General features: G+C 71.2%; 35 protein-coding genes, 1 tRNA gene and 4 pseudogenes. 25 read left to right on the top strand and 15 right to left on the bottom strand.

Annotation, left to right across the window (positions count from 1 at the left end; all coding sequences use genetic code 11):
- Nucleotides 1–149 precede the first annotated feature (149 nt).
- The 8 genes from ACFV6X_RS04200 to ACFV6X_RS04165 all read left to right on the top strand — a co-directional run bounded on the left by ACFV6X_RS04200 (nt 150) and on the right by ACFV6X_RS04165 (nt 8,800).
- Nucleotides 150–1,421, top strand: coding sequence for an inositol-3-phosphate synthase (locus tag ACFV6X_RS04200; RefSeq protein WP_385377319.1), 1,272 nt, complete (start codon nt 150–152; stop codon nt 1,419–1,421).
- Nucleotides 1,418–2,392: an SCO3242 family prenyltransferase gene (locus tag ACFV6X_RS04195; RefSeq protein WP_385377316.1), complete on the top strand. Its 975-nt coding sequence runs from the start codon at nt 1,418–1,420 to the stop codon at nt 2,390–2,392. The genes ACFV6X_RS04200 and ACFV6X_RS04195 overlap by 4 nt, the downstream gene beginning before the upstream one ends.
- Nucleotides 2,389–3,363: a sugar phosphate isomerase/epimerase family protein gene (locus ACFV6X_RS04190; RefSeq protein ID WP_385377313.1), complete on the top strand. Its 975-nt coding sequence runs from the start codon at nt 2,389–2,391 to the stop codon at nt 3,361–3,363. The genes ACFV6X_RS04195 and ACFV6X_RS04190 overlap by 4 nt, the downstream gene beginning before the upstream one ends.
- A gap of 5 nt (nt 3,364–3,368) precedes the next feature.
- Nucleotides 3,369–4,079: an EboA domain-containing protein gene (locus ACFV6X_RS04185; protein ID WP_385377519.1), complete on the top strand. Its 711-nt coding sequence runs from the start codon at nt 3,369–3,371 to the stop codon at nt 4,077–4,079.
- On the top strand, nt 4,079–4,927 hold the full coding sequence (locus tag ACFV6X_RS04180) for a TatD family hydrolase (protein WP_385377311.1): 849 nt from the start codon (nt 4,079–4,081) through the stop codon (nt 4,925–4,927). Before ACFV6X_RS04185 ends, ACFV6X_RS04180 begins: the two co-directional genes overlap by 1 nt.
- A 3-nt stretch (nt 4,928–4,930) precedes the next feature.
- Nucleotides 4,931–6,100, top strand: coding sequence for a metabolite traffic protein EboE (gene eboE / locus ACFV6X_RS04175; protein WP_385377309.1), 1,170 nt, complete (start codon nt 4,931–4,933; stop codon nt 6,098–6,100).
- The gene (locus ACFV6X_RS04170; protein WP_385377306.1) at nt 6,097–7,491 is read left to right on the top strand and encodes an alkaline phosphatase family protein; all 1,395 of its coding nucleotides are present in this window, start codon (nt 6,097–6,099) and stop codon (nt 7,489–7,491) included. Before eboE ends, ACFV6X_RS04170 begins: the two co-directional genes overlap by 4 nt.
- 91 nt (nt 7,492–7,582) lie before the next feature.
- The gene (locus ACFV6X_RS04165) at nt 7,583–8,800 is read left to right on the top strand and encodes a sugar phosphate isomerase/epimerase family protein (protein WP_385377303.1); all 1,218 of its coding nucleotides are present in this window, start codon (nt 7,583–7,585) and stop codon (nt 8,798–8,800) included.
- A gap of 100 nt (nt 8,801–8,900) precedes the next feature.
- Here the strand turns inward: ACFV6X_RS04165 and ACFV6X_RS04160 are convergent, their stop codons facing one another.
- The 4 genes from ACFV6X_RS04160 to ACFV6X_RS04145 all read right to left on the bottom strand — a co-directional run bounded on the left by ACFV6X_RS04160 (nt 8,901) and on the right by ACFV6X_RS04145 (nt 15,485).
- Complete coding sequence (locus ACFV6X_RS04160) at nt 8,901–10,289, bottom strand: OFA family MFS transporter (protein WP_385377300.1); 1,389 nt, start codon at nt 10,287–10,289, stop codon at nt 8,901–8,903.
- A gap of 122 nt (nt 10,290–10,411) precedes the next feature.
- Complete coding sequence (locus ACFV6X_RS04155; protein ID WP_385377297.1) at nt 10,412–12,556, bottom strand: acetate--CoA ligase family protein; 2,145 nt, start codon at nt 12,554–12,556, stop codon at nt 10,412–10,414.
- Between the two features lie 4 nt (nt 12,557–12,560).
- On the bottom strand, nt 12,561–13,793 hold the full coding sequence (gene frc / locus ACFV6X_RS04150) for a formyl-CoA transferase (protein WP_385377294.1): 1,233 nt from the start codon (nt 13,791–13,793) through the stop codon (nt 12,561–12,563).
- Between the two features lie 9 nt (nt 13,794–13,802).
- Nucleotides 13,803–15,485 (bottom strand): thiamine pyrophosphate-binding protein, encoded by a 1,683-nt coding sequence (locus tag ACFV6X_RS04145; RefSeq protein ID WP_385377291.1) that lies wholly within the window; start codon nt 15,483–15,485, stop codon nt 13,803–13,805.
- 178 nt (nt 15,486–15,663) lie between these two features.
- Between ACFV6X_RS04145 and sucC the strand changes: the two genes are divergently transcribed.
- The 4 genes from sucC to ACFV6X_RS04125 all read left to right on the top strand — a co-directional run bounded on the left by sucC (nt 15,664) and on the right by ACFV6X_RS04125 (nt 19,783).
- A complete protein-coding gene (gene sucC / locus ACFV6X_RS04140; RefSeq protein WP_385377288.1) occupies nt 15,664–16,794 on the top strand; it encodes an ADP-forming succinate--CoA ligase subunit beta in 1,131 nt (376 codons plus the stop codon).
- Between the two features lie 11 nt (nt 16,795–16,805).
- A complete protein-coding gene (gene sucD / locus ACFV6X_RS04135; protein WP_385377285.1) occupies nt 16,806–17,690 on the top strand; it encodes a succinate--CoA ligase subunit alpha in 885 nt (294 codons plus the stop codon).
- Nucleotides 17,691–17,949: 259 nt separating this feature from the next.
- Nucleotides 17,950–19,518, top strand: a complete 1,569-nt coding sequence (locus tag ACFV6X_RS04130) for an aldehyde dehydrogenase family protein (protein WP_385377282.1) — start codon at nt 17,950–17,952, stop codon at nt 19,516–19,518.
- A 180-nt stretch (nt 19,519–19,698) separates the two neighbouring features.
- Nucleotides 19,699–19,783, top strand: a tRNA-Leu gene (locus ACFV6X_RS04125).
- Here the strand turns inward: ACFV6X_RS04125 and ACFV6X_RS04120 are convergent.
- The 4 genes and pseudogenes from ACFV6X_RS04120 to ACFV6X_RS04105 all read right to left on the bottom strand — a co-directional run.
- The gene (locus tag ACFV6X_RS04120; RefSeq protein ID WP_385377279.1) at nt 19,748–20,116 is read right to left on the bottom strand and encodes a hypothetical protein; all 369 of its coding nucleotides are present in this window, start codon (nt 20,114–20,116) and stop codon (nt 19,748–19,750) included. The genes ACFV6X_RS04125 and ACFV6X_RS04120 overlap by 36 nt on opposite strands.
- Before the next feature lie 44 nt (nt 20,117–20,160).
- A complete protein-coding gene (locus tag ACFV6X_RS04115; protein ID WP_385377276.1) occupies nt 20,161–21,693 on the bottom strand; it encodes an ISL3 family transposase in 1,533 nt (510 codons plus the stop codon).
- A gap of 98 nt (nt 21,694–21,791) precedes the next feature.
- Nucleotides 21,792–22,246, bottom strand: a pseudogene (locus ACFV6X_RS04110) (hypothetical protein).
- Nucleotides 22,247–22,276: 30 nt separating this feature from the next.
- A pseudogene (locus tag ACFV6X_RS04105) lies at nt 22,277–22,456 on the bottom strand (SAM-dependent methyltransferase); the annotation flags it as partial.
- Between the two features lie 62 nt (nt 22,457–22,518).
- On the opposite strand from ACFV6X_RS04105, the pseudogene ACFV6X_RS04100 reads away from it, so the two are divergent.
- Nucleotides 22,519–23,007 (top strand): annotated as a pseudogene (locus ACFV6X_RS04100) (NUDIX domain-containing protein); the annotation flags it as partial.
- A 108-nt stretch (nt 23,008–23,115) separates the two neighbouring features.
- A pseudogene (locus ACFV6X_RS04095) lies at nt 23,116–23,365 on the top strand (hypothetical protein); the annotation flags it as partial.
- A 130-nt stretch (nt 23,366–23,495) separates the two neighbouring features.
- On the opposite strand, the gene ACFV6X_RS04090 reads toward ACFV6X_RS04095, so the two are convergent.
- The 6 genes from ACFV6X_RS04090 to ACFV6X_RS04065 all read right to left on the bottom strand — a co-directional run bounded on the left by ACFV6X_RS04090 (nt 23,496) and on the right by ACFV6X_RS04065 (nt 35,582).
- Nucleotides 23,496–28,118 carry a PQQ-binding-like beta-propeller repeat protein gene (locus ACFV6X_RS04090; RefSeq protein WP_385377274.1) on the bottom strand — a complete coding sequence of 1,541 codons (4,623 nt, stop codon included), beginning with the start codon at nt 28,116–28,118 and terminating at the stop codon, nt 23,496–23,498.
- 109 nt (nt 28,119–28,227) lie between these two features.
- Nucleotides 28,228–29,358 (bottom strand): HupE/UreJ family protein, encoded by a 1,131-nt coding sequence (locus tag ACFV6X_RS04085; RefSeq protein ID WP_385377271.1) that lies wholly within the window; start codon nt 29,356–29,358, stop codon nt 28,228–28,230.
- Nucleotides 29,359–30,004: 646 nt separating this feature from the next.
- Entirely contained in the window at nt 30,005–31,351 is a 1,347-nt protein-coding gene (locus ACFV6X_RS04080) for a glycoside hydrolase family 18 protein (RefSeq protein WP_385377268.1), read from the bottom strand.
- Nucleotides 31,352–31,425: 74 nt separating this feature from the next.
- The gene (locus tag ACFV6X_RS04075; RefSeq protein WP_385377265.1) at nt 31,426–33,090 is read right to left on the bottom strand and encodes a phosphodiester glycosidase family protein; all 1,665 of its coding nucleotides are present in this window, start codon (nt 33,088–33,090) and stop codon (nt 31,426–31,428) included.
- A 284-nt stretch (nt 33,091–33,374) separates the two neighbouring features.
- On the bottom strand, nt 33,375–34,394 hold the full coding sequence (locus ACFV6X_RS04070; RefSeq protein ID WP_385377262.1) for an endonuclease/exonuclease/phosphatase family protein: 1,020 nt from the start codon (nt 34,392–34,394) through the stop codon (nt 33,375–33,377).
- 120 nt (nt 34,395–34,514) lie between these two features.
- Entirely contained in the window at nt 34,515–35,582 is a 1,068-nt protein-coding gene (locus ACFV6X_RS04065; protein WP_385377259.1) for a glycerophosphodiester phosphodiesterase family protein, read from the bottom strand.
- Nucleotides 35,583–35,832: 250 nt separating this feature from the next.
- On the opposite strand from ACFV6X_RS04065, the gene ACFV6X_RS04060 reads away from it, so the two are divergent.
- On the top strand, nt 35,833–36,519 hold the full coding sequence (locus ACFV6X_RS04060; RefSeq protein WP_385377257.1) for a DNA polymerase beta superfamily protein: 687 nt from the start codon (nt 35,833–35,835) through the stop codon (nt 36,517–36,519).
- A 320-nt stretch (nt 36,520–36,839) separates the two neighbouring features.
- Entirely contained in the window at nt 36,840–38,891 is a 2,052-nt protein-coding gene (gene fusA / locus ACFV6X_RS04055; protein ID WP_385377254.1) for an elongation factor G, read from the top strand.
- 54 nt (nt 38,892–38,945) lie between these two features.
- Here the strand turns inward: fusA and ACFV6X_RS04050 are convergent, their stop codons facing one another.
- Entirely contained in the window at nt 38,946–40,754 is a 1,809-nt protein-coding gene (locus tag ACFV6X_RS04050) for a coagulation factor 5/8 type domain-containing protein (protein WP_385377252.1), read from the bottom strand.
- Nucleotides 40,755–41,105: 351 nt separating this feature from the next.
- On the opposite strand from ACFV6X_RS04050, the gene ACFV6X_RS04045 reads away from it, so the two are divergent.
- From ACFV6X_RS04045 to ACFV6X_RS04005, 9 genes are all read left to right on the top strand, one after another.
- Nucleotides 41,106–42,188, top strand: coding sequence for a DUF1996 domain-containing protein (locus tag ACFV6X_RS04045; protein WP_385377249.1), 1,083 nt, complete (start codon nt 41,106–41,108; stop codon nt 42,186–42,188).
- Nucleotides 42,189–42,329: 141 nt separating this feature from the next.
- Nucleotides 42,330–44,081 carry a discoidin domain-containing protein gene (locus ACFV6X_RS04040; protein WP_385377246.1) on the top strand — a complete coding sequence of 584 codons (1,752 nt, stop codon included), beginning with the start codon at nt 42,330–42,332 and terminating at the stop codon, nt 44,079–44,081.
- Between the two features lie 57 nt (nt 44,082–44,138).
- Nucleotides 44,139–46,826 (top strand): glycoside hydrolase family 3 C-terminal domain-containing protein, encoded by a 2,688-nt coding sequence (locus ACFV6X_RS04035; protein ID WP_385377243.1) that lies wholly within the window; start codon nt 44,139–44,141, stop codon nt 46,824–46,826.
- Between the two features lie 26 nt (nt 46,827–46,852).
- Complete coding sequence (locus tag ACFV6X_RS04030; RefSeq protein WP_385377240.1) at nt 46,853–47,893, top strand: LacI family DNA-binding transcriptional regulator; 1,041 nt, start codon at nt 46,853–46,855, stop codon at nt 47,891–47,893.
- A gap of 369 nt (nt 47,894–48,262) precedes the next feature.
- Nucleotides 48,263–49,579, top strand: coding sequence for an ABC transporter substrate-binding protein (locus ACFV6X_RS04025; protein WP_385377237.1), 1,317 nt, complete (start codon nt 48,263–48,265; stop codon nt 49,577–49,579).
- Nucleotides 49,580–49,593: 14 nt separating this feature from the next.
- Nucleotides 49,594–50,595 carry a carbohydrate ABC transporter permease gene (locus tag ACFV6X_RS04020; RefSeq protein ID WP_385377234.1) on the top strand — a complete coding sequence of 334 codons (1,002 nt, stop codon included), beginning with the start codon at nt 49,594–49,596 and terminating at the stop codon, nt 50,593–50,595.
- Nucleotides 50,596–50,602: 7 nt separating this feature from the next.
- A complete protein-coding gene (locus ACFV6X_RS04015) occupies nt 50,603–51,442 on the top strand; it encodes a carbohydrate ABC transporter permease (RefSeq protein ID WP_385377516.1) in 840 nt (279 codons plus the stop codon).
- A 29-nt stretch (nt 51,443–51,471) separates the two neighbouring features.
- Nucleotides 51,472–52,830 carry a GH1 family beta-glucosidase gene (locus ACFV6X_RS04010; protein WP_385377231.1) on the top strand — a complete coding sequence of 453 codons (1,359 nt, stop codon included), beginning with the start codon at nt 51,472–51,474 and terminating at the stop codon, nt 52,828–52,830.
- A 162-nt stretch (nt 52,831–52,992) separates the two neighbouring features.
- Nucleotides 52,993–54,870, top strand: a complete 1,878-nt coding sequence (locus ACFV6X_RS04005) for a discoidin domain-containing protein (protein ID WP_385377228.1) — start codon at nt 52,993–52,995, stop codon at nt 54,868–54,870.
- Nucleotides 54,871–55,004: the final 134 nt, after the last annotated feature.

The raw sequence follows: 55,004 nt of genomic DNA, 5'->3' as shown, positions 1-55,004 counted from the left end.
GGCGGCCCCGCCCGTGCTCCCCCCCCCAACCCGCGGTTGTTTGTCCCCCCCCCCCGGGGGGGGGGGGGGGGGGGGGGGGGGGGGCCCCCGGACCCCCGCCCGCCGTCTTTGTCCCCGCCCGGGGTTCGCGCACGACAAGGAGGCTGCCCATGTCCGCGTCCCTCTCCCGACCGCGTGTGGGGGTGTGGCTGATCGGAGCGCGAGGCTCCGTCGCCACCACCGTCGTCACGGGTTGCGCCGCCGTCACCGCGGGGCTGCACCCACCCACCGGCATGGTGACCGAGACCCAGGCGTTCACCGACAGCGGCCTGCCCGCGCTGTCCGACCTCGTCTTCGGTGGCCATGACACCGTCGACTGCCCTCTGCCCAAACGCGCCGAGACACTGACCGCCGGCGGAGTCCTCCCGCCGGGCGTCGCGGCCGCCGTCACCGCCGAACTGGCCGCCGCCGACGGTGAGATCAGGCCCGGCGGCCCCACCGCCGGGGACACCAGGAGCGAGGCCGAACTGATCACGGCCTTCGCCGACGACATACGTGACTTCATGCGCCGCAACGAACTGGGGCGGGCCGTGGTGGTGAACGTCGCCTCCACCGAACCCGCGTCCCAGGGACCCGGCGCCCCGCTGCCGGCCAGCACCCTCTACGCGCTGGCGGCCCTGCGGGCGGGCTGCCCCTACGTCAACTTCACCCCGTCCGAGGGCATGCACCACCCCGTCGCCGCCCGCGCGGCCGAGCAGAGCGGCCTGCCGTACGCCGGCCGGGACGGCAAGACCGGACAGACCTTGCTGCGGGCCGTGCTGGGTCCGATGTTCGCGCAACGGGCGCTGGACGTACGGGCCTGGTCCGGTACGAACCTGCTCGGCGGCGGCGACGGCGCGGCCCTCGCCGACCCGGCCGCCGCGGCGGCGAAGAACGCGGGCAAGGAGCGCGTCCTCGCCGACACCCTGGGCACCGTGCCCGAGGGCGAGGTGCACATCGACGACGTCCCGGCCCTCGGCGACTGGAAGACCGCCTGGGACCACATCGCCTTCGACGGCTTCCTCGGCACCCGCATGGTCCTCCAGACCATCTGGCAGGGCTGCGACTCGGCCCTGGCGGCACCCCTGGTCCTGGACCTGGCCCGCCTGACCGCCCGCGCACACGAGGTGGGCGTCTCCGGTCCGCTCGGCGAACTCGGCTTCTACTTCAAGGACCCGGTGGGGGACGGGCCCGCGAGTCTGGGGGAGCAGTACGTGTCGCTGCGCCGGCTGGGGGAGCGGCTGCGGGCCGCGGGGCCGGCGGGGGCGCAGGAGCGGCCTGAGCGCGAGGGCGCCCAGGAAGACGGCATCCAGCAGGCGGGAGCCCAGGGCGAGGGCACCCAGGGCGAGGGCACCCAGGGCGAGGGCACCCAGGGCGAGGGCACTCAGGGGAAGCGGGCATGAGCCGTAGCCGCGCCTGGGCCGAACTCCTGCGGCTCCCCGCCCTGTTCACCGTCCCCGGGGACGCCCTGAGCGGCGCGGCGTCCACGGGGGCCCCGCCCAACTCCCGGACCCTGCTCGCCATCGGTTCCTCCCTCTGTCTCTACGAGGCGGGCATGGCCCTGAACGACTGGGCCGACCGCGAGGAGGACGCCGCCGAACGTCCGCACCGGCCCCTCCCCTCGGGCCGCGTCCAGCCGTCCTCCGCCCTCACGGCCGCCTGCGCCCTCACCGCCGCCGGACTGGCCCTCGCCGCCCGCGCGGGCCGCCCCGCGCTTGCGGTGGCCGCACCCCTCGCGGCCACCGTCTGGGCGTACGACCTCGCCCTCAAGCACACTCCCGCCGGTCCGGTGGCCATGGCCGCCGCCCGCGGCCTCGACCACCTCCTCGGCGCCGCCGCCACCACCGGCCGCACCCGCGAGGCCCTGCCCTCCGCCGCCCTCCTCGGCACCCACACCTTCGCGGTCACGACGGTCTCCCGCCGGGAGACCCAGGGCGGTTCCTCCCTGCCGCCCCTGGCCGCCCTCGCCGCCACGGCCCTCCTCACCCGCCTCGTGGCCCGCGCCCCGCGCGGCACGCAGGACGCCACGCCGACCGGCACCGGCGCCAGGGCGGGCATCGGTGCCAGGTCCGGCGTCCCCGGCGGCGCCGGACGCCGGACGTCCGCGCACGAGCGGCCCGGCCTCACGCTCGACGTCGCCCTGCGCACCGCCCTGGCCGCCGCCTACGCCGCCACCGCCGGCCGCCCCTACACCCACGCCGCCCTCAACCCCTCACCTCCCCTCACCCAACGGGCCGTCGGCGGCGGCATCCGCGCCACCATCCCCCTCCAGGCCGCGCTCGCCGCCCGGGCCGGAGCCGGCCTCACCGCCGTGGCCATCGCCGCGCTCGCCCCGATCGGACGCAGGTACGCGAGGAAAGTGAGCATCACATGACCCCCCGGCCCCACCCGGCGCGGCACCCCGGCGAACCGGCCGCCCCCCACGCCGCCCTTCGCTTCGGCTACGGCACCAACGGCCTCGCCGACCTCCGGCTCGACGACGCCCTCGCGCTGCTCGCCGACCTCGGCTACGACGGCGTCGGTCTCACCCTCGACCACATGCACCTCGACCCCCTCGCCCCGGACCTGTCCGCCCGCACCCGCCGGGTCGCGCAGCGACTCGACGCGCTCGGGCTGGGCGTCACCGTGGAGACGGGCGCCCGCTACGTGCTCGACCCGCGCCGCAAACACGGCCCCTCCCTCCTGGACCCGGAGCCCGACGACCGCGCCCGCCGCGTCGACCTGCTCCTGCGGGCCGTCCGGGTCGCCGCCGACCTGGGTGCCCACGCCGTGCACTGCTTCAGCGGGATCCTTCCGCCCGGCACCGACGCGGACACGGCGTGGAAACGCCTGGCCGACAGCCTCACCCCCGTCCTGGACGCGGCGACCGCCGCCGGCATCCCGCTCGCCGTCGAACCCGAGCCCGGCCACCTCCTCGCCACCCTCGACGACTTCCACGTACTGCGCCGCGCCCTCGGCGACCCCGGCGCCCTCGGTCTCACTCTCGACATCGGCCACTGCCAGTGCCTCGAACCCCTCCCTCCCGCCGACTGCATCCGCGCCGCCGGGCCCTGGCTGCGCCATGTCCAGATCGAGGACATGCGCCGTGGCGTCCACGAGCACCTCCCGTTCGGGGAGGGGGAGATCGATTTCCCGCCCGTCCTGGCGGCCCTCGCCGCCACCGGCTACCAGGGCCTGACCGTCGTCGAGCTGCCCCGGCACTCCCACGCGGGCCCCCACCACGCCGGACTCGCCCTCCCGTTCCTGCGCGCCGCCGCACCACCCGACGGGCCGGTCCCACCCCCGACCCCGCCCGCCGCACCCCACGGCGAACCCTCCGCCACCCCTGAAGGGAGCATCCCGTGAAGCACCTGGACGCCGGCGCGGCCAACCCGGCGGCGAGTTCGGGCGACCCGAGCAGCACCGAGGCCGGGGACAGCACCTCGCTCGCGGCCCTGCGCGCCCACCTCGCCTCCCACCTCCCGGGAGCCGCCCGCGCCTGGCTCGACCAGGCCCTCGCCGAGGCCGCCGCCCACCCCGGCACGCACGGGCCCATCTCCGTGTGGGAGCTGCGCATCGCCGAGGCGGGCCGCCGCTGCGGGGACGAGCACGCCGACGCCGCCCGTGTGCTGGTCCTCCATGCCGCCGGCGCCGACCCCGAGGCGCTCAGCCGCGTCTACCGCCAGGGCACCGGAGCCGAGCGCCGCGCCGTGCTGCACGCCCTGCCCCATCTGGTGGACGGACCCGACGGCCTCCCGCTGATCGAGGACGCCCTGCGCACCAACGACACCCGGCTCGTCGCCGCCGCCGTCGGCCCCTACGCCGCCCGGCACCTCGACGCGCACAACTGGCGCCACGCCGTACTGAAGTGCCTGTTCACCGGCGTCTCCGTCGACAGCGTCGCCGACCTCGAGCGCCGTGCCCGCGGCGACGCCGAACTCGCCCGCATGCTCGGCGACTACGCCACCGAACGCACCGCCGCGGGCCGCCCCGTACCCGAGGACCTGCACCGTGTCCTGGCCCTGACCGATTCCGCGGCCGCCCCGCACGGATCGGACACCCCCCACGCCAAGGAGTCCTGATGCGCATCTTCGACCCCCACATCCACATGACGTCCAGGACCACCGACGACTACGAGGCCATGCACGCCGCCGGTGTGCGCGCCGTCGTCGAGCCCGCCTTCTGGCTCGGCCAGCCCCGCACCTCGCCCGCCACGTTCCTCGACTACTTCGACTCCCTGCTCGGCTGGGAGCCCTTCCGCGCCGCCCAGTACGGCATAGCCCACCACTGCACCATCGCCCTGAACCCCAAGGAGGCGAACGACCCGCGCTGCCTTCCCGTCCTCGACGAACTTCCCCGCTATCTCGTCAAGGACCAGGTGGTGGCCGTCGGCGAGATCGGCTACGACTCGATGACGCCCGCCGAGGACACCGCGCTCGCCGCCCAGCTCCAGCTCGCCGCCGACCACGAGCTGCCCGCGCTGGTCCACACCCCCCACCGCGACAAACTCGCCGGTCTGCGCCGCACCCTCGACCTGGTGCGGGAGTCCGCCCTGGCCACGGACCGTGTCCTGATCGACCACCTCAACGAGACCACTGTCAAGGAGGCCAAGGACGGCGGCTGCTGGCTGGGCTTCTCCGTCTATCCGGACACCAAGATGGACGAGGAACGGATGGTCGCGATCCTGCGCGCCTACGGGACCGAGCAGGTGCTGGTGAACTCCGCCGCCGACTGGGGACGCAGCGACCCCCTGAAGACCCGCAAGGTCGGCGACCTGATGCTCGCCGAGGGCTTCAGCGAGGAGGACGTCGACCAGGTGCTGTGGCGCAACCCCGTCGCGTTCTACGGCCTCAGCGGCCGGCTGAACCTCGACATCGCCGCGACCGACGCCACCCACGAGGGCAACTCCATCCTGCGCGGCGGGGAGTGAGCCATGCGCTTCCGCCACCCCGACGGCTCCACGGTGCACCTCGCCTACTGCACCAACGTCCACCCCGCCGAAACCCTCGACGGTGTTCTCGCGCAACTGCGCGACCACTGCGAACCCGTCCGCCGCCGCCTCGGCCGCGACCGGCTCGGCATCGGCCTGTGGCTCGCCAAGGACGCCGCCCACGCGCTCGTCACCGACCCGTCCGCGCTGCGCACCCTGCGCACCGAACTGGACCGGCGCGGACTCGAGGTCGTCACCCTCAACGGCTTCCCCTACGAGGGCTTCGGCGCCGAAGAGGTCAAGTACCGCGTGTACAAGCCGGACTGGGCGGACCCGGAACGCCTCGAACACACCACCGCCCTCGCCCGTGTGCTGGCCGGCCTCCTCCCCGACGACGTCACCGAGGGCAGCATCTCCACCCTCCCGCTCGCCTGGCGCACCGCCCAGGACAGCCGGCGGGCCGACGCCGCCCACGCCGCCCTGCGCACCCTCGGCGAACGCCTCGACGCACTCCAGGAACTGACCGGCCGCTCCCTGCGCGTCGGCCTGGAACCGGAGCCCGGCTGCGTCGTCGAGACCACCGGCGACGCCATCGCCCCGCTGACCGCGATCGCCCACGACCGCATCGGCATCTGCGTCGACACCTGCCACCTCGCCACCTCCTTCGAGGACCCGCACACCGCCCTCGACGCCCTCACCCGGGCCGGCGTCCCCGTCGTCAAGTCCCAGCTCTCCGCCGCACTGCACGCCGAACACCCCCATCTGCCCGAGGTCCGCGAAGCCCTCGCCGCCTTCGACGAACCCCGCTTCCTGCACCAGACCCGCACCGCCACCGCCATGGGCCTGCGCGGCACCGACGACCTGGGCCCCGCCCTGGAGGGCGCCGCCCTGCCCGACGCCTCACCGTGGCGCGCCCACTTCCACGTCCCGCTGCACGCGGACCCCGCCGCGCCCCTCACCTCCACGCTCGCCGTGCTGAAGAGCGCGCTGGCCCGGCTCGTCGGCGGAGCCGCCCCGCTCACCCACCACCTGGAGGTCGAGACGTACACGTGGCAGGCCCTCCCACCGGAGCTGCGGCCCCGCGCCCGCACCCAGCTGACGGACGGCATCGCGGCCGAACTCACCCTCTCCCGTGACCTGCTGACCGACCTCGGCCTCAAGGAGCTGCCGTGAACGCCCCCGCCCCAGCGCGCCCCACCCCGCTCCTCGTGCTCGACGTCGTGGGCCTCACCCCCCGTCTCCTCGACCACATGCCGCACCTCAAGACCCTCGCCCAGTCCGGCGCCCACGCCCCGCTGGGCACGGTCCTGCCCGCCGTCACCTGCGCCGCCCAGTCCACCTTCCTGACCGGCACCATGCCCTCCGAGCACGGCATCGTCGGCAACGGCTGGTACTTCCGTGAACTCGGCGATGTCCTGCTGTGGCGCCAGCACAACGGCCTGGTCGCCGGCGACAAACTCTGGGACGCCGCCCGCCGCGCCCACCCCGGCTACACGGTCGCCAACATCTGCTGGTGGTACGCCATGGGCGCCGACACCGACATCACCGTCACCCCCCGCCCGGTCTACTACGCCGACGGCCGCAAGGAACCCGACTGCTACACGCGCCCTCCGGAACTGCACGACGAACTCACCGAGGAACTCGGCACCTTCCCGCTCTTCCACTTCTGGGGGCCCGGCGCGGACCTCGTCTCCAGCCGGTGGATCATCGCCGCGACCCGCCACATCCTGCGCACCCGGCGCACCGACCTGGCCCTGTGCTACCTCCCTCACCTCGACTACGACCTCCAGCGCTTCGGTCCCGACGACCCGCGCTCCCTGAAGGCGGCCGCGGACCTGGACACGGCCGTGGCGCCGCTGCTGGCCGACGCGCGCGCGGAGGGCCGTACCGTCGTCGTGCTCTCCGAGTACGGCATCACCCCGGTCAGCCGGCCCGTCGACATCAACCGCGCACTGCGCCGCGCGGGCCTGCTGGAGGTGCACACGCAGGACGGCATGGAGTACCTCGACCCGATGGCGTCGCGGGCCTTCGCCGTCGCCGACCACCAGATCGCCCATGTCTACGTGCGCCGCCCCGAGGACCTCGACGCGACCCGGGCGGCGCTCGACGGACTGCCCGGCATCGAGCAACTCCTCGACGACGAGGGCAAGAAGGCCCACCATCTCGACCATCAACGGGCCGGCGAACTGGTCGCCGTCGCGGAGCCGGACGCCTGGTTCACCTACTACTACTGGCTCGACGACGAGCGCGCGCCCGACTTCGCGCGACTCGTCGAGATCCACCGCAAACCCGGCTACGACCCGGTCGAGCTCTTCATGGATCCCCTCGACCCCTACGTCAAGGTCAAGGCGGCCACCGCGCTGGCCCGCAAGAAGCTCGGCATGCGCTACCGCATGGCGGTCGTGCCGCTGGATCCCTCACCTATTCGTGGCAGCCATGGCCGCCTTCCCGAGAGCGACGACGACGGCCCGCTGCTCATCTGCTCCACCCCCCGTGCACTCGGTGACCGCGTGGCGGCCACCGATGTGAAACAACTCCTGCTCCAGCTCGCCGGACTCGGCTGAGTTCCGACTACTGAGAGTGAAACACACGGCACTGACAACGGCCGGTCCCGGCGGCACCGGAGCCGGCCACGACCGAGAAGGCAGGCCATTCGTGACCCTGTATTCCGACCCCTCCCGCGCCGAAGCCGCCACCGATGCCCCCGACGAGGCACTGCGCCGCACCCTCGGTGTGGGCCGGCGCCGTTTCCTCAGCACCTGCACCGCGGTGGCGGCCGGCGCCGTCGCCGCCCCGGTCTTCGGTGCCACCCCGGCCCTGGCCCAGGACCGCGGCAGAGACCACGGCCACGGCCACGGCCACGATCACGGCCACGGCCACGGCCACGGCGGGGGCGTTCTCGTCCCGCCGCACAAGCGCGGCATCATCCTCTACACCGTCCGCGACGCCACCGGCCGGGACCCCCTCGCCACCGACCTGCCCTCCGGCTTCCGCGAGGTGTTCAAGCAGCTGGCCCGGCACGGCTACCGGCAGGTGGAGTTCGCGGGCTACCGCCAGCACGCCAACGCACCCGGCGGCGCCGACCTGGGAACCGTCGAAGGTGCCAGGCTGCTGCGCTCCTGGCTGGACGACTACGGTCTGCGCGCCCAGGGCAACCACGGCTTCATCCCGTCGTCCTGGCCGCTGACGGCGGCGGATCTGGACACCTTCAAGCAGCAGCTGGAGATAGCCAACATCATCGGCATGGACCACATGGGCACCGGCGGCGACCCCACCGGCAGTTCCTACCGTGCCGACTGGGACGTGGCCGCCGACAAGTGGAACGCCCTCGGCGAGATCGCCCGTCGAGAGGGCGTCAAGCTCTACACCCACAACCACGACAGCGCGTACGGCTTCCTGCTCGACCGGGGTCCCCTGGACGACCAGGGTCGGCCGACCCGCAGCTCCGGCATCAGGAAGTTGGAGTACTTCCTGAAGGTCACCGACCCGAGGCTCGTCTGGCTGGAGATGGACGTCTTCTGGGCGCACGTCGCCCAGTACAAGTTCCACACCTACACCGCGCACGACGGCTCCAGCCGCCGCAGCGTCTTCGACCCGGCGGGACTGGTCGCCTGCCACAACAAGCGCTACCCGCTTTTCCACGCGAAGGACGGCGTCACCAGCACGACCAACGGCATGGGCTACGACATGGTGCCCTTCGGAACCGGCGTCATCGACTACACGACGTTCTTCTCCCGGGTCGGGGAGCGGAACTACCACAACCCGATGGTCGAGGACGACAACTCCCCGAGCGCCACCGACCCCGGGCAGTCGCTGCGCGAGGCCAAGATCAGCTACGACAACCTGGCGGCCCTGCGCAAGCGGCGTCGCTGATCCGCGAACGCGGACCGGGCGGCCCTTCCCCAGTGGTGCGGGAAGGGCCGCCCGGTCCGTTCTCCGGCGCTAGGTACGGCCTCGCGGGCCACGTGTCACGTCAGGCCGTCTCCTCGCCCAGCGGGTGGGGGTTGGGATCGATGCGCTTGGACTTGGGCCGACCCGGTTGGGACAGGAACAGCGCGACGAAGGCGGCGAACAGCGAGATGGAGCCGGCCAGCGTGAACGCCCCGGTGTGGCCCCAGTTGCTCACCACGACAGCGCCCATGCCGGATCCGAGCAGGCCGGACACCAGCTTGGAGCTGTAGACCAGGCCGTAGTTGGACGCGTTGTTGTTCTCGCCGAAGTAGTCCGCCGTCATCGCCGCGAACATCGGGAAGATGGCGCCTCCGCCGAACCCGGAGATGCTGGAGAAGACCAGGAACAGCGGGAGGTTCTCGATGTTGGCGGACCACAGGATGCCGTACTGGGAAAGGCCGAGGACGATGCAGACGAAGATCAGGCATCGCTTGCGCCCGTAACGGTCCGACAGCCAGCCGATCACACCGCGCCCGGTGCCGTTGACGATGGCCTTGAGTGACATGGCCGTTGCGACGATTCCGCCGGCGAAGCCGGCCTCCTTGCCTATGTCGACCTGGAAGGCGATGCCGAAGATGTTCACGCCCGACGTGCACATCAGGCAGAACCACATCAGCGCGACCCGCCCGGTCTTCCAGGCCTCCTTCGGGGTGTACTGCTTGACCGCCGGGGGGTTCATCGCCAGTGCGCGCCGGGCGCGGTGGTCGTCCGGCACCCGCAGCGGGTCGACCTCCTCGGGCCACCAGTTCTTCGGCGGGTCCTTGAAGAAGTAGCCGGACACGGCCACCACCCCGGCCAGGAAGACACCGACCCCGACAAGCACCCAGCGGAAGTTCGTCAGATCCATGTAGCCGGTGAAGAGGAAGACGAACGGCACGGAACCGTAGGCGAATCCGCCGTTGACGAAGCCGGTCTTGCCTCCCTTGCGTTCCGGGTACCACTTGCCGACCATGTTCACGCAGGTCGCGTAGACCATGCCGGCGCCCATACCGCTGAACATGCCGAACCCTATGTACGCGACGATCACATGCGGCGCGTACGCGAGGGACAGATATCCGAGCAGTGTGCCGAGTGCGCCGAGCATCATCGCCCAGCGGGCGGGCAGCTTGCCGCTTTCCCTGAGCTTTCCGGCGGGGAAGGCCACCGCCGCCTGGAAGAACACCCAGACACCAAGCATCCAGAAGATGTGCGCACTGTTCCAACTGTGTGCGATGTGCAGGGTGTCCTCGGCCGACGCGAACGCGTACTCGGCCGAGCTGATGCCCATCATGCCGATCCACGGCAGGATGACCATCCACTTGCGCTTGCGGCCCATGATGTCGATGTCGGTCTCACCGAGGCGGTACACACGCCCGTTGGCGTCGGTCACCTCTCGGTAGGCCACCGATGTTGGCAGATCGGTCGTTGTCATGTCGTTTTGCACCCCTTGCGTCGAAAGATCTGGCCAGCGCCCCCTGTCCAATGCCTTTCGTGCGCGCACGGGTTCCGGGGCCGGCCGACGCGCACCGTCGGCCGGCTCCCCCCTCGCTCACCTCATGAGCCGCCCCCCAACAGCCCTGCCGCCCGTGCCCACCGGTACTTCGCACCGAGCACGGCCACCGGCCGCTCCGTCGTGTAGGGGTACGCCACCACCCCTCGCTCGTAGAGGTACTGGCACGCCTCCTCGACCTCGACGTCGCCCGCGAGCGACGCCACCACCGGCTTCTCGATCCCGCGCTCCCGGAACTCGGCCACCACACGCGCGGTGAGCTCGGCGAAGACCATGGGAGGGGTCACGATGGTGTGCCAGTAGCCGAGGACGAGCGCATGGATGCGCGGGTCCTCCAGGCCGAGCCGGATGGTCGCCTCGTACGTCGACGGCGGCTCGCCCCCGGTGATGTCCACCGGGTTGCCCGCGGCCCCGAAGGGCGGGATGAACTCGCGGAACGCCTCGTCCAGGTCCGGCGGGATCTCCATCAGGGACAGGCCGTTGTCGGTGACGGCGTCGGAGAGCAGTACGCCGCTGCCGCCCGCCCCGGTGATGATCACGATGTTGTCGCCCTGGGGAGCGGGCAGCACCGGCAACGCGCGCGCGTACTCCAGCATGTCGTTCAGTCCGGGCGCCCGGATGACACCCGCCTGCCTGAGGATGTCGTCGTACACCGCGTCGTCGCCCGCGAGGGCGCCGGTGTGCGAGCCCGCGGCCTTCGCGCCGGCCGCCGTACGGCCCGCCTTCAGGACCACCACCGGCTTCTTCGGCACGGTCTCCCGCGCGGCCTCCACGAAGGCGCGGCCGTCTTTGAGGTCCTCCAGGTGCATGGCGATGCACTCGGTGTGCGGGTCCTCACCGAACCAGGTCAGCAGGTCGTCCTCGTCCAGGTCCGACTTGTTGCCGAGGCCCACGATCGCGGACACGCCCGTCTTGGTGGTGCGGGCGAAGCCCAGGATGGCCATGCCGATACCGCCCGACTGTGAGGTCAGCGCGACGCCGCCCTTCACGTCGTACGGCGTGCAGAACGTGGCGCACAGGTCCTGCCAGGTGGAGTAGTAGCCGTAGATGTTCGGGCCGAGCAACCGGGTGCCATGGCGTTCGCCGATCTCCACGATCTCGGCCTGGAGCTCGTGTTCGCCGGTCTCCGCGAACCCGGAGGGGATGAGGACGGCGTTGGGGATCCCCTTGCGTCCCACCTCCTCCAGCGCCGCGGCCACGAACTTGGCGGGAATGGCGAACACGGCCACATCCACCTCACCGGGAACGTCCGTGACACTCTTGTACGCCTTGCGGCCCAGAATGTCATCGGCCTTGGGGTTCACCGGGTGGATCTCCCCGGAGAAGCCGCCGTCGATGAGGTTGCGCATCACCGAATTGCCGATCTTGCCCTGCTCGTTGGAGGCACCGATCACGGCGACCGTGCGCGGCTGCATCAGCCGGCGCATGGAGGTGAGGATCTCCTCGCGCGAGTAGCGGCGGCGCTGCTTCACCGGTGCCTCGGACAGGATGACCCGGATGTCCGCGGCGACCGCGCCCTCCGGAGTGGCGATCACCGGGTTGAGATCGACCTCGGCGATCTCCGGGAAGTCCGTGACGAGTTGGGAGACCCGGCGGATCTGCTCGGCGACCGCCCACCGGTCCACACCCGCGGCGCCGCGGACCCCGCGCAGGATCTCCGCCGACCGGATCGAGTCCAGCATGGACAGCGCCTCGTCGGCGTCCACCGGCGCGAGCCGGAAGGTGACGTCCTTGAGTACCTCGACCAGCACGCCGCCGAGCCCGAAGGCCACGACCTTCCCGAACGTCGGATCGGTCACCGCGCCGACGATGACCTCCTGCCCCTTGGGGAGCAGCTCCTGCACCTGCACACCCTCGATACGGGCGTTCGCGTCATAGGCGCGGGCGTTGTCGATGATCGTGTGGAACGCGGCCCGCACGTCAGTGGCGCCCTCGACCCCGACGATCACCCCGCCGGCGTCGGTCTTGTGCAGGATGTCCGGCGAGACGATCTTCATCACGACGGGCCCGGCGAACCGCGCCGCGTAGGCCACGGCCTCGTCGACGTCGGTCGCCAGCTCCTCACCGGGTACGGCGATCCCGTACGCGTCCGCGAGCACCTTGCCCTCGGGGGCGGTCAGCGCCGTGCGCCCCCCTGCCCGGACGGTGTCGAGGAGGGTGCGCACCCTCAGCACCCGGTCTTCGGCCATCACGTCAGATCACTCCGTTCGACTTGAGCAGGCGCAGCTCCTCGTCGCCGAGGCCGAGCTCGCCGACGTAGACCTCGGCGTTGTGCTCGCCCAGCAGCGGCGAACTGGTCACTTCCACGGGCGAGTCGGACAGCTTCAGCGGGCTGCCGACGGTCATGAACTCGCCGCGCTTGGGGTGCGGCACCCGGACGACCATCTCGTTCGCCGCCAGCGAGGCGTCCTCGATGATCTCCTTGGTGGACAGGATCGGCCCGCACGGGATGTTGTGGGCGTTCAGCCGCTCCAGCACCTCCCACTTGGGCAGGGTCGAGGACCACTCCTCGATCAGCTGGAACATCTTGTTGAGCTTGGGCAGCCGGGCCTCCGGCGTCGACCACTCCGGGTCGTCGGCCAGTTCGGGCCGGCCGATGAGCTCGCTCATCGGCTGCCAGCCGACGGGCTGCACGATGACGTACACGTAGTCGTTCGGGCCGCCCGGCGCGCACTTGACCGCCCAGCCGGGCTGGCCTCCGCCGGAGGCGTTGCCCGAGCGGGGAACCTCCGTGCCGAAGTCCTCGTTCGGATATTCGGCGAGCGGCCCGTGTGCCAGGCGCTGCTGGTCCCGCAGCTTCACCCGGCACAGGTTGAGTACGGCGTGCTGCATGGCCACGTTGACCCGCTGCCCGCGCCCGGTGTGCTCGCGCTGGTACAGGGCCGCGAGGATGCCCGCCACGGCGTGCACACCTGTCCCCGAGTCCCCGATCTGGGCCCCCGTCGCCAGCGGCGGCCCGTCCTCGAAGCCGGTGGTCGACATCGAGCCGCCCATGGCCTGCGCGACGACCTCGTACGCCTTGAAGTTGGTGTACGGGCCTTCGCCGAACCCCTTGATGGAGGCGTAGACGATCCGTGGATTGATCTCCTGGATGCGGTCCCAGGTGAAGCCCATGCGGTCGACGGCGCCCGGCCCGAAGTTCTCGACCATGACGTCGGAGCGCCGGATCAGCTCGGTGAGGAGCTCCTTGCCGCGCTCGGTCTTGGTGTTGAGGGTGATGCTCCGCTTGTTGCAGTTGAGCATCGTGAAGTAGAGGGAGTCGACGTCCGGGAGATCACGCAGCTGCTTGCGCGTGATGTCCCCGGTCGGCGCCTCCAGCTTGACGACGTCCGCGCCGAGCCAGGCGAGGAGCTGGGTCGCGGAGGGCCCGGACTGGACGTGGGTCATGTCCAGGACGCGGATGCCCTGGAGAGCCTGTGCGGTCACCGGATCACCTCACTTGTACATGGTCTGGTTCATGGTTCCGGGGGCGTACGCGTCCGGGTCGACCCAGACGTTGATCAGCGACGGCTTGCCCGACTCGCGAGCGCGCCGCAGCGCCGGACCGATGTCGGCGGGGTCTCGGACCTCCTCGCCGTAACCGCCGAGCATCTGGGCGAACTTGTCGTAGTGGACGTCGCCGAGGGTGTTGCCGACCCGCTCGCGCTCCTTGCCGTACTTGGCGGCCTGGCCGTAGCGGATCTGGTTCATGGAGGAGTTGTTGCCGACGATGCCGACGAAGGGGAGGTCGTAGCGGACGAGCGTCTCGAAGTCCCAGCCGGTGAGCGAGAAGGCGCCGTCGCCGAAGAGCGCGACGACCTCCTTGTCGGGCCGCGCCTGCTTGGCCGCGAGCACGAACGGCACCCCGACGCCGAGCGTGCCCAGCGGGCCCGGGTCCATCCAGTGGCCCGGTGACTTGGGCTGCACGACCTGACCGGAGAAGGTGACGATGTCGCCGCCGTCGCCGATGTAGATCGAGTCCTCGGTGAGGAAGTCGTTGATCTCGCTGACCAGCCGGTAGGGGTGGATGGGCGAGGCGTCCGAGCGCAGCTGCGGCAGCCGCTTCTCCAGCGCGGTCTGCTCCGCGGCGCGCAGCTCGTCGAGCCACTCCTTGCGCTTGGACGCGCCCCCGTTGACGCGCCCCGAGGCGGCTTCCGTCACCGACTTCAGCACCAGTCCCGCGTCGCCGACGATGCCGAGGTCGATGTCGCGGTTCTTGCCGACGGTGCGGTAGTCGAGGTCGACCTGCACGACGGTCGCGTTCGCCGACAGCCGCTTGCCGTAGCCCATGCGGAAGTCGAAGGGCGTGCCGACGATGACGATGACGTCGGCGTTGGAGAACGCGTACCGGCGCGACAGCTGGAAGTGGTGCGGGTCGCCGGGCGGGAGGGTGCCACGGCCGGCGCCGTTCATGTACGCCGGGACGTTCAGCGTGCGGACCAGCTCGATGGCCGCCTCGGTGCCGCGGGTCGTCCACACCTGGCTGCCCAGCAGGATCGCGGGCTTCTCGGCGTGCACGAGCAGGTCGGCGAGCTTCTCGATGGCCTCGGGGTCGCCGGCCGAGCGGGTCGAGGCGCGGTAGGCCCCGGCCTTCGGCACGCGTGCCTTGTCCGCCGGGACCTTGGCGTCGAGGACGTCGCGCGGGATCTCCAGGAAGGAGGGCCCGGGCGCGCCGTGGTAACACTCGCGGAACGCCATGGACACCATGTCCGCCGCACGCGCCGTGTCCGGCACGGCCGCCGCGAACTTGGTGATCGGCGTCATCATGTCGACGTGCGGCAGGTCCTGCAGGGACCCCATCTTGTGCTGGGTGAGGGCGCCCTGGCCGCCGATCAGCAGCATCGGCGACTCGGCGCGGAAGGCGTTGGCGACGCCGGTGACGGCGTCGGTCGTCCCCGGGCCCGCGGTGACGACCGCGCAGCCGGGCTTGCCGGTGATCCGCGCGTATCCGTCGGCGGCGTGTGCGGCGACCTGTTCGTGGCGTACGTCGACGACTTCGATGCCCTCGTCGACGCAGCCGTCGTAGATGTCGATGATGTGGCCGCCGCACAGGGTGTAGATGCGTTCTACCCCCTCGGCCTTCAAGGCCTTGGCGACGAGATGACCGCCGGAAATGACGTCCTGGGTGTCGTCGGGCATGGCGAAGTCCTGTCCCTTCGTAGGGGGTTGGAACACTCTCGCGGTACATTGCATACAGTCGACGAATACTGTATGAAGCTTGTTATCCCGCATCCGGTGGGTGGTGTCCAGGGGGCGTGCGGCAGTTTTCGAGGGGCTCGGGTTTCGCCCACGCAAGACTCAGTAGTCAGGAGCCGAGATGGACCTGTACGAACACCAGGCAAGGGAACTCTTCGAGGAACACGGCATCTTGGTGCCGAGGGCGGAAGTCACCGACTCGCCCAAGGAGGCACGCGAGATCGCCCGCCGGCTCGGCGGCCGTGTCGTCGTCAAGGCACAGGTCAAGACGGGCGGGCGCGGCAAGGCGGGCGGCGTGAAGCTCGCCGCCGAACCGGCCGCAGCCGAGCTGACGGCACGCCAGATCCTCGGCATGGACATCAAGGGGCACACGGTCAGCAAGGTCATGCTGGCCCAGCCCGTCGACATCGAGACCGAGTACTACGCCTCCTACGTGCTCGACCGCGCCGCGGGCCGCTTCCTCGCGATCGCGTCCGCCGAGGGCGGCATGGACATCGAGGAGGTCGCCGCGACCAGGCCCGAGGCCGTGGCGCGCATCCCGATCGACCCGGCCGAGGGCGTCACGTCCGCCGTGGCGGGCCGGATCGCCGAGGCGGCCGGACTGCCGCCGCAGAGCGTCGACGTACTCGTACGGCTGTGGGAGGTGCTGGTTCGCGAGGACGCCCTGCTGGTCGAGGTGAACCCTCTGGTCCGCACCGCCCAGGGGCAGCTCCTCGCCCTCGACGGCAAGGTCACGCTGGACGACAACGCCCGTTTCCGCCAGGCCCGCTGGGGTGCCGAAGGCGCGGAGCACGACGACCCGCTGGAGGCGGTGGCCGCCGAGCGAGGCCTGAACTACGTCAAACTGGACGGCGAGGTCGGCATCATCGGCAACGGCGCCGGCCTCGTCATGTCGACGCTCGACGTCGTCGCCGGCTGCGGCGCCCGCCCCGCCAACTTCCTCGACATCGGCGGCGGAGCCTCCGCGCAGATCATGGCCGACGGCCTGTCCGTGATCCTCTCCGACCCCGCCGTGAAGTCGGTCTTCGTCAACGTCTTCGGCGGCATCACGGCCTGCGACGCCGTCGCCGACGGCATCGTGCAGGCACTGGACACCGTCCGGCTGACCAAACCGCTGGTCGTCCGGCTCGACGGCAACAACGCCGCACGCGGCCGGGCGATCCTCGACGAACGCGCGCACCCGCTGGTCCAGCAGGCCACCACCATGGACGGCGCCGCCCGCGCGGCGGCCCAGCTCGCCAACGCCACCTGAGGAGAAGAGACATGGCCATTCACCTCACCAAGGAGAGCAAGGTCCTCGTCCAGGGCATGACCGGCGGCGAGGGCATGAAGCACACCCGGCGCATGCTCGCCGCCGGTACCAATGTCGTCGGCGGCGTGAACCCGCGCAAGTCGGGCCAGTCCGTCGACTTCGACGACCGCGCCGTGCCCGTCTTCGGCTCGGTGCGCGAGGGCATGGCGGCGACCGGGGCGGACGTCACGGTCGTCTTCGTACCGCCCGCCTTCGCCAAGGCCGCGGTCGTCGAGGCCGCCGACGCCGGCATCGGCCTCGCGGTCGTCATCACCGAGGGCATCCCGGTACACGACTCGGTCGCCTTCACGGCCTACGCCGAGCGGAAGGGCACCCGGATCATCGGCCCCAACTGTCCCGGCCTGATCACCCCCGGCCAGTCCAACGCCGGCATCATCCCGGCGGACATCGCCAAGCCCGGCCCGATCGGCCTGGTGTCGAAGTCCGGCACGCTGACCTACCAACTCATGTACGAGCTGCGCGACATCGGCTTCTCCACCTGCGTCGGCATCGGCGGTGACCCCGTCGTCGGCACCACCCACATCGACTGCCTGGCCGCCTTCCAGGACGACCCCGACACCGAACTGATCGTCCTGATCGGTGAGATCGGCGGCGACGCGGAGGAACGCGCCGCCGAGTACATCCGCGAACACGTCACCAAGCCGGTCGTCGGCTACATCGCCGGATTCACCGCCCCCGAGGGCAAGACCATGGGGCACGCCGGCGCCATCGTCTCCGGCTCGTCCGGCACCGCGCAGGCGAAGAAGGAGGCGCTGGAGGCGGTCGGAGTGCGGGTGGGGAGCACACCGACCGAGACGGCCCGCCTCGTGCTGGCCGCGCTCAGGACCACCGAGTGACGTCACTCATAGTCGTCGCCCGGTGACTGTCGCGCTTCCTGACTCGTCAGTAGCTTTCGTTCGTACGACGCTGGAGACGACAGGACCGCTTGACGAGGCGCCGCACGCCTTCGCACCACCCGTCGTCCCGCGGCCGGCATCCGGCCGCGCACGGCCTCGTGCGGCGCCCCCGACGACACCGCGCACGCCAGTGCGAGCCGTGCGCGGCGTCGGCCATGCACCTCCCGCCCCGACTGTGCACCGAGAGCGGAGCAGAACGATGGCACCCACCCTCATCCCGGAAACCAACTCCCAGGCCCTCACCCTGAAGGCCGGCACCTCCTGGGCCGACGCCTGGCAGCGCTGCCTGGCCGTCGCGCCCGAGGCGTTCCAGGGCGACCGCGTCCTCAACCTCTGGAACGCCACCTGGCAGGCGGACGGCCGCGTCCTGCCCGCCACCACCCCCGTCGACGGCACCCCCATCGCGGCCCCGCCGCGCCTGGACCGGGCCGCCGCCCACCAGGCCGTCCGCGCCTCGCTCGACCAGCACCGCGCCTGGCGGCACGTCTCGCTCGACGAACGCCGCGCCCGTGTCGCCGCGACCCTCGACGCGCTCGCCGAACACCGCGAACTGCTCGCGCTGCTGCTCGTCTGGGAGATCGGCAAGCCGTGGCGGCTCGCGCAGGCGGACGTCGACCGGGCCATCGACGGGGTGCGCTGGTACGTCGACGGCATCGAGCCGATGCTCGCCGGGCGGGCCCCGCTGGACGGTCCGGTGTCCAACGTCGCGAGCTGGAACTACCCGATGAGCGTGCTCGTCCACGCCATGCTGGTACAGGCGCTGGCGGGCAACGCGGTCATCGCCAAGACACCGACCGACGGCGGAGTCGCCTGTCTGACGCTGGCCTGTGCGCTCGCCGCCCGCGAGGGGCTGCCGGTCACGCTCGTCAGCGGCAGCGGACGCGAGTTGTCGCAGGCGCTGGTACGGGCGCCCGAGATCGGCTGCGTCTCCTTCGTCGGTGGCCGCGACACCGGCGCCGCGGTGGCCACGGACGTCGCCGACCTCGGCAAGCGGCACATCCTCGAACAGGAGGGACTCAACACCTGGGGGATCTGGAACTACTCGGACTGGGACACGCTCACGGCGGTCGTGCCCAAGCTCTTCGACTACGGCAAACAGCGGTGCACGGCCTACCCGCGCTTCGTCGTCCAGCGCGCGCTGTTCGACGAGTTCCTGGCGGCGTACCTTCCGGCGGTCCGCACGCTCCAGGTCGGGCACCCGCTCGCCGTCGAGAAGCGTGACGACCCCTACCCGGCGCTGGACTTCGGGCCGTTGATCAACGCCGCCAAGGCCAAGGAGCTGAACGACCAGGTGGCCGAGGCCGTCGACCGCGGCGCCGTCCCGCTGCACCGCGGCAGGCTGGACGACGCCCGGTTCCTGCCCGGCCAGGACACCTCGGCGTACGTCCAGCCGGTGACGCTCCTCAACCCGCCGCCGTCCTCCCCGCTGCACCACGCGGAACCCTTCGGCCCGGTCGACACCATCGTCCTGGTCGACACCGAGGCCGAGCTGCTGGCCGCCATGAACGCCTCCAACGGCGCGCTGGTCGCCACCCTGTCCACGGACGACCGGACGACGTACGAACGACTGGCCCCGCAGATCCGCGCCTTCAAGACCGGCCACGGCAAGCCACGCTCCCGGGGTGACCGGGAGGAACTGTTCGGCGGCTTCGGCGCGTCCTGGCGGGGCGCGTTCGTCGGCGGCGAACTGCTGGTGCGGGCGGTGACGCACGGGCCGGCGGGGGAGCGGCTGCCGGGGAACTTCCCGGAGTACCACCTGATGCCGTAGGCACTCGCTCACCCCGTGAGGTGACGTTCCGAACACGAGGTGTGACGGGCCGGACAGGGCGGACCGCCCTGTCCGCGCCCCGTCCCCCCGGTGGAAACGCAGGTGAAGGGCACTCCGAAACCTTGGTATTGTTGTCTCTGTCGCCGCCGGGAACACCCCCGGCAAGGCGGCAGACACCTCGTCCGGGTGGCGGAATGGCAGACGCGCTAGCTTGAGGTGCTAGTGCCCTTTATCGGGCGTGGGGGTTCAAGTCCCCCCTCGGACACAACCACTGACGATACGCAGATGAGGGCCTTGACCTTACGGTCGCGGTCCTCGTCGTGTTTTCGTAACTGATGGTGATGCCTAGGGCTTCGTAGAGTGGGCTTTTCTTCTCGGTGTCGGCTGCGTGGATGCGCTGTGCGATGTCTCCAAGGCTCTCAGTGATCTCGCGGATCTGCTGGGCGTCGAGTGGGGGTTCCTTCTTCCGGATGACGGCGGGGAGCGCGTCGAGTTTCTTCCGCGCCGCCTCCTTGTCTCTCTGCGCGTGGTTGATCCATTGGGTGACGACGGCGGGGTCGGCTCCGGCATCGAGGGCTGCTTGGTAGGGGACTGTCAAACGAGTGGCTCTGGCCCGTAGTCGGTGGTAACGCCGGGTGTCTGTCAGGGCAGGAGGATGCGGTGCCGGAGAAGGTCGAATCCGGCGCGTCCGTGCATCTGTCTCATGATCCTCTTGGTGCGGGTGTTGACGCCCTCGGTGCGGCCGTTGTGGTAGGGCAAGGTGAGGCCCGCGTTGACGGCGGCCCGGTCGATTTCGAGGCCGTTGGTGAGACTGCGCAGGTGGGGCAGGTCGACGGCGCGGGCGGTGGTGATCCAGTCGGTGAGTTTGACGTCGTTGCCCTCGGCCGGCTTCAGCAGGACGGCGAAGCCGCGTACGAGATCGGTAAGCGCGGTCATCTCCGGGCAGGTTGCGGCGATCTTCTCCAGCAGGGTCGATTCCTTCGGGCGCAGATTCTCGGGGTTGGTGAGCAGGAGGCGGCTGGCGTGGCGCGGGGTGGTGACGGGGCGGTCGCCTTCGGCGCGGCCCTGGTTGAGGTAGCGGACCAGCAGGTTGGCGCTGCCGATGTAGCCCAGTTCTCGGATCTCCCGCAGGAGATGAGTGATAGGCACTGCGGGGTCTGCCTGGCGCCGTTCGCGGAGGTGGTCGCGGTAGGGGTCGACGAGGGTGGGCCGGTAGGTGGGGGCGATGCGCAGGGCCTGGGGTTCGGGCATGCGGGCGTAGCGTTTGACGGTGTTCAGGGACAGGGCCAGGCGGCGGGAGCAGTCGAGCAGGCCGACGCCCTGGCCGAGGAGATCGTGGACCTTGTTCCAGCGTTCGCGGGTGGTCTGCTCGCGTACTCCGCCGGGGCGGGGCGGGTTGATGGTGGCCCAGCAGCCGGCGTGGGCACGGACCTCGAGCTGGACCTTGTCGCAAAAATTTCGCCAGAGGTGCCATCGGTCGCTGACCTGCACCCCGCCGGGCAGAGCACGGCGGATGGCTTCGGCATAGGTGGCCGAGCCGTCCCGGCACACGACCTCGATCTTGGGGTGTTCACGCAGCCAGGACTCCAGCGTGGCGGCCTCGCGGTCGGGTAGCACCGCGACACGCCTGCCGGTCTCGGCGTCGGTGATGATCGTGGCGTAGCGGTGGCGGCGGCGCAGGGCGAAATCGTCCACGCCGATCACCGACGGGACCACCCGCTGCGGCAGCGGCAAGCGCCGCAGATGGCGCAGCGCGGTACTGCGGGAGACGGGGACGGCCAGCATGCCGGCCAGGCGTGCGGCCGCCCGGCCGCACAGCTCCCGCGCCACCTGGGATATCTGCCATGAAAGCCGCACCGTGCGGCGCTGATGACGCTCCAGCAGCCCCGGGATCTGCTCGCGGAAGGTCTGCCGCCCACATCCCAGGACAGGGCAAACCAGCCGTCGTACGCGCAGGCGCACGACGACCTGACGGGCGTCGACCGGCACGTCCGCCACGGTCCGGCCGTGGTACCCGTGCACCTTCGCCGTTGGCGTCCCGCACACCGGACATGGCACCGCGTCCTCCCGGGTGCGCGCCGTGACCACCACCGCGCCGCCACCGTCCGCCACGTCCTCGACGACCAGTACCGACAAGCCGGAAAATACCGTCGCCATAAGGGAGTTGATATCCATCACAAGATCATGACCGCTGGCTACCCGGCGTCACGACCGACTACGGGCCAGAGCCGAACGTCTTACAGCCCCGCTCGTGGCAGCGAGGGCATCAGTCGTCAGGCGGCGCGGGCTGTGGGTAACTGCGCGACCCACCTCGTGACCTCGGTCAGGTGCTCGGGCTGTAGACCGAGGTGCGGGTCGGGCTGAATGAGGAGGGCCAGGCGTCGACGTGGTCGCGCTTCCACAGGTAGCCGTCGGGATGGCTGGTGGTGATCTGCGGACGCGGGAGATCGACGTACGACAGGGTTGGAAGGCCGAGGAGCGGGCCGATGAGGGTGGTGGCGTTCTGGCGCCAGCTGGTGCACCAGACCGGGGTGACCAGGCCAGTGCGGATCACGTCCATGAGCAGACGGCCGTGATCGGGGTGGAGCCAGACGGTGACCGGGTTGTCGGCGCTGCGGCCGGCGGGGACGACGTCATGGCAGGCGTGGGTGGCCGGGGTCGAGCCGTGCTCGTCGGGGAAGGGTATGAGGACGCCGTCGATGTCGAGGAGCAGGCAGGGCGGGCGCATCGGTCCTCCATAGGCCGGTGGAACGCGGTGTCAGAGCTTGCGGGCACGGACCAGCAGGGTGGTGGGCCAGTGGCCCATGCGGGGGTCGTGGAACTCCTGGGCCGAGGTGAGCCAGAACCCGGCGTGGCTGAGGTGCTTCTCCCAGCGGTCGGTGCCGAACTCCCAGCGGGCGATGGGGAGCCGGGTGCGGTCGGGGAGGGTGACGTAGTCGAGGACGGCCCCCAGCCCAGCTACTCCCGCGTGAGCGGCACCCGCCCGACGAAGGGAACACCGTGGCCCAGCAGACCGATGACCGCTCCCAAGCCCTCAAGCCGGCGCTCGATTCGATGACCCTGCTTGTCGCGGCCGTCATCGTCCACGACAAGGCCGCCAACCGCGTCGTCCTCCTCCAGCGCAGCGAGAACGCCAAGTTCGCCCAGGGCATGTGGGACCTCCCCGTCGGCAAGAGCGAGCCGGGCGAACCCATCACCGAAACTGCGGTGCGCGAGCTCTACGAGGAGACGGGCCTCACCGTGAAACCCGAGTCCCTCAAGGTCGCCCACATCATCCACGGCGCCTGGGGCGTCGAAGCTCCCAACGGCTTTCTCACCGTCGTCTTCGCCGCCCACGACTGGACCGGTGAACCCGAAAACCGCGAACCCCGCAAGCACTCCCAGGTCCGCTGGGTCGATGCTGACACCATCCCCGACGATTTCGTGGACACTACAGCCATTGCCCTCCGGAATTTCTTGGAGGGCGGCACGCAAGTTTCTCGTGATGGTGGAGCTGAGCGAGCCAACCATCAAGAGGGCTGTCCGCACTCACTCTGCATGCCGCGTTCGGTGAGCAACAAGTGTCGGGCCGGTCCGATGAGATGCGGACTATTCGTGCTCAGCGCGCCCGGCCACCCGCACCGCGGCACCGGGCCGCGAAGCCCTCGTCGACCTGCTGTTCTTCCCCACCGGTGGCGGCAAGACCGAGGCCTACCTGGGCCTCGCCGCGTACACCTTCGCCCTGCGCAGGCTCCAGGGCATCGTGGGCAACGCGGCCGAGGCACGCCACGGCAGCGCGGGAGTCGCCGTCCTCATGCGCTACACCCTGCGGCTGCTGACGGCCCAGCAGTTCCAGCGGCACCCTGCTGACCCCGGATCAGGGCCGTGAACAGCACGGATGCAATATCCGGCACGTACAGCGCTGTTCTGGCGGATCGGCGCACGGGGCCGGCCCGGTTGGAGTCCGGGCCGGCCCCGTGTGGTGGGGTGGGTGTGCGTTACGGCGCGGGGACCTCGTCGAGGATGCCCACCGCGTCGGTGCCCGGGGTGACGACGAGCTTGCGGGTGAGGGTGTAGGAACCGCCCGCCGGCACGTCGACGTTGAATCGGCTCATCACCCAGTTGCCCGCGGCGTAGACGTCGAAGGCGCCGGCCGGCGTGCCGTAGACGAGACCGAACACCTGCGGGTCGGTCCCGGTCATGCCGATGTACGGCTTGGTCGGGGTGTACGCCGCCGTCGCACCCGGCGCGACGATGCCGGTGCCCGGGATGACACTGGCCTGGCCGGCCGCGTCGTGGTCCATCGCGTCACCGGTCCACACGCTGAGGGGAGCCGAGCCGGAGTTGCTCAGCTCCGTCGAGACCGTGGCGAAGTCGTCGCCCGGCTTCAGCGTGTACGTCGTCGTCGCCGTCAGACCCGTGAAGCCATTGACCGGCCCGGATACCCGGACGACGGCCTTGTCGCCGGTCGCCTGGACGATCTTGACGTCGGTCGCCCCCACCGTCCGGACGTCCCACGCGTTACCGCCGGTCGGCTGGGTCGCCGAGACATAGGGCAGGTTGATCCAGTCGAACTGGTCGGCCATGCCACGGACGGCGATGTCGACCGGCTTGCCGCGGGTGCTGCCGGAGAGCTGCGAGTCGTTGAAGGCGTCGGCGATCGCCATCGAGAGCTTGTCGTTCTCGAGCATGACGTCGCCGTGGCCTGCCTCGACCAGACCCGAGCCGATGTGCTTGCCGTAGCTCGCCTCGACCTCGACCGGGCTCAGCGCGACGTCGGCGACGCCGTTGCCCGCCGCCGGCACGGTGACCTTGTCGGCGGCCGTCCGGTAGCCCAGCTTGGACACCCGGACGTCGTACTGACCGGCGGGGGCCTTGACGCGGTACCTGCCCTGGGCGTCGGTGCTCGTGGTCGCGACCACCTTGCCGTCCTGCTCGAGGGCGACCCGGGCACCGGAGACGGCGGCGCCGTCCGCGGTGATCGTGCCGGCCGCGCGAGCGGCGTCCGGGACGGCCTCGTCGTGCAGGTCGATCTCGTCGGCCCACTTCGCGATGTTGCCGGTGGGGTCGCCACCGGCGGTCGCGTAGTCGGTCAGGTGGTAGAAGCTGAACTGCTTGGTGGCACCGGGCTCCATCGTGGCGTCGTAGTAGAGACCCTCGACGTAGCCGTACGCACCGACCGCGGCCGGCCTGTCCTGTGACCAGGCGAGGCCGTGGGCGGCCTGGCCGTTCGTGGTGGCCGTGTCAGCCCCGACGTAGACGTGGTTCCCGGTCCAGCCCGAGGTCTTCAGACCCGGGTTGATGCCGCTGAAGCCGGGGATCCGGCCGTTGTCGACCGAGCTGTCGGGGTCGATCATGTAGTTGAAGTAGCCCTGGTAGCCCGTGGTGCCGGTGTTGGTCAGCTTGACCGTCATCTTCACGACCGGAGAGTCGGGCAGGGTCTCGTAGCGGACCCGCGCCTTGATGGCCCCGTTCCCCCGGTACTGACCGTTGCCGACCACGGCCGCGCCGTCGACCGCGAGGTCGGGCAGGTCGATCTGGTCGCCCGGCCGGTCCCACGAGTCGGGCGGCGTGAGGCTGGGACGCAGCAGCATCTCGCCCCAGTCGAGGGTCTCGGCGCCGCCGGCGTCGTTGAGCATGACGTCCGACAGCTCGCCCTGGCCCAGACCGCCGACGCCGTTGTTGCCGCCGGTGTACGGCGTCACGGACGCCCGGACCTTGTCGTTGGCCAGGTAGTAGTACTCCCTGCCCGTGACGACGTCGGTGCGCGTGCTGCCGTTGCCGTAGTCCGGCGCGTACGTCGACTTGCCGGCGACCGGGTGGGTCACCTTGATCAGCTTCAGGTCGGCCGTCTCGTTGCCGGTGGTGCCGACCGTGACGCTGACCTCCGAGCGGTCGTCGGCGATCAGTCCGCGCTTGGCCGCCGTGACGGTCCAAGTCGACGCCGGCAGGCCCATCCGGTAGCGGCCCTTGGTGTCGGTGCTGGTCACCGAGGTGTCCTGACCGGCGGCGACGGCGGTGACCTTCGCGCCGGCGATCGGAGCGCCCGTCTCCGGGTCGCTGACCGTACCGGTCACGGTCGCCCAGCGCTGCGCGGACTCGCCGCCCGGCACGTAGGCGTAGAGGTTGCCGTCCCAGGCGCCCGCAACGACGGTGTTGCCGCTGACGGCCGGGCCGGCGCCGACCCAGGTGCCGGTCTCGTGGTTCCACAGGATCTGGCCGGTGTCGGTGGCCAGGGCGTAGAACTTGCCGTTGTTGGCGCCGACGAAGAGCGTGCCACCGGCCACGACCGGGCTGGACATCACGCCACCGTGGTAGATGTCGCCGGGCAGCACGCGCTCCCACAGCACGTTGCCGGTCTGGGCGTCGAGGGCGACGACGGCGCCGCTCGGGAAGCCCATGTAGACGACGCCGTCCTTGACGGCCGCGGCGCTCGGGGTCGAGCCGCTCGATACGAGCGAGGAACGCGGGCTCCGGTAGGTCCACAGCGTCTCGCCGGTCTTGGCGTCGCGGGCGGCGATGCCGTTGTTGGCGCCGATGAAGACCCTGCCCTCGGCCGCGGTCGGCACGCCGTCCTGCCAGCCGCCGAGCGACTCGGCTCCGGTCCACTTGCGGGCGCCGGTGGCCAGGTCGTAGGCGAGCACGCGGTCGGCGGTCTGGTTGCCGACGTACACGGTGCCGTCCATGACGGCGGGCGTGCCGTCGCTCATGGTCGAGCCGGACATCGGGGAGGCCCAGATCTGCTCGCCGGTGCGGGTGTCGAGCGCCTTGAGGACGCCCTGGCTGCCGATACCGAAGCGGGTCTGGTAGGGCCAGAGCACGGTGTGACCGGAGACGGCAGGCGAGTAGTAGCCGTAGGTGCGCTGGTTGTTCGGGGCCGGCGCCTCTTCGGGCTCGGCCTTCCAGCGCAGCTTGCCGGTCTTCGCGTCCACGGCGTACAGCTCCGAGCCGAGGGTCGGCGCGAAGATCAGGCCGTCACCGTAGGCGAGGCTGCCGTGGATCGACTGCGGCACCTCGAAGTTCCACAGCTCCTTGCCGTCCTTGAGCCGGACGGCGTGGATCCGGCTGTTGCCGTCGCCGTTCTCGTCGCGGGTGCCCGCGTAGACGACGCCGTCGTGGATCACCGGCGACCCGGTGAGGAAGGTGCCGTTGGTGCGGAAGCTCCATGCCAGGCGGCGGCCGGCCTCCTGCGCCGGCGCGACACCGGAGTGGCCCTCGTTGCCGTGGTGCTGGTCCCAGTCACCGCCGTCGACCGGCTTGAGCGCCGGCTCACGGGTGAGGGTGAAGTCCGCCGACTTGGACCAGGTCTTGCCCGCCGCGTCGACCGCCTTCACCTCGACGCTGTGCTCACCGGCCCTCTGCAGGTTGCCTGGCAGGTTGCCCTGCCAGGTGAACTCGCCGCTGCGGTGCAGCGGCCTCCACTTCTTGTCGCCGGCGATCCGGTAGCTCGCCGAGACGACCTCGTCGCCGGTGTCGTAGGCGTTGATCTGGATGCCCGGGAACTTCTCGGCCGGCACCTTCGAGCCCGGCGCGGGGCTGACGACGGTGAGGTGCTCGTTCTCGCCGTACATCCGGAACGGGTTCTCGAAGCCCGGACCCGCCATGTGGATGTAGCGGAAGCCGCGGGGCGCGTTGTCGATCGTGTAAGAGCTCGACACGGTCTGGATGTGCTTGGCCGTCGAGGCGAACGCCGACTTGTTCTCGACGTGGTTGGAGTGCTCGTGGCCGACCAAAATGAGCTGTGCCTTGTACTGCTCGAGCACCTCACCGAAGGCGTCGTACGTCGACGGCGAGCCGAACGGGACGTTCATCGGCTGGTGGGTGAGGACGACGACCTCGATGTCGTTGGTCGGGTCGTCGTCGAGCGGAACGCTCGCGGCGAGGTCGTCCTTGAGCCAGTTCAGCTCCTCCTCGAACGGCGCCGAGCCATTGTTCTCCAGCACCACGAAGTGCCGGTTGCCGTAGTTGAACGAGTACCACTCCGGACCGACGTTCTTGCGATAGTTGTCGATCTTGTCCGCGTACGCCGACCCGCCCGCGTACTCGTGGTTGCCGACGGCCGGCCAGACGCCGACGGCCGACTGCTGGGTGCCGCGACGGTACGCGTCGAACTGCCCCTGGCTGGCGTCGTTGGTGAGGTCACCGCTGACCGCGATGAACCGCAGGTCGGTGCCCGTGGAGTTGATCTCGCGTACCTGGTCGGGCAGCTGCGCGTTGACGTGCGGGTCGGCGATGTTGGCCCAGGAGAAGGTGTCACCGTCGGAGAGTTCGTCACGGACGAGCGCGAAGTCCGCGGTCGGCGTGGCGTCGTCGGCGAGCTGGCCGAGGTTCGCCCAGAACCTCGGCTCCTTGTACTCGTCCAGGCCGAACCGGTAGCCCCGCGGCTGGCCGGCCCACACTATGTCCGTCTTACGACGGTCGGTGGAGATCGTCAGCGAGTAGGAACCGTCGGCGGAGGTCGTGGTGGTGACCGTACCGTCGGAGACCCGCACACCGGCCAGGCCGGCCTCGTCGGAGCTGCGCCGGCCGTCGCCGTTGGCGTCGACGTACGCGACGCCGCTGACGGTGGCCTCCGGCGGGTCAATAGCGGTCGCCGCGTACAGCGTAAGCGGGCCAGCCACCACACTGGAGGCAAGCCCCAGCATGGTGGTGTACAGGACAGCGCGTATGTGCGCGCGTGTCCAGGTGAACACGGACATCGGGATCCTTGATTGTGCGGGGAGGTGGGTGTCAGGTCAGGAGCGGGGAACGTTCCACGAACCAGACCAGACCGGCACCTGCGACGCCGACGGTCGCAGCGACGGTGCCGAGCGTGAGGGCGCGAGCGGCGACCGGCGTGGTCGCGGCCCTGCGCAGGAACAGCAGCGCCGGGAAGGCGAGCGCGATAATCGTCAACTGGGCGAGTTCGATGCCGACGTTGAAGGCGACCAGGTTGGCCAGCATCGAGACCGACAGCGGCCCGTCGATGCTGAGCGCGCCCGCGAAGCCCAGCCCGTGCAGCAGCCCGAAGCCGAAGACCACGGGCAGCCGGTGCCTCGTCCTCGTCGAGAGCAGGTTGTCGAGCGCGACGAACGCGATCGACAGCGCGATGAGCGGCTCGACGAACCACCCCGGCACGCTGACCCAGCCGATCGCGGCCGGCACCAGGGTCACCGAGTGCGCGACCGTGAAGGCGGTGACGACCCCGACGACATCGCGCAGCTGCTTCGCGCCCAGCAGCAGCGCCAGCAGGAACAGCACATGGTCGAGCCCGAAGTACAGGTGCTCTGCGCCGAGCTTGACGAACCGCGGGATCTCACTGAGCAAATCCGTGTGCCCCACCGTGACGCTGGTGCGGGCGGTGTCGAGCAGCGTCGAACCGCGGCTGCCATCGACGTCGTAGACCACCTTCGTGGTGGTGCCGTCGATGACGCCGTCGGAGGGGAGGAAGATGTCACTGCGGACGGTGAGCACCCCGGACGCCGGGCAGTCGTAGGCGAGCGCGACCCGCGCCGCGCCGGAGTCGGCGAGTTCGACGCGGGCACCGTCCGCAGCGGTGCACCCGATCGAGCCGCGGCTCAGCCGCAGACGCTCGCCGACGTACGCCGCCACGTCGCTCGCGTGCGCGTCCAGCGAACTGCGCCGCACCCCGGTCGGCACCTCGGCGGCCGTGCCGTCCGCACCGGCCGCGTCCGGGCTCAGGACACCGTCGAGGCTCAGCAGCCGGGCGAGGACGTCGTACTCCACGTCGACGACAGCCGCGACGCCGTCGCCGTGGCCGCGCAGGTCGACCACCACCGAGGTCTCACGGACGTGTGCCTGCGCCGGAGGAGCGACGAAGAGAACGGCAACAAAGGCGGCGAGAAACGTCAGCAGACGCACAGTCGAGCACTTCCGTGGTGAGGGAAACGGCGGTCGGCCCCAACCCTGCAGTGCTCGCACCACACCCGGCAACCAGAGATCACCCAGTTCACCGACCCTTCCACTGCCGGTCATCCACCAGCCGAAAGCCGGGCTTCTGCGCGTCGGAAGCCGGGCTTCGGGGCCCGGCTACGAGGCCCGCGTACGAAGCCGGGTGAGCCCGGCGCCCAGGGCCCACCCGCACGAGGTGAGCATTTCGCCGCCTGGGACGCCAGCCCTTACGACGGCGGCGGCTATGCCGTCACCGTCCACCGCCGGTGAGGTATTGCGGGACATCTTGATCACCCGCGCCCGCCGTGCGGCCAGCAGGGCTTCTCCCGACAGTCCGCGAACAGCCACTCGGGCGGTGGCAACCAGTTCTCACGAGGAGATGGTGGGACCGCCCGGAGGATCTGGCCATCCGGAACCGCCCTTGCGCGATCACGATCGTATCGTCAGCGGTCAACTCGGCCCTGGACACAAGCAAGCGCAGACGAAGGCCGCGACCGCATGGGCGCGCGGCCTTCGTTGGGCCGCCGTAGGTGAAGGTGACGCCTCAACACTCTCAGTGACCTGCTCCGGCGCCCGTGTCGTGTGCCGGGGTCGGTCGTCTGGTGAGGGTGAGGGATCAGCGGCCGTTGAGTCCCCTGTCCACCGCCGCCGTCAGCTCACCCTCGGCCGTGTCGCCGTCCATCGACCAGAACATCGCGCCGCCCAGACCGAGCTTGCGGACGTACGCCGCCTTGGTCCTCAGCACCTGCGGGTCGTCGTACGTCCACAGTGTGGTGCCGTCGAAGAGCCACGCGCTGCCGTTCCAGCGGTCCCGGTGCACGGTGTACGTACCGGAGGCGGCCAGGCCCTTGAGGACCTTGTAGTCCTCGTAGCCGTCGGCGTACGTGCCCTTCGCCGGGCCGGTGGCCGGCTGGCCGAGGCCGTCGCCGCCACCGCTCACCTCGGTCCAGCCCTGCCCGTAGAACGGCATGCCGACCACCAGCTTGCGGGGCTGGGCGCCCCTGCGCACCCAGTCCCGGACCGTCTGGTCCACGCTGAAGTCGCCCGGTGCGAACAGGGCCGACTGCTGCGCCGTCGTGGGCTGGCCCGACACGTGGTAGTCGTACCCCTGGAGGTTCACGAAGTCGAAGTCCCGCATGATCCGCGGGATGTCGAACCCGGCGTCGATCGCGCCCGGCGCGGCCGGTACGAACGCCGTCAGGTCGTAGTGCTTGGCCTTCTTGCCGCGCGGTGCCTGGCTCTTCGCGTACGCGTCGAGCTGGGTGCGGAACTCATGGACGAGGGCGGTGAAGTTCCGCTTGTCCTCGGGTCGGTAGACCGTGTCCGTGTCACCCGGCGAGCCGGGCCACTCCCAGTCCAGGTCCACGCCGTCGAACAGCCCGGCAGCCGAGCCCGCGCCACCGCGCGCGCCGTCGACCGGCAGGTTGCCCTTGATGTACAGGTCGATGCAGGACGAGACGAACTTCTTGCGTGACTCCGCGGTCAGCGCGGCGTCGGAGAAGTGGGTGGACCAGCTCCAGCCGCCCAGTGAGATCAGCACCTTGAGGCCGGGGTGCTTCGCCTTGAGCTCCCGCAGTTGGTTGAAGTTGCCGGCGAGCGGCTGCGTGTCGGTGTCGGCGACGCCGTCCACGGAGTTCTCGGCATCGAGGGGGCGCGCGTAGTCGGCCCAGGCGTCCGCCTCGCCCGGCACGTTCCCGGTGAAGCACTCGCCCTCGGCGTTCACGTTGCCGAAGGCGTAGTTGATGTGCGTGAGCCTGGCCGCCTGACCGCTCGTGTCCAGGTCCTTGACCTGGTAGTCGCGGCCGTACACGCCCCACTGCGTGAAGTAGCCCACCCGCTTGCCGTGCTTGGCGGTGGTGGCGTGCGACTCGGCGGCGACGGCCGTTCCGGCCGCCGGGGCGAGGACGGCGAGCAGGGACAGGGAGCAGGTGGCAACGGCCACTCTTCTCAGGGTTCTTCGCATGGGTGGGAACGTATTGGTATGGACCATTGCCGTCAATAGGTCCGCGGCGCGTGGTGCCTTCGGGCGCCGGCCCGCTAGGGGGCCGGTCGGACAGGTGCCGGCTCGGGCAGGACGACGAGGGCGTCGCCGGCCGGGCGTTCACCGGTTGCGTCGCTGGGGCGGCCCTGGAGCGCGCCGGCGACGACCATGGCCGTGGAGCCGCCGCCGTCCAGGTTGAGCGCGTCCACCGCTCCCAGGCCGCGCATGACCTCGGCGGTCTCGGCGATCGACAGCCCGGCGCTGCGGTCGGGGCGGCGGCCGTCGACGGTGAGCAGGATGACGTGTCCGTCCCGCGTGACGCCCGCGGCCGTGCGCGGATTGCGGCGCAGATACCAGTCGTTGTAAAGGGCGGCGCGGTCCGCGCCCTCGATGTCCTCGGGGCTCCAGCCGTCCCGGACCGGGTCGAGGACGGTCTCGCCGTCGCGGAGCAGCAGCGGACCGCCGTTGACGACGGACGTCTTCGCGGTGAGCGGCAGCGCGGCCCCCGTGTCGGCGTCCGACACCGTGCTGCGCACCGTGAGCCGGGCACCGATCAGGGCGTGGGCGCGCAGCCATCGGGCCTCGGTGCCGGTGCCCTGGAGCACGGTGCCGCGCGCGGGGACGGCACCGCCCCGGCTGCCGCGCGCCGCGGTCACCCGGCCGGTGGCGTCGAGGGTGACCTGGTATCCGGGGCCCTGTGGAGCGGTGGTGCCGAACTCCGCGGTGACCACGACGAGTTCGTGGGCGTTGCCGCAGGTGTAGTCGTGCGCCGGATGGGAGAAGGGGGTGGTCTTCCCGACGCCTCCGCAGTTCGCGATCAGACCGGGCTGCCGGTTGAGGCCGGTCACCTTGCGGGTGGCGCCGCCGGGCGCGCCGACCGTGATGTCCGTCCTGAGCCGGCGTACCGAGGTGCCCCGCGCGAAGTCGTCGGGCACCACCAGTGCGGGACGCCCGTTCACGGCCTCCGAGAGGAGGGTGCCGCCGACCACCGAGATGCCGGCGGGATCGCCGTCGGTGCCCGCCACCCAGTTGCCGGGAGTGGTGTGGGGGCCGCCGATGACGAAGTAGCCGCCGTTGACCGCCGCGAGGGCCTGGGTGCGACGCGCCATCGAGCTGGTGGTCTCGCGTCCCGGCACCACGCCGTTGGCCAGCTCCGACCGCAGGCTTCCGCGGAACCCCGCGGGGTCGATGACGAGCACGTCCAGCGACCAGGGGCCGGTCGTGGCGTGCCCGTCCGCGCCGGTGTGCTGGACGGCGGCGGGCAGCCCGCGGGACGCGATCGCGTTCCGGGCCCGGTCGGCGGCGGCCTGGTCGGAGTAGCGGCCGACACGCACCGTCCAGCCGAGCGGCTGGTCGTGCGGCTCCCGGGGGTCGGGTCCGGCGGTGCGGTCGAGGCGCGGCTCGTACCCGGCGGCGCGGACCTTGCCCGACAGTGCGGCGGCCTCCGCCTCACTCGTGGCGAGACCGACCGTGACGGTCCAGAACTCGTCCGCCGACGCCTGCCCGCGCTCGATCGCGATGTGCGTGACGCCCGGCGCGATCTGCCGGGAGGTACGGCTCTCCGTGAGGCCCGCGGGTCCCAACGGCAGCTCACTCGCGGCCGCCACGTCGGTCCGCTGCGCGGCCGGCTGGATCGGCGAGCTCGCGCTGATCGTGACACCGACCACGAGGGCGGTCGTCGCCCCGCCGAACAACCAGCGTCGTGCCGTGCGGAACTGCATGGCCAAGCCCTTTCGGATGGAGGAGTCAGCTGCGACCGTGCATGCCGCACATGTCGCGAAGCCGACGGCCCACCTGACGCACGGTGACGGAAGGGTTGCCGTATGGAGTGACGACGCCACGCGCTCCGCCCATGTGCGGATTCCCCCTTGCGCACGTGGTCGTCGGAGCTGGTCTTCGACCATGATCGGCTGCGGCGACATAATGCCATACGGCGGTCAGGTCTCCGCCACCGGAGGGGGTCCGGGCACCGCTACTGACCAGGGACCTTCCTCGGGGGCAGGTCCTACGAGCGCCCTGCCCGCTCGTCCTCCAGCTTGATCCGCGCCATGACAGGCAAGTGATCGCTGCCGGTCGCGCGGAGGGTCCGTATGTCGGTCACCGTCGCTCCGCGCGTCATGACCTGGTCGATCCTGGAGACGGGGAACGCGGTGGGCCAGCTGAACTCGAAGTCCTCGTCCGGGAAGTCCAGCTGTGACGTCAGCGGGGCCAGTCCCCGGTCCCGTGTCGTGCCGTTGAGGTCGCCCGCCAGGATCACCGTGGTCGACCGGTCACCGGCGAGCTTCTCGCCCAGCAGTCCCGCGCTCTCGTCGCGCCACCGGGTGTCGAACCCGTCGGCCGGTCTGATCCTGACCGACGGCAGGTGAGCCACGTACACGGCGACGTCGTGCCGCGGCGCCAGGCGGACGGTCGCCCGGAGCCCTCGGTTCCAGTCGCCCGGCACCCCCTTGGGCCTGATGTCGGCCCGTGCCGATTCCGTCAGCGGGTACCGGGACCAGAGGCCGATCGTGCCGACGATCGCGTGGTGGGGGTAGCGGGCCCGGAACGTCTTCTCGTACGCCGGAAGGGCGTGCTCCGTCAGCTCTTCGAGGGCGATGAGGTCGGGATCGGCGGCCAGGAGCGTCCGTGCCGTGGCCGCCGGGTCCTCGTTCTCGTCGCTGACGTTGTGCTGGACCACCGTCAGGTCGTGGGCACCGGGCTCCCGGGGCACCAGCGACGGACCGAACACGGCGCACCAGACCACGGTCGCCGCCAACCCCGCCGTGAGCGCGCTCGCCGAGCGGCGCACCACGGCCACCGCGAGCAGCGCCACGACCGGTACGCCCAGCCAGGGCAGGAAGTTCTCGGTCAGGCCACCCACGTTCCCCGGTGTGCCCGGCACGAGGGAGGGGAAGAGCAGCACGAGCGCGACCAGCAGGGAGAAGGCCACGGTGATGCGCCCACGGGTCCAGGCGGTCCGCCCGTCCTCGTCCCGCCCCCGCCAGGGCCGTCGCCGGAAACGGTCGCGGAACCGACGCGCGGCCACGGACACCCCCAAGTGCTGTACGCCCCGCCGGGCCCACCCCTGTGATCACCGGCCGTCGACGGCGACGATACGCCGTCCACGGGCCGGACGTCCGCCCGGCCCGCGCCGGGGTGCTCCGGGTCAGTGGCGCGGGAAGTACTGCTTCGGCAGCCGCATCCCGCGGTCGGCCATGAGCTCGCGGACGTGGTTCGGGTAGTTGGTGATGATGCCGTCGACGCCCATGTCCATGAGCGCCGCCACCGTCGCCGGGTCGTCGCAGGTCCACGGGATGACCTTCAGGCCCCGCTCGTGCGCGCTGTCGATCATCGCGCGGTCGGGGTAGAAGCGGAAGCCGGGGTCGCCGATCTTGCCGTTCTGCGGGAACCCGTAGTTGGGGGAGAGGGCCTTGACGCCCGGGACGGTCGCGGCGGCCTTCACGAAGTCGCCGTCGTAGTCGTCGGCGTCGATCCCGCCGAGCCAGGGGGAGGCGCCGTCCTTGCCGACCTGGAGGAAGTCGTAGTTGGTCAGCGCGACCAGCGGCCACCGCGGCGCCAGCTTGTGCATCGCCTTCAGCGCGCCCCAGTCGAAGGACTGGACGCTGACCTGGCGCTCCAGACCGGAGGCGCGGATCTCCTCGAACACCCGGCGCACGAACAGATCACGCGGCGCGGTCTGCTCGGGCGCGCCCGCCTCGACCTTCGTCTCGATGTTGAGCGTGACGTCCTTGGCCTTGTAGCGCTTGACCAGGTTCAGCACGTCCCGGAGTTCGGCCATCCGGGCGCCCTCGATCTGCTCCTGCTCGGGGTGGCCGGGCAGCTGCTGGTAGCCGCAGTCCATGGTCCGGATCTGCGCCAGCGTCAGGTCCTTGATGTACTTCCCGACGTACGGGTACTGCGGGTCGCCCGGCACGACCGGTCCCGTGTCCCGGCACTTCTGCGCGCTGACCTGCCGGTCGTGCGTGACGACCACCTTGCGGTCCTTGGTGACCTGGGTGTCCATCTCCAGCGTGGAGACCCCCAGCCGCAGTGCCTTGCCGAAGCCCTGCAGGGTGCTCTCGGTCGTCATGCCGAGACCGCCGCGGTGGGCCTGGAGGTCGAAGCGCGCCTTGTGGGACGACGCGTGGGGGCCGTCCGTCGCCGCCTGGGCGGCCGTCGGGGCGGCCAGCACCGGCAGCAGGGCCAGGCTGACGAGGGCATGTCGTGCGGACATCGGAACCTCACTCGTGAAGATCGGGGTGATCGGGGTGATCGACCCCTGGACGTTAGTTCGAGACCGGGCGCGCTTGAAGACCTGGATGTGATGCGGCTGTGAACGCTGGGGGAACCCGAGGGTCGCGCCGTACGCGTCCGGCGGGCGGAAAATGGCAGGCCGTCGGCCCGGTGGACGCGGCATCATGACGGTCCGCCGCCGCCCGTGCCACCGAAACGAAGGGCGCGCGACTCGACACCGGGGGGCCTCCGTGACCGTGACCAACATCCTGCTGTCCGGCGTCGTCGGCTCGACCGCGTACGGCCTCGCCCGCGAGGATTCCGACGTGGACCGGCTCGGCATGTTCGCCGCACCCACCGAGGCCCTGCACGGCCTGCACGGCCCGAAGGAGTCCCACGTCACCACGGCACCCGACCGCACCCTGCACGAGGCGGCCAAGTGGTGCCGCCTCGCGCTCGGCGGCAACCCGACCGTCATGGAACTCGTCTGGCTGCCCGAGGAGTTGTACGAGGTGAGGACCCCCCTCGGTGACGAGCTGATCGGCATCCGGTCGACCCTCCTCGGCGCCCGCCGGGTCCGCGACGCGTATCTCGGGTACGCCACGCAGCAGTTCCGCAAGCTCCGGAGCCGCACCGACGCCCCGGACACCCGCAGGCGCACCGCCAAGCACGCCCGCCACCTCAAGCGGCTGTGCACCCAGGGCTACGAGCTGTACGCCACCGGCCGGCTGACCATCCGGGTGGAGGACCCCGAGAGCTACCACGCCTTCGGCGAGCAGGCCGCGGCCGACCCGTCGGCGGCGCTGCCGCTGCTGCGGCACTTCGAGGCGGCGTTCGACGCGACGCGCGGGGCACTGCCCGAACAGCCCGACGAGCGGGCCGCCGAGGACTGGCTGCGACGGGTCCGGCGGCACTTCTACACATCGGACAGGCCGTAGGCCCCGAAAATGCCGCGCGGCGCACGAGCCGTCCTCCCTACACTCGCCTCGTTGTCGAACAGCGAGTCGAGTGAGGGGAGACGGGCCGTGCGTGAGCGTGCCGCTGTCGTCGTTCCCCGCTCCCGCTACGAGGTGATCCTCGTGTCTCCGGCCGCCCGGTGCCCGCTGCGCGGCCGGCACCGGAGGGCCGTGACGGACATCTGAGCCTCAGCGCGCGTGCGTCGGTGGTCGATCAACACCCCGCGCCCGCCCGCCGCTCCACGTCACGTCCGGACATCGCGCTGCCCACGCACACACATCACCCCGAAAGGCCAAGGGCCGTGCGCACCGCATTCGACCGACACCTCACCGCCGTCCGCAACCTGGGCATCCTCGCCCACGTCGACGCGGGCAAGACCACCCTCACCGAACGCGTCCTCTACGCCACCGGCACCACCCACCGCCGTGGTGAGGTCCACGACGGCACCACCGTCACCGACTTCGACCCCCAGGAGCGCGACCGGGGCATCACCATCTTCGCCGCGGCCGTCAGCTGCGCCTGGGACGGACACCGGATCAACCTGATCGACACCCCCGGGCACGTCGACTTCGCCGACGAGGTGGAACGTTCGCTGCGGGTGCTGGACGGGGCGGTCGCCGTGTTCGACGCCGTCGCCGGCGTCGAGCCGCAGAGCGAGTCCGTGTGGCGGCAGGCCGACCGGCACGGCGTACCGAGAATCGCGTTCGTCAACAAGCTGGACCGCGCGGGCGCCGACCTCGACACGGCGGTCGCCTCGATCCGTGACCGGCTGCACCCGGCTCCGCTGGTCGTGCAGCTGCCGATCGGCACCGAGGACGGCTTCACCGGCGTCGTCGACCTGGTCGGGATGCGGGCGCTGACCTGGGCCGACGGTGCCGAGACCGCGGCGGCGCGACCCGTTCCGCCGGACCTTCTGGAAGAGGCGCGGCGGCGGCGACGGCTCCTGGAGGAGGCGGTCGCCGAGCTGCACCCGGACGCGCTGGAGGAGTTCTGCGCCGCCGCGGAACTGTCGCGGCGGACCCTGGCCGCGGCCCTGCGGGACCTCACGCGCACCGGTGACGGCGTCGTCGTCCTGTGCGGCTCGGCGTACCGCAACCGCGGTATCGAGCCGCTGCTCGACGCGGTCGTGGCGTATCTGCCGTCACCGCTGGACGTGCCGCCGGTGCGCGGCACCGGCGGCGAGGAACGCCCGGCCGATCCCGAGGCGCCCCTCGCGGCACTGGCGTTCAAGGTGAGCGCCACACCGACGGGGCGACTGACGTACGTCCGGCTGTACTCGGGGACGATGGAGAAGGGGGACACCGTGTGGGAGGCGGGCGCGCGGCGCACCGAGCGGATCGGGCGGATCCTGCGGGTGCAGGCCGACCGGCACGCGCAGGTGGACCGGGCCGTCGCGGGCGACATCGTGGCCGTGGTCGGGCTGAAGTCCGCCCGCGCCGGGTCGACCCTGTGCGCGCCCGGCGCACCACTCGTCCTGGAGCCGCCGAGCGTGGCCGAACCGGTCGTCACCGTGGCCGTCGAGGCCCGTACGTCCACCGACGCCGACCGGCTGGCCACGGCACTCGCCCGGCTGGCCGAGGAGGACCCGTCGCTGGTCGCGCGGACCGACCCGGAGACCGGGCAGACCGTGCTGTCGGGCATGGGCGAACTGCACCTGGAGGTGGCGGTGGAGAAGCTCCGGCGCGGCCACGGGCTGGACGTCAACGTCGGCCGGCCCAGGGTGACGTACCGCGAGACGGTCGAGCGTGGTGTGGTGGGCCACGTCCACCGGCATGTCAAACAGGACGGCGGAGCGGGCCAGTTCGCCCATGTCGTGCTGGACGTCGAGCCGTTGGAGAGCGGGTTCGAGTTCCGCTCGGCGGTCGTCGGCGGGCGCGTACCGCAGGAGTACGTGCGTGCCGTCGAGGCCGGCTGCCGGGACGCCCTGGCCGAGGGGCCGCTCGGCGGGCATCCGGTGACCGGGGTGCGCGTGACCCTGACCGACGGGGCGACCCATGTGAAGGACTCGTCCGAGATGGCGTTCCGGACGGCCGGACGGTCCGGTCTGCACGGTGCCCTGCGCGTCTGCGCGATGGCGCTGCTGGAGCCGGTCGTCGAGGTCACGGTCACCGTGCCCGAGGAGGCCGTGGGCGGTGTCCTCGGTGACCTCGCCGCCCGGCGTGGCCGGGTCTGCGGCTCGGCGACCCGGGCGGGCTCGGCGGTCGTCACCGCCACCGTGCCGGTGGCCGAACTGTTCGGCTACGCGACCCGGTTGCGCAGCCGGACCCAGGGCCGGGGCACCTTCACCGCCCGGCCCACCGGGTACGCACCGGCGCCGGTGAACGCGACGGCGACGGCGACGGCCGGCCGGTAGGGCCGAGGGCGGCCCCACCTCCGCAGAGGGGGTGGGGCCGCCCTCGGCGCGCGGTCACGGGAACGACACCACCGTCGAAGGCACCGTCGACGTCCCCGAGGTCGGCGCTCCCGTGTCGTTGACGACGTGCGCGTACTGCCCGTTGCCGCCGAGGGAGACGACGAGCAGGTTGTGGAAGCGCACGCCCGAGCGCACGGGGGCGGCGAAGCCGTGGTGCTGCACGATCGACGGGGCCACGTTGTAGTAGCAGTAGCTGCCCATGCCCCAGCCCTCGTGCGCGGTGACGTTGTCGCCGACGCGGTAGGCCGCGTAGCCCCGGATCGAGCCGTTCTGGATGGCGGCCTGGTTCGGGGCGTCGTACGCCTTCTCGTTCTGGAAGAAGATCGTGCGGCCGCGCTCGCCGAACCACTGCACGTCGTACTTGTTGAAGTGCTCCACGAACAGCCCGGTCGCCAGCACGTCGTGGCCGTTGACCACGAGGCCGTAGTCGGCCCTGTTGGTCTCCCAGCCGACGCCCTCGCCGTGGTCGGCGCGCCAGATCCAGGTGTGGTCGATGATCGTGTGCCGGCTGTTGACGACCATGCTGGTGGTGGCCTTGCCGGGGCCCGCGCCGCCGATGCGGATGAAGACGTCCTGCACGGTGATCGGATCGGCGGAGTGGTCCCGGGAGCTGCCGCTCGGGCCGATCTCCACCAGGGTCGGGGAGTTGACCGGCCCGGCGTCGACCAGGAAACCGGCCAGGCGTACCCCGTCCACGTCGGCGACCTTCACCGCGGTCACGCCGTTGTCCGGGATGATCGTCGCGTAGCCGAGGCCGAGGACGACGGTGCCCGCGCGGTTCACCTGGATCGGCTGGTCGACGTGGTAGATGCCCGGCGTCAGCAGCAGGTGCAGGCCCTCCGCCAGGGCCTGGTTGAGGGTGGCGGCGGAGACGCCCGGCTTGGCGACGTAGAACTGGGACAGCGGCAGCGAGGTGCCGCGCGGGGTGCCGTTGCCCCAGGTCACGCCGCGCGCGTTGGTGCGCTTCTCCGGCAGGAAGACGCGGTACTCGCTGCCGCTCAGGTGGAGGAACGGCTTCTCCCGCGAGACGGGCGTGGTGTTGAGCGTGGTGTACGGCGGGTTCGGGAAGCTCTGGCCGGATGCGCCCTCGACGCCGGAGAACACCATGTTCCAGACGGCGTTGAGCCAGCCGCCGACCGCGCTGTCCCGGGTGTACCACTGCTGCTGGGAGTACGGGCCGACCTGCCCGTCGATCCGGCTGTCGGCGATGTAGCCGCCGCTCGCCCAGCCGTAGCCGTTGGGGGCGAGGTTGAGCCCGCCGCGCACATGCATACGGCGGAACGGTGCCGCCTGGGAGACCGCCCAGCGGTTGGTGCCGTTCACCGGGACCACGGCGAGGTTCTCCGCCGAGCGCCAGAAGTTCTGCGTGGCGTTGCCGTTGAACCAGCCGGCGTCGACCGTGACATCGCCGTTGATCGTCGTGTCGTCGGGGGACAGACCGAGGCCGGAGATGGAGGTGTAGAAGCCGATCTGGGCGTTGAGGCCGTGGTAGGTGCCCGGCTTGAACAGCAGTTGGTAGCGACCGGTGCCGAACTGCGCGGACTCCTGCTGCCGGAAGATCTGGTCGAGTCTGGCCTGGATACCGGGGGTCGACGGGTCGAAGACGATGACGTTCGGGCCGAGGTCGCCGCCGCCCGGCAGGGCGCGCGGGGACCTGCGGGCGGTGCCGCCTGCCGGGGCCGTGGCGGAGGCGGGGGTGGCGAGCGAGGCCAGTACGGGGGCGGCGGCAGCGGCGCCGAGGACGGTGCGGCGGCGCACGGCGGAGGGCTCGGGCGTGGCAGGACCTGTGGGGGCAGGGGACATGGGGGCGACTCTCCTTGTTCGGGAAATGAACGAAACGGAGGTGGGGGAGCGCTCTCTTGGCGTGAATGCTTCAGGCGTGTGAACCAGGCGTCAAGAGGTGCGGCAGTACTCCGCGGCTCCTTTACCGACGGAGCGTCAAATGCACTGCACATAGGCGGCTTTGCCGTTTTTCCGGCGGTGTGGGACGCACCGGCGCTCCGAGCATTGCATTCAAGAGATGGGGAGAAATGCCCACTGATCCTTCTGCCGAATCTCTTGACGCGCTCATGCGGTGCCGCCAACACTCCCGGTCGGGAGAGCGCTCTCCCAGCAGGCTGTGCAGAGACTCATCGACGAGCTCAGGAGGTCTCCATGCCACGGAGATCGAAAGCCATCTCGGGCGTCCTCATCGCGAGCGCCCTGTTACTGACCTCGCTCGCCGTCGGCGGCGTCGCGGCGAGCGACGACGGAGCCGCGAGCGGCGGGGCACACGCCGGCCACACCGCCGGCCACACCATGGCGGCCTCGGTCGCCGCCTCCGCCGACGACCCGGACGGTGACGGCTACATCCCCGCGAACCCGCCGGTCACCGGTGTCACCCCGTCCACGAAGGAGCCGCCGCACCGCTACTTCCACGAGTTCCAGGCCAACTGCTCGGTCAGCCACACCCGGCCCGACGACCCGATCGTGTATCCGCAGCAGCCCGGCAGGTCCCACGACCACACCTTCATGGGCAACACCACCACCGACGCGGCCAGCACCACCGCCTCGCTCGGTGCCGGCCGCACCACCTGCCTGGCTCCCGGCGACCGGTCGGCGTACTGGATGCCGACCATGTACGACGGCGACCGGCCCGTCCTCCCGGTCGGACCGCAGGTCATCTACTACAAGGCGGGCGTCACCGACTACACGAGCGTGCGTCCCTTCCCCAAGGGGCTGCGGTTCGTCGTCGGCAGCCCGATGCAGAGCGCCGCGGAGTTCCGGGGCCACAAGGGCTTCGTCGAGGGCTGGGAGTGCGGCGACAGCTTCTTCAACGTCGAGTTCCCGGCCGACTGCCCCGACCGGGCCGACGTACAGGTCAACATCCGTATGCAGGCGCCCAGTTGTTGGGACGGCAGGTACCTGGACACGCCGGACCACCAGAGCCACATGTCCTACCCGGTGGTCAACCCCGGCACGAACAACAACATCTGCCCGGCCACCCATCCGGTGGCGCTGCCGATGATCGAGTTCAAGATGGCGTTCCCCGTCAACGGCGACCTGTCGCGGGTGCGACTGGCCAGTGGTGCGGCCTACTCGTTCCACTACGACTTCTTCAACGCCTGGGACGAGCGGACGCTCAAGGCACTGGTGGACCACTGCGTCGTCGGCGCCCTCCAGTGCAACGCCCGCGGCTACGACGAGACCCATCCCGGGGCGGGCGCGGCACTGAACGAGCACTACGAGCTGCCCTGACGGTCACCCTTCGACCGGGCCGGCCCGGCCGGTCACGCCCCCGCCACGGCCGGGTCGCCCCTTCCCTCCTCGGCACCCAGCACGTTCCCCACGGCACCCCTGAGACGGCACCCCCGACCACCCCACACCGGAGAACCCACCATGAGCCGAGCCCATCCCCGCGCGCGCCGTCTGGCCGCGCCCCTCACCGCCGGTCTGCTGGCCGCCGGCGCCCTGACCGCCCTGCCCGCCACGCAGGCGCACGCCGCCGGCAGCGTCGTGAAGGTCACCGGCGGCCAGGGTGTCTGGCAACTGACCGTCGACGGCAGCCCGTACCAGATCAAGGGCCTGACGTGGGGGCCGTCCGCCGCCGACGCCGGCCGGTACATGCCCGACGTCAGGTCCATGGGCGTCAACACCATCCGCACCTGGGGCACCGACGCCGGCAGCAAACCGCTCCTCGACTCGGCGGCGGCCCACGGCATCAAGGTCATCGCCGGCTTCTGGCTCCAGCCCGGCGGCGGCCCCGGCAGCGGCGGCTGCGTCGACTACGTGACGGACACGGCGTACAAGAACCAGATGCTGGCCGAGTTCCCCAGATGGGTCCAGGAGTACAAGGACCATCCGGGCGTGCTCATGTGGAACGTCGGCAACGAGTCCGTGCTCGGGCTGCAGAACTGCTGGAGCGGCGACGAGCTGGAGCGCCAGCGCAACGCCTACACCACCTTCGTCAACGACGTGACCAGGAGGATCCACGCCGTCGACCCCGACCACCCGGTCACCTCCACCGACGCCTGGGTCGGCGCCTGGCCGTACTACAAGAGGAACGCGCCCGACCTCGACCTGTACGCGGTCAACTCCTACGACGCCGTCTGCGACATCCGGGCCGCCTGGGAGCAGGGCGGCTACACCAAGCCGTACATCGTCACCGAGACCGGACCGGCCGGTGAGTGGGAGGTGCCCGACGACACCAACGGCGTCCCGCTGGAGCCCACCGACCGGGCGAAGGCCGACGGCTACACCCGGGCCTGGAACTGCATCACCGGCCACCGGGGCGTCGCGCTGGGCGCGACCATGTTCCACTACGGCACCGAGTACGACTTCGGCGGCATCTGGTTCAACCTGCTGCCCGCCGGCCAGAAGCGGCTGTCGTACTACGCGGTGAAGAGGGCCTACGGCGCGTCCACCTCCGGTGACAACACCCCGCCGGTGATCGACGAGTTCGGTGTCGACGGCGACGCGGGGCGGGTGCAGGCCGGCCGGGACCTGGTGCTGACCGCGCGCGTGACCGACCCCGACGGCGACGCGCTCTCCTACGAGGTATTGACCAACAGCAACTACATCGACCAGAGCAAGCAGCTGACGCCGGTCCCGGTCACCGACCTGGGCGGCGGACGCCTGAAGGTCACCGCGCCCGACCGGCCCGGCGTGTGGAAGATCTACGTCAAGGCCACCGACGGCAGGGGCAACGTAGGGGTGGAGACCCGGTCGATCCGCGTGGTGCCGCCCGCCGTGGACGGCACGAACGTCGCCCTCGGCAAACCGGCCACCGCCTCCTCCTACCAGGCCGGTTACGGCGACTGCCCCTGTACGCCAGGGAACGCCGTCGACGGCAACCCCGGTACCCGGTGGGCCAGCGACTGGAGCGACCCGCAGTGGCTCCAGGTCGACCTGGGCACACGCACGAGCTTCAAGCATGTGCAACTGCACTGGGAGACCTCGTACGCCCGGGCCTACACCATCCAGACCTCCGACGACGGGGTGAACTGGCGGACGGTGCGCACGGTGACCGACGGCAACGGAGGGGTCGACGACCACGCGGTCTCGGGGACCGGCCGCTATGTGCGGGTCGACGGCACGGCGCGTGGGACGGGTTACGGCTACTCGCTGTACGAGTTCGGCGTCTACAGCTGACCTCCGGGTGGGCGGCTGACGTTGTGCACGGCTGATCGAAGGAGGGAGCGGGACCAGGTGGGGACGAGCGACGAAGAGGCCGACGACATCGACCGGCTGCTGGGGAAGCTGACGCCGCGGGCCAGGGCGTCGCTGCTCCGCGGCGCCACGATCTGGCGGACCCGGGCCGAACCGGCCGTAGGGCTGCGGGAGATGGTGCTGTCGGACGGCCCGGCGGGGGTACGGGGCGAGTCGTGGGACGAGCGGCACACGTCCGTCCTGCTGCCGTCGGCCACGGCGCTCGCCGCCACCTGGGACGACGCGCTGGTGGAGCGCCTCGGCGGAGTACTCGCCGCCGAGGCGCGCCGCAAGGGCGTCGACGTACTGCTCGCCCCCACCCTCAACCTGCACCGCAGCCCGCTGGGCGGGCGGCACTTCGAGTGCTTCTCGGAGGACCCGTACCTCACCGCCCGCATCGGTGCCGCGCTGATCCGGGGGGTGCAGGCGCACGGGGTCGCCGCGACGGCCAAGCACTACGTGGCCAACGACTCCGAGACCGACCGGCTCACCGTGGACGTACGGGTCGGTGAACGGGCGCTCAGGGAGGTGTACCTCGCCCCCTTCGAGGCGGCCGTGGCCGCCGGGGTCCGGCTGGTCATGGCCGGGTACAACGCGGTGAACGGCACGACCATGACCGCGAGCGAGCTGCTGACGGACCCGCTGAAGAGCGAGTGGGGCTTCGACGGGGTCGTGGTGTCCGACTGGGGTGCGGTGCGCGGCACGGTGGACACCGCACGGGCCGGTCTCGACCTCGCCATGCCCGGGCCCGACGGCCCCTGGGGCGAGGCGCTGGCGCGGGCGGTGGCCGAGGGTGAGGTGCCCGAGTCCGCCGTGGCCGACAAGGCGCGCCGCGTGCTGCGCCTCGCCGCTCGCGTCGGAGCCCTGGCGGGGGAGGGTCCGTCGGCCGTCCCGCGACGGGGAACACGCGAGGTGAGGGCACTGGCGCGCCGGGCGGTCGCGGCGGGGACGGTGCTGCTGGCCAACCGGGGGGTCCTGCCGCTGGACGTGGAGCGGCTGAGGGCGTGCGGCCCGGACGAGGACCACCCGGAAGCCCCTGACACGGACGCGCCACGCGCGGAGCTGCAACGTCCGGGCGGGGACGGGGAGCCGGCAGACCTCACGCCGCAGGCACCGGAACGCCCAGGTGGAAGCCTGGAGTCGGCGGACCACACCCCCGAGGCGTCGCCCCCCACCACCACCTCCCCGCATCCGTACCGTCCGCCCACCGTCGCCGTCCTCGGCGCGCACGCCGCGCGCACCCGCACGCAGGGCGGTGGCAGCGCCGGTGTCTTCCCGCACGCCGAGGTGTCCGTCCTGGACGGCATCCGGGCCGCGCTGCGCGGCCGGGCCCGGGTCGTCCACGTTCCCGGACCGCGGCCGGACGGGCCGCCGCCCCCGCTCGACGCGGCCACCTGCTCCGACCCGCGTTCCGGGCAGCCCGGTGTCCTGCTGCGCGTGCTCGACGCCGCCGGGCGCGAGCTGTACGCGGAGCGGCGGAGCGGCGGACGGTTGCTGGAGCCCCGCCTGGTGCCCGGCGCGCACACCGTCGAGATCAGCGCGCGGCTGCGGCCCCGCGTCGAGGGCCGATGGACGCTGGGCGTCGCCGGGTTCGGCCGGATGCGCCTCGAACTGGACGGCCGGATCCTGCTGGACGGGGAGTTCCCGCCGCTGACCGACGACCCGGCGGTGGTGCACGTCCACCCGCCCGCCCACTACGCCACCGCCGAACTGGCCGTCGGACAGGACGCCCTGCTGCTGGCCCGGCGCGAACTGGTGCCCGGCACCGGCAGGGCGACCGTCGTCAGCGCGGCCCCGCCCGCCCCGGACCTCGCCCGTTCGCTCGCCCAGGCCGCCCGGGTGGCGCGCGAGGCGGACGCGGCCGTGGTGGTCGTCGGCACCACCGAGCACGACGAGTGCGAGGGCCGCGACCGCACCGCTCTGACGCTGGGCGGCGCCCAGGACGCCCTGGTCCGTGCCGTGGCCGCCGCCAATCCGCGCACCGTGGCCGTGGTCAACAGCGGCGGACCGGTGGAGCTGCCCTGGCGGGACGAGGTCGGCGCGCTGCTGCTGGCGTGGTTTCCCGGCCAGGAGGGCGGCGGCGGCCTGGCCGACGTCCTCTTCGGGCGGGCCGAGCCCGGCGGACGGCTCCCGACCACCTGGCCGGCCGCCCTGACGGACGCCCCCGTCACCGCCACCGGCCCGTCCGGTGGCCGGCTCGACTACACCGAGGGCCTGCACATCGGCCACCGCGCCTGGCTGCGTGAACGCCGCACGCCCGCCTACTGGTTCGGGCACGGCCTGGGATACACCACCTGGTCCTACGAGGGGCTGACGGCGCCGGAGGTGACCCCTGCGGGGGAGGACCTGACGGTGCACGTCCGGCTGCGCAACACCGGAAGCCGCTCGGGCCGGGAGGTGGTCCAGGTGTATCTGTCCCGCCCGGAGGGATCCGTCGAGTACCCGGAGCGCTGGCTCGCCGGGTACACCCCGGTCCACGCCGGCCCCGGCGAGACGGTGACGGCGACGGTCCGGATCCCGGCACGAGCGCTGAGCCACTGGTCACCCGGCCACGGCTGCTGGCTCACCGAGCCGGGCCCCTGCATGGTCCTGGCGGGCCGCTCGGCAGGCGACCTGCCGCTCGCGGCGGACGTGGAGGTGGAAGCGAGCCAAGCGAACCGCACCCCCGGAGAGCGCTCTACCCCCTGACCCGCTCCCCCCTTTAGGGTGCGGGCATGAGCAGACAGGCCCCGACCCTGGAGGACGTCGCCCGGGAGGCCGGGGTCTCCCGGGCCACCGTGTCCCGCGTCGTCAACGGCGTCCGCAACGTGGACCCCGCCATCCAGGACCTGGTCCGCCGGGCCATCGAACGGACCGGGTACGCCCCCAACCAGGCCGCCCGTTCCCTGGTCACCCGGCGCACCACCACGGTGGCCCTGGTCGTCTCGGGCGCGGGCGACGCCTCCGACGCAGAGCAGGACGCCTTCGCCACGCGGGTGTTCGCCGACCCCTTCTTCGGCCGCGTGGCCGGCGGTGTGGTCGGGCATCTCAGGCCGCGCTCGATGCACCCGGTGCTGATGTTCGCCGAGACGCCCGAGGCCCGGCAGGAGGTCGTGACGTATCTGCGTCAGGGCAGCGCCGACGGCGCGCTGGTGGTCTCCACGCACCCCGACGACCCGCTGCCCGCGCTGCTCGCCGACGCCCGGCTGCCGGCGGTGCTGTTCGCCCGGCCAGGGCGTCCGGTGGCGCTCAGCTACGTCGACCTCGCCCACCGGGACGGCGGCCGGCTCGCCGCCGAGCATCTCCTCGCCCGGGGCTGCCGCCGCGTCGTCACCGTCGCCGGCCCGCTGGCGGTCGCGGCGAGCCAGGAACGCCTCGCCGGGTTCCGCGACACCATGGCCCGGCACGGGCACCCGTACCTGCCGGTCGCCGAGGGCGGCTTCACGGTGGACAGCGGTATGGCGGCGATGACCTCGCTGCTGGCCGAACACCCCGAGCTGGACGGCGTGTTCACGGCCAACGACCTGATGGCCCAGGGCGCCGTCCAGGTCCTGCGCGACCACGGACGCCGGGTCCCGCGGGACGTCGCCGTCGTCGGCTTCGACGACTCCAGCGTGGCCGTCACCTGCCGGCCCCGACTCACCACCGTGCGGCAGCCGGTGGAGGAGATGGCGGCGACGATGGCCCGTCTGCTCGACGAGCACATCAGGGGCACCCGCGCCGAGCCGACGTCGGTGATATTCGATCCGGAACTCGTCGTCCGCGACTCGGCGTAGGTCCGACTGGTGGACAGGGCGTCGCCGACGGGGCGGCGGGTTACAGGAGTTGGGCGCTTCCTCGGGGGCCCGCGGCCGGTCGAGACCCAACCGTTGCACAACGGCACCCCGGCCGGACCCCTCGCAGGTCCGGACCGTAGTCCCAGGTCATCGGCGGCCCGCCCGCCGTTCCTGGCCCTCCGGTACGCGCCGTGTCCCGCCGAACCTGCCAAGAGACGCTGCCGGACATCTTGACGGGCCTTTCTCTTGAGGTTTAACTCACGTCCTAAATTAAGCCATGAGGGGCTTCGGAGCGTGAACGCGAACGGGCGTCGTGCGCCTCCGGGCCGTCCTCGGACTTCTCGACTCCCGGAAGGGACACCAGGAGCCATGCGCAGCATCCGAGCCGCGGCCGTAGGCGCCGTCACCCTGTCTCTCGCTCTCACCGCCTCGGCCTGCGGAGGCGGTTCCGCCTCGGGCGGCGGGTCCAACGACTCGCCCAAGACGCTGACCTACTGGGCCTCCAACCAGGGCGCCAGCGTCGAGGTCGACAAGAAGGTCCTCCAGCCCGAGCTCGACAAGTTCGAGAAGCAGACCGGCATCAAGGTGGAGCTGGAGGTCGTGCCCTGGTCCGACCTGCTGAACCGGATCCTCACCGCCACCACGTCCGGACAGGGCCCGGACGTGCTCAACATCGGCAACACCTGGAGCGCCTCCCTCCAGGCCACCGGCGCGCTGCTGCCGTGGGACGCGAAGAACCTCGACAAGATCGGCGGCAAGGACCGCTTCGTCGACTCGGCCCTCGGCTCGACCGGCGTCCAGGGCCAGGACCCGGCCGCCGTGCCGCTGTACTCGATGGCCTACGCGCTCTACTACAACAAGAAGATGTTCGCCGACGCGGGCATCTCGCAGCCCCCCGCCACGTGGGACGAGCTGGTCGAGGCCGGCAAGAAGATCTCCAAGGACGGCAAGTGGGGCCTCGGCGCCGAGGGTTCGAACCTGTCGAACAACATCCACCAGGTCTTCGTCCTCGGCAAGCAGCACGGCGCCGACTTCTTCACCGCCGACGGCAAGCCCGACTTCACCTCCGAGGGCGCGGTCGCGGCCGTCAAGCAGTACGTCGACCTGATGGCAGGCGACAAGATCATCGCCCCGGGCAACGCCGAGTACGCGCAGAACCAGTCGCTGAGCGACTTCGCCAAGGACAAGACGGCGATGGTGCTCTGGCAGACCGCCTCGGCCACCTTCGCGTCGATGGGCATGAAGGAGGACGACTGGGGCGTCGCCCCGGCCCCCGTCCAGTCCGGCGAGCCCGGCACCGGCACCAACACCAACTCCATGGTCGCCGGCATCAACATGGCGGTCTTCAAGAACTCCGACAACATCGACGGCGCCACCGAGTTCGTGAAGTTCATGACCAGTGACGCCGAGCAGAAGATCCTCAACAAGGCCTACGGCTCCATACCGCCGGTCAAGGCCGCGCAGTCCGACGCGGCGTTCAACTCCCCGGCCACGGCCGTCCTGCGCGAGACCCTGGCGAGCAGCGCCTCCGCGCTGCCCCAGGTCCCGGACGAGTCCCAGTTCGAGACGGCCGTCGGCACGGCGGTCAAGGAGCTGTTCGCCGACGCCGCGGCCGGCCGCGAGGTGACCACCGAGTCCGTGAAGGCCGCGCTCGCCAAGGCCCAGCAGCAGATGCCGACGAAGTGAGCCCGGACACCACCATGACCACCACCACCGCCTCGGCACGGCCCGGTGAGCGGACGGTCGGCAAGAACTCCCCCGGTGCGGCGCGCGGCCCCCGCCGCCGCACCGGGCGGATCCGCCGGATCGGCCTGCCCTACCTGCTGCTGCTCCCCGCGCTGGCCCTCGAACTCCTGGTCCACCTGGTGCCGATGGTCATCGGCATCGTGATGAGCTTCAAGGAACTCACCCAGTTCTACATCCGGGACTGGAGCCTCGCCCCGTGGACCGGCGTCGACAACTACCGCATGTCGGTGGACTTCGACGCCCCCGTCGGCCAGGCGCTGCTCGACTCGTTCCTCATCACCTGCGCCTTCACGATCCTGTCCGTCGGCCTGTGCTGGTTCCTCGGCACCGCCGCCGCGATCTGCATGCAGGACACGTTCCGCGGCCGGGGCCTGCTGCGCGCGCTGTTCCTGGTGCCGTACGCGCTGCCCGTCTACGCCGCCGTCATCACCTGGGCGTTCATGTTCCAGCACGACAACGGCCTGGTGAACCACGTCCTGCACGACCAGTTGGGCCTCACCGACAAGCCCTCCTTCTGGCTGATCGGCGACAACAGCTTCATCGCCCTGCTCGTCGTCTCGGTCTGGAAGGGCTGGCCGTTCGCCTTCCTGATCGTGATGGCCGGTCTGCAGAACATCCCCAGGGACCTGTACGAGGCGGCGGCGCTGGACGGCGCCGGCGTCTGGCAGCAGATCCGCCGCATCACCCTGCCCTCGCTGCGCCCGGTCAACCAGGTGCTGGTCCTGGTGCTCTTCCTGTGGACTTTCAACGACTTCAACACGCCGTACGTCCTGTTCGGCAAGGCGGCACCGGCGGCGGCCGACCTGATCTCCATCCACATCTACCAGTCGTCGTTCGTCACCTGGAACTTCGGCGCCGGCTCGGCGATGTCGGTCCTGCTGCTGCTCTTCCTGCTCGTCGTGACGGGCGTGTACCTGCTGCTGACGTCACGTGGCCGGAGGTCCACCCATGTCTAGGTCTCCGATGGCGGCGCCCCGCTCCTTCCTGTGGACCCGCCGGATCTTCCTGACCCTGCTCACCGGCTTCGTCCTGCTGCCGGTGTACGTCATGGTCTCCAGCTCCCTCAAGCCGCTCCAGGACGTCTCCAGCTCGTTCCGCTGGCTGCCCAGCGAGCTGACCGTCCGCCCGTACATCGACATCTGGTCGACGGTCCCGCTCGCCAAGTACTTCGTGAACTCCCTCGTCGTGGCGGGCGCGGCGACGGTCTGCTCGGTGGTGATCGCCGTCTTCGCCGCCTACGCCGTCAGCCGCTACGACTTCCCCGGCAAGCGCGTCTTCTCGGTCACCGTGCTGTCGACGCAGATGTTCCCGGGCATCCTCTTCCTGCTCCCGTTGTTCCTCATCTACGTCAACATCGGCAACGCCACCGGCATCGCGCTGTTCGGCTCGCGGGGCGGCCTGATCCTGACGTATCTCACGTTCTCGTTGCCGTTCTCGATCTGGATGCTGATCGGCTACTTCGACTCGGTGCCGCGTGACCTGGACGAGGCGGCACTGGTGGACGGCTGCGGCCCGCTGCGCGCCCTGGTGCAGGTCGTCGTGCCGGCCGCGATCCCCGGCATCGTCGCGGTCGCCGTCTACGCCTTCATGACCGCCTGGGGCGAGGTGCTCTTCGCGTCGGTGATGACCAACGACACCACCCGCACCCTCGCGGTCGGCCTCCAGGGCTACTCCACGCTCAACGACGTGTACTGGAACCAGATCATGGCCGCCTCGCTCGTGGTGAGCGTCCCCGTGGTCGCGGGCTTCCTGCTGCTCCAGCGCTATCTCGTCGCCGGGCTGACGGCCGGGGCCGTCAAGTGACCAACGCTCCTGTATCCGAAGGGACTTCCGTGACCATCGACCTCGCCGCACTCCCGCACGACTTCCTGTGGGGCACGGCCACCTCGGCGTACCAGATCGAGGGAGCCGTGGCGGAGGACGGCCGCTCGCCGTCGATCTGGGACACGTTCTCGCACACCCCGGGCAAGATCGCGGGCGATGACCACGGCGACGTCGCCTGCGACCACTACAACCGCTGGCGCGAGGACATCGACCTGATGCGCCGGCTGGGCACCAACGCCTACCGCCTGTCGATCGCCTGGCCGCGCGTCGTACCGGGCGGCGACGGCCCGGTGAACCCGAAGGGCCTGGCCTTCTACGACGAACTGGTCGACGGGCTGCTGGAGGCGGGCATCACCCCCTCGGTCACCCTCTACCACTGGGACCTGCCCCAGGCGCTCCAGGACCGCGGCGGCTGGCCGGAGCGCGAGACGGCCGAGCACTTCGCGGCCTACGCGGCCGTGGTGGCGGAGCGCCTCGGCGACCGCGTGTCCCACTGGGCGACGCTCAACGAGCCCCTGTGCTCCGCCTGGATCGGCCACCTGGAGGGCAAGATGGCCCCCGGCTGGACGGACCTGACGGCGGCGGTCCGGGCCTCCTACCACCTGCTGCTGGCGCACGGTCTGGGCATGCAGGCCATCAAATCGGCGGCCCCGCACGCCCAGGTCGGCATCGTGAACAACCTCTCCACGATCCACGCGGCGACGGACCGGCCGGAGGACCTGGCGGCGGCCCGCCGCATGGACGGCCACACCAACCGCTGGTGGCTGGACCCGGTGCACGGCCGGGGCTTCCCTCAGGACATGCGGGAGGTCTACAGCGTGGAACTCCCCGAGCAGCCGGGCGACATGGCGGCCATCGGAGCGGAGCTGGACTGGCTGGGCCTGAACTACTACTTCCCGCAGACGGTCGCCGACGACCCCACCGCCCCCGCCCCCCAGGTCCGCACCGTCCGCCGTGACGGCGTCCCGCGCACCGGCATGGACTGGGAGATCGACGCGAGCGGCATCGAGGAACTGCTGCTGCGCCTGACCTCGGAGTACGGCCCGCGCAGGCTGTACGTCACGGAGAACGGCTCCTCCTTCCCGGACGTGGTCCGCCCGGACGGGACGATCGACGACCCCGAGCGCCGGGCCTACCTGGAGCAGCACCTGGCGGCGTGCGCGTCGGCGGCCCGCAAGGGGGCTCCGCTGGCGGGGTACTTCGCCTGGTCGCTGCTGGACAACTTCGAGTGGGCGTACGGCTACGACAAGCGGTTCGGGCTGGTCCACGTCGACTACGCCACCCAGGTCCGCACGATCAAGGGCTCCGGCCACCGCTACGCGGAGATCGTCCGCGACCACCGGGGCCGGGTGCGCGAGGCGGCGTAAGGGCCCGGCGGGTCGACAGACCCCGTGGTGGGCGCGGTCGCGGGAGTCCGCGTCCACCACGGCTCCCCGACATTTCACTTTGCCTGTCAGGTGCACGCCAATCCCCGCAGCACGGCAATCAGTACGGCAATCACCACGACATCCGCGCGTAAGGAGACCCGCATGCAGCTCCGCACACCCCGCCTCCTCGTGACCGCGTTGACGGCCGTCGCCCTGCTGTCCGCAGGACCCGGCCTCACCGCACCCGCCGTCGCCGGGCCGTCGGCGGTGGCGGCCTGGGACACCGACCGGGCCGCCTCCGCCTACGCGGCCGTCCCGTCCTCCGTCACGGCCTCCGGCAGCGAGAACGCCGGCACCGCGCCCGGCCTGGCCTTCGACGGCAACGGCGGTACCCGCTGGTCGAGCAACTTCGCCGACGACGCCTGGATCCGCGTCGACCTCGGCTCGACGATCCGCGTCGACCGGGTGGTACTGGACTGGGAGGCGGCGTACGGCAAGAGGTACGTCCTGGAGGCCTCGCGCAACGGGACCGACTGGACCCCGTTCTACACGGAGACGGCCGGCACGGGCGGCTCGGTCACGGCCCACACGTATCCGCAGGAGGTGACGGCCCGCTACGTCCGCATGCGCGGCGTCGAGCGTGCCACCGCCTGGGGCTACTCCCTGTTCTCCTTCAAGGTCTACGGCGGCGAACCGGCCCCCGCGTCCACCACGCGCACCAACCTGGCCCTCAACCACCCGGCGTACGCGAACTTCTACCAGCACGCGGGCAACTCGCCCGCCTTCGTCACGGACGGCGGCCGGCCGGCCGACCTGAAGGCGGACGTGAGCCGCTGGTCCAGCGACTGGAACGCCAACCGCTGGGTCTCGGTCGACCTGGGCGCGACCTCGACGATCGACACCGTCGACCTGTACTGGGAGGCGGCCTACGCGGTCGACTACGAACTCCAGGTCTCGGACGACAACCGCACCTGGCGCACGGTGTACCGCCCGACGGCCGCCGAGGTCGCGGCCCGCCGCGCGGACGTGAAGTCACCCGGCGAGGCGACCGGCCGCCACGACTCGGTCCGCCTCCCGACCCCGGCCACCGGCCGCTACGTCCGCATGCTAGGCAAGGAACGCCGTTCCTTCCACAACCCGGCGCCCCACACGGCCCAGTTCGGCTACTCCCTCTACGAGTTCGAGGTCTGGGGCACGGGAGGCAGCGCGGCGGCGGCGTACCCGGCGCTGCCGGGCGACCAGCCCGGCACGTACCGCACCACCTTCTTCGACGACTTCACCGCGCCGTCACTGGACCGCGGCAAGTGGCGGGTGGTCCGCACGGGCACGGAGATGGGCTCGGTGAACGGCGAGTCCCAGGCGTACGTCGACTCCCCGGACAACATCCGCCTGGAGAACGGCGCGTTGGTGCTTCGGGCCAAGCACTGCAAGGGCTGCACCCAGGCGGGCGGCGGCACGTACGACTTCACGTCGGGCCGCATAGACACCAACACCAAATTCGACTTCACCTACGGCAGGGTGAGCGCCCGCATGAAGCTGCCGGTCGGCGACGGCTTCTGGCCCGCGTTCTGGCTCCTGGGCAGCAACGTCGACGACCCGTCCCTCTCCTGGCCGTCCTCCGGCGAGACCGACATCATGGAGAACGTCGGCTACGCGGACTGGACCAGCACCGCCCTGCACGGCCCCGGCTACTCGGCCGACGGCAACATCGGCGCCCGCCAGACCTACCCGAACGGCGGCCGTGCCGACCAGTGGCACACCTACGCGGTGGAGTGGACGCCCACCGGCATGGACTTCTACGTCGACGACCGCCTCGTCCAGCAGACGACCCGCAACAAGCTGGAGTCGACGCGCGGCCAGTGGGTCTTCGACCACAACCAGTACGTGATCCTGAACCTGGCCCTGGGGGGCGCGTACCCCGCCGGCTGGAACCAGGTCACCACTCCCTACTGGGGCCTGCCCCAGTCGAGCGTGGACCGGATCGCGGGCGGGGGAGTGCAGGTGGAGGTGGACTGGGTGCGGGTGGAACAGAAGGGCTGAGCCGTCGAGGAGGAGGCGAGCCGCCGGCACCCGCGGCGCGCCCCCCCCCCCGGGCCCGGCGCAGGGACCAAACATCACACCCCCCTAGCCCGAATGTGCGGGGACCCACCAACCACCACCCCCGGGGCCCCGTT

Origin of the sequence: Streptomyces sp. NPDC059861 (genome assembly GCF_042731435.1) — a bacterium.
In the GTDB taxonomy this organism is placed as follows: domain Bacteria; phylum Actinomycetota; class Actinomycetes; order Streptomycetales; family Streptomycetaceae; genus Streptomyces.
Note: the sequence above shows the minus strand (reverse complement) of the source record. Positions and strands in the feature narration are given on the sequence as shown.

What these genes read in the sequence shown, in the direction of transcription:
- ACFV6X_RS04200 (WP_385377319.1), top strand. Translation starts at nt 150, where the DNA reads ATGTCCGCGTCCCTCTCCCGACCGCGTGTGGGGGTGTGGCTGATCGGA.
- ACFV6X_RS04195 (WP_385377316.1), top strand. Translation starts at nt 1,418, where the DNA reads ATGAGCCGTAGCCGCGCCTGGGCCGAACTCCTGCGGCTCCCCGCCCTG.
- ACFV6X_RS04190 (WP_385377313.1), top strand. Translation starts at nt 2,389, where the DNA reads ATGACCCCCCGGCCCCACCCGGCGCGGCACCCCGGCGAACCGGCCGCC.
- ACFV6X_RS04180 (WP_385377311.1), top strand. Translation starts at nt 4,079, where the DNA reads ATGCGCATCTTCGACCCCCACATCCACATGACGTCCAGGACCACCGAC.
- eboE (WP_385377309.1), top strand. Translation starts at nt 4,931, where the DNA reads ATGCGCTTCCGCCACCCCGACGGCTCCACGGTGCACCTCGCCTACTGC.
- ACFV6X_RS04160 (WP_385377300.1), bottom strand. Translation starts at nt 10,289, where the DNA reads ATGACAACGACCGATCTGCCAACATCGGTGGCCTACCGAGAGGTGACC.
- ACFV6X_RS04155 (WP_385377297.1), bottom strand. Translation starts at nt 12,556, where the DNA reads ATGGCCGAAGACCGGGTGCTGAGGGTGCGCACCCTCCTCGACACCGTC.
- ACFV6X_RS04145 (WP_385377291.1), bottom strand. Translation starts at nt 15,485, where the DNA reads ATGCCCGACGACACCCAGGACGTCATTTCCGGCGGTCATCTCGTCGCC.
- sucC (WP_385377288.1), top strand. Translation starts at nt 15,664, where the DNA reads ATGGACCTGTACGAACACCAGGCAAGGGAACTCTTCGAGGAACACGGC.
- sucD (WP_385377285.1), top strand. Translation starts at nt 16,806, where the DNA reads ATGGCCATTCACCTCACCAAGGAGAGCAAGGTCCTCGTCCAGGGCATG.
- ACFV6X_RS04130 (WP_385377282.1), top strand. Translation starts at nt 17,950, where the DNA reads ATGGCACCCACCCTCATCCCGGAAACCAACTCCCAGGCCCTCACCCTG.
- ACFV6X_RS04115 (WP_385377276.1), bottom strand. Translation starts at nt 21,693, where the DNA reads ATGGATATCAACTCCCTTATGGCGACGGTATTTTCCGGCTTGTCGGTA.
- ACFV6X_RS04080 (WP_385377268.1), bottom strand. Translation starts at nt 31,351, where the DNA reads ATGCGAAGAACCCTGAGAAGAGTGGCCGTTGCCACCTGCTCCCTGTCC.
- ACFV6X_RS04075 (WP_385377265.1), bottom strand. Translation starts at nt 33,090, where the DNA reads ATGCAGTTCCGCACGGCACGACGCTGGTTGTTCGGCGGGGCGACGACC.
- ACFV6X_RS04065 (WP_385377259.1), bottom strand. Translation starts at nt 35,582, where the DNA reads ATGTCCGCACGACATGCCCTCGTCAGCCTGGCCCTGCTGCCGGTGCTG.
- ACFV6X_RS04050 (WP_385377252.1), bottom strand. Translation starts at nt 40,754, where the DNA reads ATGTCCCCTGCCCCCACAGGTCCTGCCACGCCCGAGCCCTCCGCCGTG.
- ACFV6X_RS04045 (WP_385377249.1), top strand. Translation starts at nt 41,106, where the DNA reads ATGCCACGGAGATCGAAAGCCATCTCGGGCGTCCTCATCGCGAGCGCC.
- ACFV6X_RS04040 (WP_385377246.1), top strand. Translation starts at nt 42,330, where the DNA reads ATGAGCCGAGCCCATCCCCGCGCGCGCCGTCTGGCCGCGCCCCTCACC.
- ACFV6X_RS04030 (WP_385377240.1), top strand. Translation starts at nt 46,853, where the DNA reads ATGAGCAGACAGGCCCCGACCCTGGAGGACGTCGCCCGGGAGGCCGGG.
- ACFV6X_RS04025 (WP_385377237.1), top strand. Translation starts at nt 48,263, where the DNA reads ATGCGCAGCATCCGAGCCGCGGCCGTAGGCGCCGTCACCCTGTCTCTC.
- ACFV6X_RS04020 (WP_385377234.1), top strand. Translation starts at nt 49,594, where the DNA reads ATGACCACCACCACCGCCTCGGCACGGCCCGGTGAGCGGACGGTCGGC.
- ACFV6X_RS04015 (WP_385377516.1), top strand. Translation starts at nt 50,603, where the DNA reads ATGGCGGCGCCCCGCTCCTTCCTGTGGACCCGCCGGATCTTCCTGACC.
- ACFV6X_RS04005 (WP_385377228.1), top strand. Translation starts at nt 52,993, where the DNA reads ATGCAGCTCCGCACACCCCGCCTCCTCGTGACCGCGTTGACGGCCGTC.